The sequence below is a fragment of the Streptomyces sp. NPDC049915 genome, assembly GCF_040656475.1.
In the GTDB taxonomy this organism is placed as follows: domain Bacteria; phylum Actinomycetota; class Actinomycetes; order Streptomycetales; family Streptomycetaceae; genus Streptomyces.
Genome location: NZ_JBFAMH010000001.1, coordinates 288358 through 346028 on the forward strand (window position 1 = coordinate 288358; position 57671 = coordinate 346028).

General features: G+C 72.6%; 51 protein-coding genes and 1 pseudogene (2 of these 52 only partly in view). 20 read left to right on the top strand and 32 right to left on the bottom strand.

Annotated elements, in window-relative coordinates:
* Positions 1-314: the end of a ribonuclease J gene (locus tag AB0J12_RS01185; RefSeq protein ID WP_363262007.1), read on the top strand. The gene continues 1372 nt to the left of window position 1, outside the view; only the last 314 of its 1686 coding nucleotides appear in the window; the start codon falls outside the window, past its left edge; the stop codon is at positions 312-314.
* 224 nt (positions 315-538) lie between these two features.
* On the opposite strand, the gene AB0J12_RS01190 is transcribed toward AB0J12_RS01185, so the two are convergent.
* Positions 539-1474 (bottom strand): oxidoreductase, encoded by a 936-nt coding sequence (locus AB0J12_RS01190; RefSeq protein ID WP_363262008.1) that lies wholly within the window; start codon positions 1472-1474, stop codon positions 539-541.
* Between the two features lie 82 nt (positions 1475-1556).
* On the opposite strand from AB0J12_RS01190, the gene AB0J12_RS01195 reads away from it, so the two are divergent.
* Both AB0J12_RS01195 and AB0J12_RS01200 read left to right on the top strand, forming a co-directional pair.
* A complete protein-coding gene (locus AB0J12_RS01195; protein ID WP_363262009.1) occupies positions 1557-2198 on the top strand; it encodes a TetR family transcriptional regulator in 642 nt (213 codons plus the stop codon).
* A gap of 60 nt (positions 2199-2258) precedes the next feature.
* Positions 2259-2903, top strand: a complete 645-nt coding sequence (locus AB0J12_RS01200) for a dihydrofolate reductase family protein (protein ID WP_363262010.1) — start codon at positions 2259-2261, stop codon at positions 2901-2903.
* Positions 2904-2960: 57 nt separating this feature from the next.
* On the opposite strand, the gene AB0J12_RS01205 is transcribed toward AB0J12_RS01200, so the two are convergent.
* From AB0J12_RS01205 to AB0J12_RS01265, 13 genes are all read right to left on the bottom strand, one after another.
* Positions 2961-5759, bottom strand: coding sequence for a hypothetical protein (locus AB0J12_RS01205; RefSeq protein ID WP_363262011.1), 2799 nt, complete (start codon positions 5757-5759; stop codon positions 2961-2963).
* Between the two features lie 5 nt (positions 5760-5764).
* Positions 5765-6877, bottom strand: a complete 1113-nt coding sequence (locus AB0J12_RS01210; protein WP_363262013.1) for an AAA family ATPase — start codon at positions 6875-6877, stop codon at positions 5765-5767.
* A 63-nt stretch (positions 6878-6940) separates the two neighbouring features.
* The gene (locus AB0J12_RS01215) at positions 6941-8521 is read right to left on the bottom strand and encodes a VWA domain-containing protein (protein WP_363262014.1); all 1581 of its coding nucleotides are present in this window, start codon (positions 8519-8521) and stop codon (positions 6941-6943) included.
* Entirely contained in the window at positions 8518-9936 is a 1419-nt protein-coding gene (locus AB0J12_RS01220; protein ID WP_363262015.1) for a hypothetical protein, read from the bottom strand. The genes AB0J12_RS01215 and AB0J12_RS01220 overlap by 4 nt, the downstream gene beginning before the upstream one ends.
* Positions 9906-10409, bottom strand: a complete 504-nt coding sequence (locus tag AB0J12_RS01225) for a hypothetical protein (protein WP_363262016.1) — start codon at positions 10407-10409, stop codon at positions 9906-9908. Before AB0J12_RS01225 ends, AB0J12_RS01220 begins: the two co-directional genes overlap by 31 nt.
* A 196-nt stretch (positions 10410-10605) precedes the next feature.
* The gene (locus AB0J12_RS01230) at positions 10606-12807 is read right to left on the bottom strand and encodes an SWIM zinc finger family protein (protein WP_363262017.1); all 2202 of its coding nucleotides are present in this window, start codon (positions 12805-12807) and stop codon (positions 10606-10608) included.
* A complete protein-coding gene (locus AB0J12_RS01235; protein ID WP_363262018.1) occupies positions 12807-15680 on the bottom strand; it encodes a DEAD/DEAH box helicase in 2874 nt (957 codons plus the stop codon). Before AB0J12_RS01235 ends, AB0J12_RS01230 begins: the two co-directional genes overlap by 1 nt.
* Positions 15681-15800: 120 nt before the next feature.
* Positions 15801-16382, bottom strand: a complete 582-nt coding sequence (locus AB0J12_RS01240) for a sugar kinase (RefSeq protein WP_363262019.1) — start codon at positions 16380-16382, stop codon at positions 15801-15803.
* Positions 16379-17527, bottom strand: coding sequence for an ROK family glucokinase (locus AB0J12_RS01245; protein ID WP_363262020.1), 1149 nt, complete (start codon positions 17525-17527; stop codon positions 16379-16381). Before AB0J12_RS01245 ends, AB0J12_RS01240 begins: the two co-directional genes overlap by 4 nt.
* Positions 17528-17668: 141 nt before the next feature.
* Positions 17669-18460: an ATP-binding cassette domain-containing protein gene (locus tag AB0J12_RS01250; RefSeq protein ID WP_363262021.1), complete on the bottom strand. Its 792-nt coding sequence runs from the start codon at positions 18458-18460 to the stop codon at positions 17669-17671.
* A complete protein-coding gene (locus AB0J12_RS01255) occupies positions 18457-19488 on the bottom strand; it encodes an ABC transporter permease (protein WP_363262022.1) in 1032 nt (343 codons plus the stop codon). The genes AB0J12_RS01250 and AB0J12_RS01255 overlap by 4 nt, the downstream gene beginning before the upstream one ends.
* Positions 19485-20489 (bottom strand): sugar ABC transporter substrate-binding protein, encoded by a 1005-nt coding sequence (locus AB0J12_RS01260; protein ID WP_363262023.1) that lies wholly within the window; start codon positions 20487-20489, stop codon positions 19485-19487. Before AB0J12_RS01260 ends, AB0J12_RS01255 begins: the two co-directional genes overlap by 4 nt.
* A gap of 201 nt (positions 20490-20690) precedes the next feature.
* Positions 20691-21428, bottom strand: coding sequence for a GntR family transcriptional regulator (locus AB0J12_RS01265; RefSeq protein WP_363262276.1), 738 nt, complete (start codon positions 21426-21428; stop codon positions 20691-20693).
* 129 nt (positions 21429-21557) lie between these two features.
* Here AB0J12_RS01265 and AB0J12_RS01270 point away from each other — a divergent pair, with 129 nt between their 5' ends.
* Positions 21558-22562 (top strand): Gfo/Idh/MocA family oxidoreductase, encoded by a 1005-nt coding sequence (locus AB0J12_RS01270; protein WP_363262024.1) that lies wholly within the window; start codon positions 21558-21560, stop codon positions 22560-22562.
* A gap of 144 nt (positions 22563-22706) precedes the next feature.
* Here the strand turns inward: AB0J12_RS01270 and AB0J12_RS01275 are convergent, their stop codons facing one another.
* Positions 22707-23387: a response regulator transcription factor gene (locus tag AB0J12_RS01275; RefSeq protein ID WP_363262025.1), complete on the bottom strand. Its 681-nt coding sequence runs from the start codon at positions 23385-23387 to the stop codon at positions 22707-22709.
* A gap of 29 nt (positions 23388-23416) precedes the next feature.
* Positions 23417-24712, bottom strand: a complete 1296-nt coding sequence (locus AB0J12_RS01280; protein WP_363262026.1) for a histidine kinase — start codon at positions 24710-24712, stop codon at positions 23417-23419.
* 180 nt (positions 24713-24892) lie between these two features.
* Here AB0J12_RS01280 and AB0J12_RS01285 point away from each other — a divergent pair.
* Positions 24893-25092 (top strand): annotated as a pseudogene (locus AB0J12_RS01285) (hypothetical protein).
* Between the two features lie 15 nt (positions 25093-25107).
* Here AB0J12_RS01285 and AB0J12_RS01290 read toward each other — a convergent pair.
* From AB0J12_RS01290 to allB, 3 genes are all read right to left on the bottom strand, one after another.
* Positions 25108-25503, bottom strand: a complete 396-nt coding sequence (locus AB0J12_RS01290) for a ribonuclease (protein WP_363262027.1) — start codon at positions 25501-25503, stop codon at positions 25108-25110.
* A 232-nt stretch (positions 25504-25735) separates the two neighbouring features.
* Entirely contained in the window at positions 25736-26851 is a 1116-nt protein-coding gene (gene alc, locus AB0J12_RS01295; RefSeq protein ID WP_363262028.1) for an allantoicase, read from the bottom strand.
* A 70-nt stretch (positions 26852-26921) separates the two neighbouring features.
* Entirely contained in the window at positions 26922-28259 is a 1338-nt protein-coding gene (allB, locus tag AB0J12_RS01300; RefSeq protein ID WP_363262029.1) for an allantoinase AllB, read from the bottom strand.
* A 293-nt stretch (positions 28260-28552) separates the two neighbouring features.
* Between allB and AB0J12_RS01305 the strand changes: the two genes are divergently transcribed.
* Both AB0J12_RS01305 and AB0J12_RS01310 read left to right on the top strand, forming a co-directional pair.
* A complete protein-coding gene (locus AB0J12_RS01305; protein WP_363262030.1) occupies positions 28553-29356 on the top strand; it encodes an IclR family transcriptional regulator in 804 nt (267 codons plus the stop codon).
* Positions 29357-30418: 1062 nt separating this feature from the next.
* The gene (locus tag AB0J12_RS01310) at positions 30419-32791 is read left to right on the top strand and encodes an excinuclease ABC subunit UvrA (protein WP_363262031.1); all 2373 of its coding nucleotides are present in this window, start codon (positions 30419-30421) and stop codon (positions 32789-32791) included.
* A 165-nt stretch (positions 32792-32956) separates the two neighbouring features.
* On the opposite strand, the gene AB0J12_RS01315 is transcribed toward AB0J12_RS01310, so the two are convergent.
* The gene (locus AB0J12_RS01315; RefSeq protein WP_363262032.1) at positions 32957-33304 is read right to left on the bottom strand and encodes a DUF5955 family protein; all 348 of its coding nucleotides are present in this window, start codon (positions 33302-33304) and stop codon (positions 32957-32959) included.
* A gap of 181 nt (positions 33305-33485) precedes the next feature.
* Between AB0J12_RS01315 and AB0J12_RS01320 the strand changes: the two genes are divergently transcribed.
* Both AB0J12_RS01320 and aceB read left to right on the top strand, forming a co-directional pair.
* Positions 33486-34109 (top strand): nucleotidyltransferase family protein, encoded by a 624-nt coding sequence (locus tag AB0J12_RS01320; RefSeq protein WP_363262033.1) that lies wholly within the window; start codon positions 33486-33488, stop codon positions 34107-34109.
* 222 nt (positions 34110-34331) lie between these two features.
* The gene (aceB, locus tag AB0J12_RS01325; protein ID WP_363262034.1) at positions 34332-35957 is read left to right on the top strand and encodes a malate synthase A; all 1626 of its coding nucleotides are present in this window, start codon (positions 34332-34334) and stop codon (positions 35955-35957) included.
* A 57-nt stretch (positions 35958-36014) separates the two neighbouring features.
* On the opposite strand, the gene AB0J12_RS01330 is transcribed toward aceB, so the two are convergent.
* Together AB0J12_RS01330 and AB0J12_RS01335 are read right to left on the bottom strand one after the other, a co-directional pair.
* Positions 36015-36920, bottom strand: coding sequence for a HipA family kinase (locus AB0J12_RS01330; RefSeq protein WP_363262035.1), 906 nt, complete (start codon positions 36918-36920; stop codon positions 36015-36017).
* 20 nt (positions 36921-36940) lie between these two features.
* On the bottom strand, positions 36941-38455 hold the full coding sequence (locus tag AB0J12_RS01335; protein ID WP_363262036.1) for an IucA/IucC family protein: 1515 nt from the start codon (positions 38453-38455) through the stop codon (positions 36941-36943).
* Positions 38456-38556: 101 nt separating this feature from the next.
* On the opposite strand from AB0J12_RS01335, the gene AB0J12_RS01340 reads away from it, so the two are divergent.
* Genes AB0J12_RS01340 through AB0J12_RS01350 form a run of 3 tightly spaced genes read left to right on the top strand, consistent with a single transcriptional unit; the run spans position 38557 to position 42155 of the window.
* Positions 38557-40044, top strand: a complete 1488-nt coding sequence (locus AB0J12_RS01340) for an IucA/IucC family siderophore biosynthesis protein (protein WP_363262037.1) — start codon at positions 38557-38559, stop codon at positions 40042-40044.
* 45 nt (positions 40045-40089) lie between these two features.
* Positions 40090-41352 (top strand): VWA domain-containing protein, encoded by a 1263-nt coding sequence (locus AB0J12_RS01345; RefSeq protein ID WP_363262038.1) that lies wholly within the window; start codon positions 40090-40092, stop codon positions 41350-41352.
* On the top strand, positions 41352-42155 hold the full coding sequence (locus AB0J12_RS01350; protein WP_363262039.1) for a hypothetical protein: 804 nt from the start codon (positions 41352-41354) through the stop codon (positions 42153-42155). Before AB0J12_RS01345 ends, AB0J12_RS01350 begins: the two co-directional genes overlap by 1 nt.
* Before the next feature lie 27 nt (positions 42156-42182).
* Here the strand turns inward: AB0J12_RS01350 and AB0J12_RS01355 are convergent, their stop codons facing one another.
* The gene (locus AB0J12_RS01355; RefSeq protein ID WP_363262040.1) at positions 42183-42824 is read right to left on the bottom strand and encodes a winged helix-turn-helix transcriptional regulator; all 642 of its coding nucleotides are present in this window, start codon (positions 42822-42824) and stop codon (positions 42183-42185) included.
* An 81-nt stretch (positions 42825-42905) separates the two neighbouring features.
* Here AB0J12_RS01355 and AB0J12_RS01360 point away from each other — a divergent pair, with 81 nt between their 5' ends.
* The 4 genes from AB0J12_RS01360 (at position 42906) to AB0J12_RS01375 (ending at position 46121) form a co-directional block, all read left to right on the top strand.
* Positions 42906-44114: a pyridoxal phosphate-dependent aminotransferase gene (locus AB0J12_RS01360; RefSeq protein WP_363262042.1), complete on the top strand. Its 1209-nt coding sequence runs from the start codon at positions 42906-42908 to the stop codon at positions 44112-44114.
* A 142-nt stretch (positions 44115-44256) separates the two neighbouring features.
* Positions 44257-44856 (top strand): histidine phosphatase family protein, encoded by a 600-nt coding sequence (locus tag AB0J12_RS01365; protein WP_363262044.1) that lies wholly within the window; start codon positions 44257-44259, stop codon positions 44854-44856.
* A gap of 140 nt (positions 44857-44996) precedes the next feature.
* Entirely contained in the window at positions 44997-45626 is a 630-nt protein-coding gene (locus tag AB0J12_RS01370) for a hypothetical protein (protein ID WP_363262046.1), read from the top strand.
* A 72-nt stretch (positions 45627-45698) separates the two neighbouring features.
* Complete coding sequence (locus AB0J12_RS01375) at positions 45699-46121, top strand: acyl-CoA thioesterase (RefSeq protein WP_363262047.1); 423 nt, start codon at positions 45699-45701, stop codon at positions 46119-46121.
* 12 nt (positions 46122-46133) lie between these two features.
* Here AB0J12_RS01375 and AB0J12_RS01380 read toward each other — a convergent pair whose 3' ends face one another.
* From AB0J12_RS01380 to AB0J12_RS01420, 9 genes are all read right to left on the bottom strand, one after another.
* Complete coding sequence (locus AB0J12_RS01380) at positions 46134-46583, bottom strand: hypothetical protein (protein WP_363262048.1); 450 nt, start codon at positions 46581-46583, stop codon at positions 46134-46136.
* 111 nt (positions 46584-46694) lie between these two features.
* Complete coding sequence (locus AB0J12_RS01385; protein WP_363262049.1) at positions 46695-48062, bottom strand: nucleobase:cation symporter-2 family protein; 1368 nt, start codon at positions 48060-48062, stop codon at positions 46695-46697.
* Positions 48063-48283: 221 nt separating this feature from the next.
* Positions 48284-49669 (bottom strand): 8-oxoguanine deaminase, encoded by a 1386-nt coding sequence (locus AB0J12_RS01390; RefSeq protein ID WP_363262050.1) that lies wholly within the window; start codon positions 49667-49669, stop codon positions 48284-48286.
* A 69-nt stretch (positions 49670-49738) separates the two neighbouring features.
* A complete protein-coding gene (locus tag AB0J12_RS01395) occupies positions 49739-51151 on the bottom strand; it encodes a nucleobase:cation symporter-2 family protein (RefSeq protein ID WP_363262051.1) in 1413 nt (470 codons plus the stop codon).
* Between the two features lie 65 nt (positions 51152-51216).
* Positions 51217-52152, bottom strand: a complete 936-nt coding sequence (gene pucL / locus AB0J12_RS01400; RefSeq protein WP_363262052.1) for a factor-independent urate hydroxylase — start codon at positions 52150-52152, stop codon at positions 51217-51219.
* Positions 52153-52160: 8 nt separating this feature from the next.
* Entirely contained in the window at positions 52161-52562 is a 402-nt protein-coding gene (uraH, locus tag AB0J12_RS01405) for a hydroxyisourate hydrolase (RefSeq protein ID WP_363262054.1), read from the bottom strand.
* 8 nt (positions 52563-52570) lie between these two features.
* The gene (gene uraD, locus AB0J12_RS01410) at positions 52571-53080 is read right to left on the bottom strand and encodes a 2-oxo-4-hydroxy-4-carboxy-5-ureidoimidazoline decarboxylase (protein ID WP_363262055.1); all 510 of its coding nucleotides are present in this window, start codon (positions 53078-53080) and stop codon (positions 52571-52573) included.
* A gap of 126 nt (positions 53081-53206) precedes the next feature.
* On the bottom strand, positions 53207-53575 hold the full coding sequence (locus AB0J12_RS01415; protein ID WP_363262056.1) for a helix-turn-helix domain-containing protein: 369 nt from the start codon (positions 53573-53575) through the stop codon (positions 53207-53209).
* Positions 53572-53820: a hypothetical protein gene (locus AB0J12_RS01420; RefSeq protein WP_363262057.1), complete on the bottom strand. Its 249-nt coding sequence runs from the start codon at positions 53818-53820 to the stop codon at positions 53572-53574. Before AB0J12_RS01420 ends, AB0J12_RS01415 begins: the two co-directional genes overlap by 4 nt.
* A gap of 171 nt (positions 53821-53991) precedes the next feature.
* Between AB0J12_RS01420 and AB0J12_RS01425 the strand changes: the two genes are divergently transcribed.
* The 4 genes from AB0J12_RS01425 to AB0J12_RS01440 all read left to right on the top strand — a co-directional run.
* Positions 53992-55011, top strand: a complete 1020-nt coding sequence (locus tag AB0J12_RS01425) for a lytic transglycosylase domain-containing protein (RefSeq protein WP_363262058.1) — start codon at positions 53992-53994, stop codon at positions 55009-55011.
* Between the two features lie 54 nt (positions 55012-55065).
* Positions 55066-56142: a sigma-70 family RNA polymerase sigma factor gene (locus tag AB0J12_RS01430; protein WP_363262060.1), complete on the top strand. Its 1077-nt coding sequence runs from the start codon at positions 55066-55068 to the stop codon at positions 56140-56142.
* A 99-nt stretch (positions 56143-56241) separates the two neighbouring features.
* The gene (locus AB0J12_RS01435; RefSeq protein ID WP_363262061.1) at positions 56242-57171 is read left to right on the top strand and encodes an ABC transporter ATP-binding protein; all 930 of its coding nucleotides are present in this window, start codon (positions 56242-56244) and stop codon (positions 57169-57171) included.
* On the top strand, positions 57168-57671 hold the 5' portion of the coding sequence (locus AB0J12_RS01440; RefSeq protein WP_363262062.1) for an ABC transporter permease. Its footprint extends 267 nt past the window's final position; only the first 504 of its 771 coding nucleotides appear in the window; its start codon is at positions 57168-57170; its stop codon lies beyond the right edge, outside the window. The genes AB0J12_RS01435 and AB0J12_RS01440 overlap by 4 nt, the downstream gene beginning before the upstream one ends.

Consider the following 57671-nt stretch of genomic DNA (forward strand, 5'->3'; position numbering starts at 1 on the left):
GCGCCACCGAGGCCTCCCTCAAGGACCGCCTCACCCTCGCCGCCGAAGGCGTGGTCACGGTGGTGGCGATCGTCGACGCGGACACCGGCGCGCTCGCCGAGGCCCCCGACTTCCTGGCCCGGGGCTTCGTCCACGACGACACCACCTTCGAGCCGGTCGTCCCCGTCATCGAGAAGACCCTGGCCACCGCGGCCCAGGAAGGCGTCGGGGACGCGCGCCAGCTCGAACAGCTCATCGCCCGTTCCGTGGCGAACTGGGCGTTCCGCACCTACCGCCGCAAGCCCCTCATCATCCCCGTCATCATCGACGCCTGAGGCGCAGCCCGGCAGCCGGGCGCCTGTGCGCACAGGCCATCTCACGACGAAGCCCCACCGGACGTTCTGGTGGGGCTTCGTCGGTTCACCGTCCGCGCAGAAGCTCATCAGCGAGATCCCCTTCGAGGACCGCGTCGGGTCCGGCGTCGTCGTCGCGGTGGGCCGGCAGCCGGCCGGTTCCGGGGCCGCTGACCTGCTGAGGGCCGTCACGGCGGCCGTCGGCATCAGGAGGCGGCCGGGAGCGCGAAGCGGACGCCGGTCAGCTGCCCGGACAGGTGCCACAGCCGGTCGGCGGTCTGCGGGTCGGTGGCCCGCCGGGCCAGTTCCACCTGGCGGGGGGCGCCCCGCAGTTCGCCGGGGCCGTCCGGACCGTACAACGCGCCGCCACGGGCGTCGGGCGCGGTCGCCGCGTACAACTGGGGCAGGGCGCCCTGGTCCGGGGACTGGGCGAGAGGCAGCAGGAGGCGGCCGAAGAGGAGTCTCACCCTCGCCACGGGGGCGCTGGTCTGGAGGCCGGTGGCGGTGTAGCCGGGGTGGGCCAGCACGCTGCGGACCGGACTGCCGGCCGCTGTCAGCCGGCGGTGCAGTGCGTACCCGAAGACGGCGCCCGCCAGCTTGGACTGGTTGTAGTGGCCCATCGGCGAGTACGACCGCTCGCCGGTCGGGTCGTCGAAGAAGATCCGCGCCCGGCGGTGGTTGGCCGACGTCACCGTCACCACGCGCGGGTCGTCGCCGTCGGTCATCGCCTCGAGCAGCAGGCCCGTGAGGGCGAAGTGGCCGAGGTGGTTGGCCGCGAACTGCAGCTCCACGCCCTCGGCGGTGAGCGTGCGGGGCGGCGCCATCACCCCGGCGTTGTTGACGAGGACGTCCGGGCGGACGCCGTCGGACTTCAGCCGGTCGGCGAAGGTGTGGATCGACGCGGTGTCGGTCAGGTCCAGCCGGCGTACCTCCAGGCGGGCGTCCGGACGCTCGGCCGTGATCTGCGCGACCGCTCTGCGTCCCTTGTCCTCGTCCCGCACGGCGAGGATCACGCGGGCCCCCTTGCGGGCGACGGCGCGGGTGGTCGCGAGGCCCAGGCCGCTGTTGGCTCCGGTGACGACGAAGATCCGTCCGTCCTGGTCCGGTATGTGCTCGGTGCTCCAGCGTTCTGCACTTGTCATGTGACTCAGCGTGCCGTTCGTGGCATTGAGTGTCAAGAACGACACCTGAGGCCACGCTCGGCACGCCGCGTACGATGGCGCCATGACCTCTCGCCCGGCAGAAACCCTGGCCCAGCGCAAACGGCAGCTCGTCGCGGACGAGTTGACGCAGGCCGCGCTGACCCTGCTGGCCCGTGACGGCTTCGACGCGGTCACGGTGGACGAGATCGCCGCAGCCGCGGGGGTCTCCAAGCGGACGTTCTTCCGCTACTTCGCCTCCAAGGAGGACGTGGTCGTGCAGTTCCTGGCCGGCATGGGCGCCGCCATGGGCGAGGAACTCGCGGGCCGCCCGGCCGCGGAATCACCGTCGGCTGCGCTGCGGGCCACGGTATGGCGCTCCATCGACGCCTGCGCGGGACACGCGGAGCGGGCCCTGCCCGTGGTGCGGCTGATCCTGCGGACACCCGCCCTGCTGGGCCGTTTCCTGGAACGCCAGGCGCAGTGGCGCGAGGTGCTCGCACAGGAGGTGGCCCGCCGCCTGCGGCTCGACCCGGTGACGAACCTGTATCCGCAGCTGGCCGCCGGGATGGCGCTGACGGCCTTCCACGCGGTGCTCCAGCGCTGGTGTGACAGCGACGGCGCCGAGGACCCCGCCGCGCTGACCGATCAAGCCTTCGCGGTCATCGCGCCGGCGCTGGACGCCGGTGCGGGAGCCGATCGGGCCCGTCTGCCGGGGCACCGATGAGTTTGTGCGCGGCGGACGGTCTTCTCACCGTTGACACCAACACGGGAGGACCCCGCCCCCATGACTCAGCTACTGCGTGTGCAGAACTTCAACGTCTCCAGTGACGGATTCGGTGCCGGGGAGGGCCAGAGCCTCGAGCGGCCGTTCGGCCACGCCGATCCGTCCCAGCTGTTCGCGTGGGCGGGCGCCACGGCGAGCTGGCCCATGCGCACCGATCCCGGCGGCAGCCGTGGCCTCGACGACTACTTCACCCGCGACTACGCCCGCAACATCGGTGCCGAGATCATGGGCCGTAACAAGTTCGGACCGCAGCGCGGGCCGTGGCAGAACCACGAGTGGCGCGGCTGGTGGGGTGACGAGCCGCCGTTCCGCACCCCGGTCTTCGTCATGACCCATCACCCGCGTCCTTCGTTCACGCTCTCCGACACCACCTTCCACTTCGTCGGCGGCGATCCGGCCGACGTCCTGGCGCAGGCGCGGGAGGCGGCGCAGGGCAAGGACGTCCGGCTCGGCGGCGGGGCGACGACCATCCGGGAGTTTCTGGACGCCGGCCTGGTCGACACCCTGCACGTGGTGGTCTCGCCGGTGAAGATCGGCTCCGGCGCACGGCTGTGGGAGTCTCCCGACGAGCTGCTCGACCGGTACCACCTGGACGTCGTGCCCAGCCCGAGCGGTGTCACGCACCATCTGTTCTGGCGCAGGTGAGACGAGGCGTTGCCGGGGCCACCGCATCCTGAGGTGCGGTGGCCCCGGCCCTCGCCGTCAGCCGGTGGCCAGCAGCGCCTCCACGGCCTCGGCGGTCTGCGGATGGCGGGCGAGCAGCGCCACTCCGTCCGGGGCCGGTTCCGCCGTCCGCCAGGGGCCCGCGCAGCCGAGCAGGTCCGCGACCGCGTCGCAGGTCGCGGGGTGGGCCGCCAACAGGGGCAGGCCGCGCGGGCCGGCCGCCCGGTCGCGGGACGCTCGCGCTGCCGTGGGGGCCGGGGCGGCCCGCCAGGGGGGTGTCCACGCGTCGAGCTCCGCCAGCCGGGCCGGGAAGATGCGGCCGGCCTCACGGATCAGCAAGGGCGCGAGGTCGGCACCGCCACCGCGCAGGGTGGTGATCAGGGTCGGCAGCCAGGGCAGCAGCACCGGGTCCGGCAGCTGCGCGAAGGCGTGGGACACGGCTTCGACGACGAAGTCGGCCAGGCCGGGCACCGGTTCCAGCGCGTGCAGGAAACCGCTGAGGTAGCGCGGATAGGCGGGCACCACCAGCGGGTTGCCCAGCAGCTCGGCGCACCGCGCCCGCAGCTGTGCCCGGGAGAGCCGGCCCAGCTGCGTCTGGGCCGCCCACAGCAGCGCCGTCTTGGCCGGGTCCCCGGGATGCGACTGGGCGACGGCCAGCTCCAGCTGGTTGCGGTCACAGCCGAGCGACAGGGCGAGGCTCTCCATGCTGAACAAGAAGCCCAGCATGGCCGCCACCTGGCCCACGCCCGCGTCGTCGTCGGTGAACGCCGTCGGCAGCAGCGTGCAGTAGTGCGCGTAACCGGCCTTGACGAACGACTCGATCCACGGCGGGAGCGTCGGCTCACTGGTGCGGTAGTACGCCAGCAGTGCGCGCACCCGGCGCAGCACCTCGGGCGCGCCGTCGACACTGCGCTCGGTCGCCAGCACCTCCAGGGCGCGCTGCCCCAGTTCGTCGGCCAGCCGGCGGCTGTTCAGGTAGAGGGTGGCGTCCTCGACGGCCTCGAGGACCCGCGCCGTGGTCGTCTGTGGGCCGTACGCGACGCGACGCAGCCGCTGTTCGAGGACCTGCTCGATGCTGACGCCCTCGTAGCCCAGCTCGATCAGCGCCCGCTGGTGGGTGCCGAGGGCGAGGTCCCAGGACTCCTGGATGGGGCGTTCGCCGAGCCGCCGCTCGCCCATGATGGGCCGGGCGGCGCCGTGCGGCATCAGATACCGCAGCATCCACAGCACGTCGGAGCACTGCGCCAGCTCCGGCCGGGACGCCATGTCGAGCAGAGCCCGCTGCACGCCGCGCTGTTGCAGCTTGAGGTTCAGCGGCGCCAGCCGGTCGTGCACGTCACGGGCGAGCGGGGGCAGGGCGTCGTAGCCGACCTGCCCGACGCGGTCGCCGCCGAGCATGATCTCCACCAGCCGGCGCACATCCCGCCGGCCCGGCACGGTGTCCTTCTCGATGCAGGTGACCGCCGCGTCCTGGAAGTCGTACGGCGTCGGCTTGGCGCGTTCACGCATCCCGGCCAGCAGGATCGACGTCTCGAACACCGCGATGGCGTCGGCGGTGGACGCGAGGTAGCCGTTGCGGCGGGCGGCGCGCACGATCTCCACGGACCAGCCGAGCAGTTCCGCCTCGTCGAGACGGTCCAGGACAGGCGGCCGTTGTAGGAAACCGGTGAGCTTGTCGGGCGCGTCGAGCGGTGCGGCGGGGACCGCGGCGGGCACGGCCTTGGCCGCCTTCTTCGGCGTCCTGGTGCCCGCCTGCCCGGCGAGCCGATACGGCTTGACCCGGGTGCGCTTGAGGTTCTTCGCCCACTCGGTCGCGGCGATGGACACCGAGCCGGCGGCGAGGCCGAACTGCGCCTCGATCGCCGCGTGGCTGGACGGGATCAGACCGTGCTGCCACTTGGTGGCACTCGGCGGGCTGATCTCGAAGGTGTCGGCGCCCTGAACGCCGAACTCCTCGACGCGGCCGGCGGCGTGGAAGGCGCCGCACACGTAGAGCGCGTCCGCGGGGTCGGTGCCGGTCGCGGCGAGGTGGGCACGCATCCGTGTCCACATGTACCGTTCGCGGTCCTCGTCCACCCGCACCCGGCCCGGATCGCCGGGGGCCAGGCGGCGGAAGAGGCTGCCGATCAGCAGCATGACCTGCCGGTAGGTGTCGTGGTCGGCGTCCCCGAGGGGCAGTTCGACGTACTGGTGCCACCACTCCGACCAGTGCCGCACCCGCCCGTGCCGCAGCAGGTGCTCCTCCAGCTCGGCGAAGCGCGGGCGCAGGTCGCCGATCTCCACACCGACCGCGTCGCCGTGCAGCGCCGCCTCCTCCTCGGCGGGCGGTGCGTCCGGGCCGGCCGCATCGGCCGTGTCACCGGAGTTCTCCTGCCACTGGAAGACGTGGTCGGAGGAACGGTCGACGAGGACCAGCTCGACGCCGGGGGTGTCCAGGGCGTAGGCGATCGCCTGGTACTCGGCGGACGCCTCGGTGATCGGGGCGACCACCGACAGCGGCGCCCACTCGGCGGGGAAGCCGTCGACCTCGGTCGCGAACGCCTGCACCGCGACGGGGAGCCGGCAGTTGCGCAGCTCGGTCAGCAGCGGCGCCATGTCCTCGCACAGCTCCAGGTACACCACCTTGGGCTGCTTCTCGCGCAGCCGGCGCGCCATGGCGAGCGCCGAGGCGGGTGAGTGGTGGCAGACCGGGAAGATCTCCAGCGGTTCGCGCACCGCGCGGTCGACGTCGTCGACGATGCCGAGGAGGATGCCCTGAAGCGCGTCGGGGCCGTCGGCGAACGCGGTCGCCGCTTGCTGAAGTTGACCGCGCAGGGCGGCGAAGGTTCCCTCGGTCATGGCGCTCACGACAGGGTGGCGATCGCGTCGCGGCCGCCCTCGTAGAACTCCGGCCAGGAACCGCCCTCCTCCTTGCCGCGCGGCTCGACGACGCCGTGCAGGTACTTGTTGAGGATCGCCAGGTCCTCGGGTTCGCGCCGGGCGAGCGAGCCGACGAGCGAGGAGGCGAGAGTACGGGCGGTCAGGGCGCGCTCGCCGAAGAAGTTGCTGTGCAGGATGGCGTCCTCGAGCACGCCGATCTGCTCGGCGGTGGACAGCGCCGACTCCAGTTTCTCGTCGTCGCTCGCGGCGGCGGCCGCGGAGGCGCGCAGGTCGGCGAAGCTCTGCAGCAGCACGTCCAGCAGCGTGGGCGGCACGTCCAGCTCTATCCGGTGGCGGCGCAGCAGTTCCTCGGTGCGGAAGCGGACGATCTCCGCCTCGCTCTTCTTGTTCGTCACCACGGGGATGCGGACGAAGTTGAAACGGCGCTTGAGGGCGGAGGACAGGTCGTTGACGCCGCGGTCGCGGCTGTTGGCGGTGGCGATGACGGAGAAGCCGGGCTTGGCGAAGACGATGTTGTCACTGTCGAGTTCGGGAACCGAGATGTACTTCTCGGACAGGATGGAGATCAGTGCGTCCTGGACGTCGCTGGTGGAACGGGTCAGCTCCTCGAAGCGGCCGATGACGCCGGCCTCCATCGCCGTCATGATCGGCGAGGGGATCATCGACTCCCGCGACTGTCCCTTGGCGATGACCATGGACACGTTCCACGAGTACTTGATGTGGTCCTCGGTGGTGCCGGCCGTGCCCTGCACCACGAGCGTGGAGTTGCGGCAGACGGCGGCGGCCAGCAGCTCGGCCAGCCAGCTCTTGCCGGTACCGGGGTCGCCGATCAGCAGCAGGCCGCGGTCGGAGGCGAGGGTGACGATGGCGCGCTCGACGATGCTGCGCTCACCGAACCACTTCTGGGAGATCTCCCGGTCGAGGCCGTCGGCCCGCTCGGAGCCCAGGATGAATAGCCGGATCATCTTCGGCGACAGCCGCCAGGAGAAGGGCTTGGGGTTGTCGTCGACGGACTCCAGCCAGTCCAGCTCCTCGGCGTACTTGATCTCGGCGGGGGCGCGCAACAGGTCGGACACGTCAAGGCCTTTCGATGAGGAAGCTGAGAAAGAGAAGAAGGGGGAGGCCGCGAGCGGAGGGGCCTAGGTGAGGAACGTCTTCAGCTCGTGCACGAGCTTGCGGATGTGGCCGGATATGACCGGCGTACCGAGGTCCTTGAAGCGGTCCTTGAACCACGGGTTGACGCTGCCGCGGCCGGCGCTGGTCACCGAGCCGACCGGGATGAACTTCGCCCCGGAGCGGTGGATGGCCGCCATGCGCTCGAACAGCGGCTCGCAGCGCCATTCGTAGAAGTCGGAGATCCACACCACGACGGTGTTGCGCGGTTCGGCGATCTTCGGCTGGGCCAGGGCCATGGCGACCGTGCCGTCCGTGCCGCCGCCGAGCTGGGTGCGCAGCAGGGTCTCGAAGGGGTCGTTCACCCACGGGGTGAGGTCGAGCGCCTGGGTGTCGTAGGCGATCAGGCGGACGTCGACCTTGGGCAGTCCGGCGAAGATCGACGCCAGAATGGTGCAGTTGACCATCGAGTCGACCATGGAGCCCGACTGGTCGACGACCACGATCAGCCGCTGCGGTGTGGTCTTGCGGGCGGTGTGCCGGTAGTAGAGGCGGTCGACATAGAGCCGCTCCTCCTCCGGGTCCCAGTTGGTGAGGTTCTTCCAGATGGTGCGGTCGAGGTCGAGGTTGCGGAAGACCCGCTTGGGCGGGACCGACCGGTCCAGGGCGCCCACGGACGCCTTCTCGACCTGGGTGCGCAGCACTTCGGCGACCTCGTCGACGAAGCGGCGGATCAGCGCCTTGGCATTGGCGAGGGCGACGCCGGAGAGGTTGTTCTTGTCGCGCAGCAGCTGCTCGATGAGCGACATGCTCGGCGTGAGCTGCGCGGCGAGCCGGGGGTCGGCGAGGACTTCGCGCAGCCGCATGCGCTTGACCATGTCGGCCTCGATGGTGCCGAGTTCGGGTCCGATCGCCGGGATCAGCGTGCTGAGGTCGGGCGTCGGGACGCCGGTTGCGGTGCCGGTCGGGCTCACTCCCCCGCCCGCCCCCGCCCGGGCTGCGCCGCTGCCCGCGCCGCGGCCGCCGCGCAGGTCGCCGGGGGTGCAGCCCAGGGCCCGCTCCAGCCAGCCGGCGTCGGCCTGCCAGCGGGCGAGCTGCCCGGCGGTGACCGTGCCGCTGCCGGAGGCGAAGACGTTGAGCAGCACCTTGGACGCCAGCGCGGCCCGCCGTACCTCGGCGGCCCGGTCGCGGCCCTCCTCCTCCGGTTCGGGCACCATCAGGCCGTCGAACTCGGCGGCCAGCTCGGGGTGACGCTGCACGATGGCGTCGACGGAGGCCTGCGGGTCCAGCAGGGCGGGCGGCAGCCCGATGTCCTCGACGACGGCGAGGGAGGCGGACTCCAGACCGGCCTGCTCCTCGGGGTCGAAGAGACGGGCGAGCAGGCGCCAGTACAGGACCTGGCGGCGGTTCTCGTCGGGGGTGGGCAGCGGGGGTGTTCCGGCAGCGGGGACCGCCACCTGCTCGGCGCCGGGGCCGTCCTGGCCGGTGGTGGGACCGGTCGGCTCGGCGCCGGTGCCGACCTGCGCGGTGGTGTGACCGGTCGGCTCGGTGGTGTGGTCGACCTGCCCGGTGGTGTGACCGGTCGGCTCGGTGGTGTGGTGGGTCATTTGCGCAGCAGCCTTCCGGCGCGTTCGCGCAGTACGGCCACCGCGTCGGTGGCGGCCTTCTCCGCCTTGACCCCGGCCTTGTCGGTCGTGCCCCCGGTCCAGGCGCCGGCGTGCACCGCGACGGTCTTCTTGCGCACGCTGGTCTCCACGGCGAGCGGCTGCAGGACCCACCGCCCGGCGTCCCAGCGCAGCAACCCGATGCACGCGCTGGAGGTGGCGACGGCCTGCGAGGTGAGCGGTCCGGCGACCGGGACACGGTCGGTGTCGACAGCCAGGCGGTGCCCGGTGAAGGTGAACGCGACCGTGTCGTCGTCCTGTTCGATGCCGTAGCCCTCCAGGAACACGGGGTGAGCCAGGCGGACCGGGTGCCGGTCCAGGGGTACGCACTGGGGGGCGGTGGCGGTGGGCAGGGCGACGCGGCCGGTGGCGAAGGGGTCGGCGCTCTCGCCGGGGCGGGCGTGTTCGTCCTGCCAGAGCAGGTCGCCTTCGGCGGTGACGGGCATGTCGGTGAGGTCCATGCAGCGGCCCTCGCCGACGGCGGCCAGGAGCGACATGTGCGGGCGCAGCAGCTGCCAGACCCCGGCACCGATGACCGTGTCCGGCTTCGGCGCGGACACACTCGCGCGCACCAGCCGGGGCGCGGTGCCGTCGGCGGGTTCGAGTACCGCGTGCACCTGGGCCTGGGCGGCGGTGGCGTGCTCCTGGAGGTCGACCCCGAGGGGCAGCAGCCGGCCGGTGACGGTCTGCGTGGCGGGCGCGGCGGCGGCACCCGGCACCGTGAGAAGCATGCCGCGCGCCCACAGGTCGGCCCAGCGGCGCACGGGCACGCGGTCCAGCAAGGCTCCCGGACAGGATGCGGCGAGTTCCGCGGCGAAGCCGTCGAGGAGGGTCGCGAGGCGCCGCAGCGCGAGGTCCGGGAGCATCGCGGAGACCACCTGGGCGGAGCCGGAGACCACGTCGTGGTCGAGGCCCTGCCAGCCGGTGCGGGCCAGGTCGCAGAGCCAGGAGCGGGCGGCCGCGAGCAGGTTCGGCGCCTGCTCCCCGGCGGCGGCCGGGGCGGGCGCCTCGGCGCGGGTACGGCCGGTGGCCTCGTCGGCGCGCGTGGCGAGCGCGTCGTGCGCGGCGCCGAGCAGGGCGGTGCGGGCCGCGGCAAGGGAGAGGAAGTGGTCCTCGCTCGCGGCGCCGGCCGCGGCCTTCTCGGCGGCTTCGGCGACGCGGCCGGCGAGCGGGCTCGCGGCGACCGCGTCGGCGAGCGCCGTCAGCCCCTCGGTCTGGGCGGGCTGCGGGCGCAGGAGGCCGCCGAGCAGGGTCCGGTCGAAAGCGTCGACGGCGGCCAGGGTCTCGTCGAGACCGTCGACCGGTTCGGTGAGCAGATCCATCCGCATCAGGCCACCGCCCTCGTCGGCGGGAACCACTGCATCTCCGGCAACGGCGCGGTGGTGGACGCCAGTTCGAGATACGCCAGGTGGCGCAGGAAGCGGCTGAAGACGGAGGCGGCGGCCTTGCTGTCGGCCGGGGAGGGGCGGGTGGTGCTCATCGTGAGGCGGATCGCCTGCGCGCCGGCCTCGCTCTCCCCGAGGTCGACCCGCAGATAGCGGGCGACGCGCTCGGCGCCGTACTGGAGCACCGATTCGTTGATCAGCGCGCCGATGTGGTTGCAGAAACCGCCGCGGGCGCCGCCGCAGGGGCGGTTGTTGTTGGTGCTGCACGCGTAGGCGTACGTCCCGGCGGCGACCGACGAGACGTAGACCCGCTCGATGTCCGAGCCGCTGGAGACGACGCCCTGCAGGCGCCCGTCGGCCAGTTCCACGAACGGCACCTTGGCCAGCTTGCGCGGCCGGGCGGGCGGGATCACCCGCGTCGTGCTCGACCTCTCGACGTCGGACAACGCACCATCTCCTTTGCAGCACAAGGGAAGCCCTTCGCCGGATCGGCGGGACACCAACGAATTTAGCGGGGACCACTGACAACGCCCCTTCGCTGGACGGCCGGTGGGCTCAGCCGCGCAGGACGGGGCCGGGGCGGGGTCGGCCAGAGGGCACTGATGGGCTCACCGGCACAAGGCTGGAGCCGGGTGCGGTCGGTCAGACGTCGTCGGTGGTGCCGAGGCCCGTGAGGGCGCCGACCGGGTCGAGGTCGGGGATGCCGCGCGGCCACCAGTCGTCGGCGCCCGGCTCGGACTCGTAGGCGTACCACAAGCCGTCGCGGCCCAGCCGGAGTTGGACATGCCCGCGAGGGTGGGTGAGGCGGTTGCGCCACGGGCGGAACGCCGGGTGGTCGGCGGCCAGGAGGGCCGGACGGGCCCGGTCGAAGCGTCCCGCCGGGGGATCCCAGGGCTCCTCCTCGAGCACGGCGAGCCCGTCCGGGCCGCCCTGGCGCCACGCGGCGACCGCGCGCGCCAGCTCGGCGGGGGTGCGGCCGGCGGCGGAGGCGAGCGAGGAGTACAGGGCGCGCGAGCCGGCGGTGAGACCGGAGCCGGGCCGGGCCGCCGCCAGCCGTACCGCGTCCTGCCACAGCGTCAGCTCGCCCACGTCGTCCCGGCCGGTGGCGAGCAGGGCGTGGGCGCGGGCGGCCGCGTCGGTGGCCAACTGGTCCAGCGCGATCGGGTCGGGTCCGCCGGGGGCCGCCGGGTAGGCGGGCGGCTGCTCCGGGTGCGGCGGGAGGGGCAACGGCGCGGGCAGCGGCGGGAGTTGGCGGGGCGCGAGGGCTTCGGCGGCCCGGACGCCGGGCAACGGGGCGGGTTCCCGGTCCTGGGCGGCTCTGGCCGCGCGCGTGGCGCTGAGCCGGGCGAGCGCGTCGAGCAGTTCCCGCTCGCCGCGGCCGCGCAGCAGGAGCAGCACGAAGGGGTCGGCGTCCAGCAGGCGGGCGGTCTGGTAGCACAGGGCAGCGGCGTGTTTGCAGGGGTGGCCGCGGTCGGGGCAACTGCAGCGTGGCTCCAGGTCGCCGGGGCCGGGCAGCAGCGGGATGCCGCAGTCGGCGAGGGAGTGCGGCATCTCCTTGTCGAGCAGGGCGGCGATGTGCCCGGGCCGCTCGGCCGCGGCGTCCAGGAAACGCGCCCAGTCGGCGTCGTCGAGGGTGCGCAGCCGCACCTGCACACGGTACGGACGCGGCCGGCTGCCCTTCACGTACGCGAGTACCGAGCCCGGGGTGACGGTGATCGCGTCCACGTGGCCCTGCTCGGCGTAATCCCGCCCGCGGGCCAGTCTCTTCGGGTCGAGCGCGCCCTCCTCCAGCGCCGTCACCCAGGCGTTGCCCCACCAGGTCTCGGCGAACCGGGAGTCCTCACCCGCCGGCCGGGGCGCCAAGGCCGGGAAGGTGCGGCGCAGGTCGCCGTCCCGCGCGGGCACGGCCATGGAGCGGGGCAGGCGGGGCGCCGGGGCGGGGGCTTCGGGCGGTGCGGGACGGGCGGGGGCGTCGTCGTGCGCGGGCCGCGGCTCCACCGGCGGCGGGGTGGTCCGACTTGCCTGCTCACCGGGGCCGCCGGTCTCCCCGGCAACCTCCTCCGTGGTCGCGTCGGTTGGCATGCGGAAGGCGTCCGTCAGCAACTGCCGCAGTTCCCGGGCCCGTTGGCCGGCTCGCGGGTTGCCGGAGGGATGGCTGGGGTGCCGGGTGGCCGCGGGCTCGGCGGAGCGGGACGGTCTGCGCCGCGGGGAGGACGTGCGGTCCGTCTGTTCCGCTTCGGCCGCCTTGCGCTGTGCCTCGGCGCGGGCCGCCCGCAGCGCCTCGCGGGCGCGGTCCGCGGGGGCCGCGTCATCGGCCTCGGGTCCCGGCTCCGCCGGTGCCGCGGCGGCCTGCTCGTCGGGCGGGGCCGGATGCTCCACGGCATCGTCGTCGGCCGGCACCGCCGTGCGCCGCTGGGCCACCGCGCGGCGCAGCGCCTCGCGCGCGACGTCCCCCGGCCGAGGCTGCTGCCGCCCACCGGACGGCCGTACGGCGTCGGTGGCGGCCGTGTGTTCCGGCCGTCCGGCATCGGCAGCGGCCGCATGCTCCGGATGTACGGCGTCGGTGACTGCAGCATGCTCCGGCCGTACGGCGTCGGTGGCCGGCGCATGCTCCGGCGGTACGGCGTCCGTGACTGCAGCATGCTCCGGCCGTACGGCGTCGGCGGCTGGCGCATGCTCCGGCCGCGCGGCCTCGTCCTCGTGCCCGGGGCTGCGCCGCTCCCCCGCGCCGGTCCCCTCCGCCGTCGCCGCGCCCCGCCCCCGCGCCTCACGCAGGGCCCGGCGTGCCGCCTCCGCGGGGCCAGGGCCGTGGGCGTCGTCCGTGCCGTCGTCCGTCGGTGTCATCACGCCTCCCTCCGCAGCGAGACCAGGTCGGAGAGCTCACGGTCCGTCAGTTCCGTCAGCGCGGACTCGCCGGAGCCGAGAATGGCGTCGGCCAGGGCGCGTTTCACGGCGAGCATCTCGGCGATGCGGTCCTCGACGGTGCCCTCCGTGATCAGCCGGTGGACCTGCACCGGCTGGGTCTGGCCGATGCGGTAGGCGCGGTCGGTGGCCTGCTCCTCCACGGCCGGGTTCCACCAGCGGTCGAAGTGCACGACATGGCCGGCGCGGGTGAGGTTCAGGCCGGTGCCGGCGGCCTTGAGGGACAGGACCAGGACGGGTGTCGTACCGGCTTGGAAGCGGTCGACCATGCGCTCGCGTTCGGGGACGGGGGTGCCGCCGTGCAGCAGGTCGACGGGGACCGCGCGGGCGGCGAGGTGCGCGGTGATCAGGCGGGCCATGCCGACGTACTGCGTGAAGACCAGGGCGGAGCCGTCCTCGGCCAGCAGGGTGTCCAGCAGCTCGTCGAGCAGGGCCAGTTTGCCGGAGCGGGCGGCGAGCCGGTCGCCGACGGCCGGGCCGTGGTCCTCCTTGAGGTACAGCGCCGGGTGGTCGCAGATCTGCTTCAGCGAGGTGAGCAGCTTCAGCACCAGGCCGCGGCGGCCCATGCCCTCGGCGGTCTCGATGGCGAGCATCGACTCGCGCACCACCGCCTCATAGAGCGCGGCCTGTTCACGGGTGAGCGGCACCGGGTGGTCCGTCTCCGTCTTGGGCGGCAGCTCGGGCACGATGCCGGGGTCGGACTTCTTGCGCCGCAGCAGGAACGGGCGGACCAGGCGGGCCAGCCGCTGCACGGCCTCCTCGTCCTCGCCGGTCTCCACGGCCCGCGCGTGCCGGGCGCGGAAGGACTTCAGGGGGCCGAGCAGGCCGGGGGTCGTCCAGTCGAGCAGCGCCCACAGTTCGGAGAGGTTGTTCTCGACCGGGGTGCCGGTCAGCGCCACGCGTGCGGGGGTCGGGAGGGTGCGCAGCGCCTTGGCCGTCGCCGAGTACGGGTTCTTCACATGCTGGGCCTCGTCGGCGACCACCATGCCCCACGGCTGCTCGGCCAGGGCGGGCGCGGCCGAGCGCATGGTGCCGTACGTGGTGAGGACGAAACCGCCGTCGAGGTCGTCCAGGCTGCGGTCCGGGCCGTGGTAGCGGCGGACCGGGACGCCGGGTGCGAACCGGGTGATCTCCCGCTGCCAGTTGCCGAGCAGGGACGCCGGGCACACGACCAGGGTGGGTTCGCTGCGGGCTCGTTTGAGGTGCAGGGCGATCACGGTGATGGTCTTGCCGAGGCCCATGTCGTCGGCGAGGCAGCCGCCGAGGCCGAGGGAGGTCATCAGTTCCAGCCAGGCCAGTCCGCGCAGCTGGTAGTCGCGCAGGGTGGCGTGCAGCCCGGCGGGCGGGACGGCCGGGGCGACTCCGGCGGTGAGGCGGTCGCGCAGGGCGGCCAGCGCGCCGGCCGGGACCGCCTCGACCGTCTCGCCGTCGACCTCGGCGGTGCCGGTGAGGGCGACGGAGAGCGCGTCGACCGGGTCGAGCAGACCCAGGTCGCGCTTGCGTGCCTTGCGGACGAGCGCCGGGTCGACGAGGACCCACTGGTCGCGCAGCCGCACGACCGGCCGGTGGGCCTCGGCGAGGGTGTCCATCTCGGTCTCGGAGAGCGGGTCGCCGCCGAGGGCGAGCTGCCAGCGGAACCGCAGCAGGTCCTCGCTCTCGAAGAAGCCGGTGCCGTCGGTCGCCGAGCCCGGCGCGGGCCGGACCACCGCGCTCGCGGTGAGGTCATGCGCCAGGTCACGCGGCCAGTGCACGGCGACCCCGGCGGCCGCGAGCCGGGTGGCGGCCACGCCGAGCAGGTCGCCCAGCTCGTCCTCGGACAGCGCCAGCACATCGGGGGCGTCCTGTTCGGTGAGCCGGGCGAGCGGGGGCCACACGCGGGCCGCGCGCCGTACGGCGAGCGCGGCGTCGACCCGCGCGCGGGGGCCGAAGGCGGCGTCGGCCTCGCCCGCCCACAGCGCTGCCGCGTCGGTGACCAGGGTGGGGTCGGCGAGGCTGTGCACCTGCACGATCGCCGCTCCGGCGCCGCGCGCGCCCGCGCCGCCCGACCCCTGGTCGAACAGGTCGTACGCCGACAGGTCCAGGCGCAGTGAGATCCGCACTCCCGCGTCCATGCCGGCGGCGACCTCGGCGGCCCAGTCCTGCGCGCCGGGCAGCCGGACCGGCTCGCGGGCGGCGAACGGCCTGCCGGAGGCGTACGGCGCGGCCGGCGTGCGGGGCAGGGTGTCGGCGACCGCGTCGAGGAACGCGCGCAGGAGCGCCTCCGGGTCGGGCAGCCGCAGCGGGCCCGGGCCGGGCAGCGGAGCGGCGTGCCCCTCGGCGGGCAGCGCGGCGGCGATGGCGCGCAGGTGGGCGATGTCGTCCGGGTCGAGCGGGCCGGCCCGCCAGGCGTCGTGGCCGGTCGGGGTGAGGCCGGGCAGCAGGCGCCCGCGGGCGGTGAGCCGCAGCGCGTGCAGCGCGGCCGCGCCCCAGCAGGCGGTGGCGGGATGGGCGGCCGGGTCGCGGCGGGCGCGCACCAGCAGGGGCAGGGCGGCATCGAGCGGAAGGGACAGCGCCGGGGTCTGCCGGCGGCGGACGGACGCGCCGTGCGGACGGACGACGGTCAGGTCGACCGGCTCCCCGGCGGTCTGCTCGGGCAGGGGGCCGTCGTCCGGGTTCCAGAAGGCGACGCGGCTGTCGCGCGGCACAGGGGCGGGCTGGAACAGGGCCGCGAGCCGCACGGGCACGCCTTCGGCCGTCGCGGGCCGGCCGGCCGTGCGCTCCGCTCCGCGTTCCGCCACCGCGGGCACCTCACCCATACGCTCTGCCACCTCCCGTCCACGCGTCAGGATCAGACGTCTTCGACTCTACGGGCGGGGTCTGACAATCGGCTCCGGCGGCCAGGGCGAGCCGGGACGCCGTACGGGCGCCGGCCGGGCTCAGGGCACCGTGCGGGAGACGACGTACACCATCGGGTGGTCCGGGTCGGCCGTGTTCACGACGATGTCCTGGGTGGGTGCCGGGTTCTTCTGCTCGTGCACCAGACCGCTCCACGGACCGGGGCCGCTGAACTTCCACCCGGTGACCTTCTGGTCGCGGTCGCTGATGGCGATGTCGTTCGGGCGCAGCTCGCCGCGGTGGGCGCCGATCCATCGCAGGAAGTTGTCCAGATTGGCCGCGGAGGTCCGGAACTGCACGTAGAGACGGCTGGTCTTCCAGTTGTTCGTCTCGTAGTAGGCGACCTCGTACGACTGCCTGGGGATCGGCACCTGGTACAGACGGCGCTGCACGCTGGATGGCCAGCCCGCGGTCAGGCCGGTCGCCGAGTACTTCGCCTCCTTGTCCTTTCCGCTGTCGCGGCTCTGGTTCGCCGAGATCACCAGGTAGCCCGCCGGGACGCCGATGAGCAGCACGATGATCAGCAGGGTGAGTGCCCGACGGCGGATCTTGTGCCGGCGGTCCTCGCCCGGCTGCTCCGGCTCGTCCGCCGGGGTCGCCTGGTGGGGAAGCGAGGCCGTCATGCGGAGTCCCGGGCCGCGCGGCGCGCCTCGACGTACCGCTCGTAGCGCTCGTGGCGCTCCACGCGGCGCCGGTTGGCGCGCCGGAACCGGCGGGCGACCAGCCGCGCCAGGTCGGCGGCGCCCACCATGCCGGCCTCGGGGCCGAGCTGGGCCCGCACGATGCGCGCCTCGGGGCGGTAGCCGCGCCCGGTCAGGTGCCGTTTGAAGGCGTCCCGCGCGGGGCCGATCAGCAGGTCGTCGGCCGCGGAGACGCCGCCGCCGATGACGAAGCAGGAGGGGTCGAGGGCGGCGGCCAGGTTGGCGATGCCGACGCCGAGCCACTGGCCGATGTCCTGCAGCAGCTCCACGCACATCGCGTCGCCGTCGCGGGCCAGCTCGGTGATCATCGGGCCGTTGATGTCGGCGATGTTGCCCTTGACGTGCTCGATGACCCCGTACGCCACCGGGGAGTCCGCGGCGGCCAGCTCCCTGGCCTCCCGGACGAGGGCGTTGCCGGAGCTGTACTGCTCCCAGCAGCCGCGGTTGCCGCACGGGCAGCGGTGGCCGCCGGGCACGACCTGCATATGGCCGAACTCGCCGGCGACGCCGTACTTGCCCCGCTTGACCTGGCCGTCCTCGAGGATCGCGCCGCCGATGCCGGTACCGAGCGTGATCATGACGAGGTGGTCCTCGCCGCGGCCGGCGCCGAAGCGCCACTCGGCCCACGCGGCGGTGTTGGCGTCGTTGTCGACCAGCACCGGCACCGACAGGCGGTCGGCGAGGCGGTCGCGCAGCGGCTCGTTGCGCCAGGACAGGTGGGGGGCGAACAGGACGCGGTTGCGGTCGGCGTCGACCCAGCCGGCCGCGCCGATGCCGACGGCGTGCACGTCGTGCCGGTCGGACAGGTCCAGCACCAGCTCGACGATGGTGTCCTCGACGACCTTGGGGCTCTTGGACTTGTCCGGGGTCTCCGTGCGGAGCTTCTCCAGGATGTTGCCGTCGGCGTCCACGACACCGGCCATCACCTTCGTGCCACCGATGTCGATGCCGACGGTGGGCACGCGCGGGGCGGTCAGGTGGGACCGGCGCTCGCGGGTGCCGACCGTCCGCAGCGCGGTGGCTCGGCGGGAGCCGATGGGGGCCGTGAAGTTGCCGTAGGTGCTCATCGCCGCCGATTCTGCCGCACGGGTGCCTTCGACGACCAACGGGGAATCGAGAGGGTTGTTGATCATTTCCGCCGAGTGCGGCGCCGTTGTGGCTGGTCGCGCCCACGCGGCGGAGCCGCATATCGACACAGCCCCGCGCACCTAGGTCCGCTGCAGTTCGTGGCGTAGTTCGTCCAGGTCGCTTCCGCCTGCCATTTGCTGGGTCAGCTCGTCCAGGGTGATCTCGTCGCGTGTGTGGTTGCCCACCATCGTGCCGCGCTTGAGCAGGACGAAGCGGTCGCCGACCAAGTACGCGTGGTGCGGGTTGTGGGTGATCAGTACGACACCGAGACCCTCGTCACGTGCCGCCGCCACGTACTTGAGGACCACGCCGGACTGCTTCACGCCCAGCGCCGCCGTCGGCTCGTCCAGGACCAGGACCTTCGCGCCGAAGTGGACCGCCCGCGCGATCGCCACGCACTGGCGTTCGCCGCCGGACAGGGTGCCGATGGGCTGGTCCACGTCGCGCAGGTCGATGCCCATGCGCAGCAGCTCCGCGCGCGTGGTGCGGCGCATGTGGTCGACGTCCATGCGCTTGAAGGGGCCGACGCCCTTGCGCGGCTCGGAGCCGAGGAAGAAGTTGCGCCACACCGGCATGAGCGGGACGACGGCGAGGTCCTGGTAGACCGTGGCGATGCCGCGGTCCAGGGCTTCGCGGGGCGAGGAGAGACGGGTCTCCGCGCCATCGATGCGCAGGACACCGCCGTCATGCTGGTGCAGGCCGGCGATCATCTTGATCAACGTTGACTTGCCGGCGCCGTTGTCGCCGAGGACGCAGGTGATCTCCCCCGCGTGGACTTCCAGGGACACGCCCTCCAGGGCGCGGATGTTCCCGTAGTGCTTGCTGACGTCCGACAGCTCGACGAGTGCCGTCCGGGCCTCGGTCCGCGTCATGTCGTGGCCTCCGCGCGCTTGCGGACCCATGCGTTGAGCAGGGTCGCGAGGAGCAGCATCGCTCCGAGGAAGAACTTGAACCAGTCGGGGTTCCACTCGGCGAAGACGATGCCCTTGCTCGTCATGCCGAAGATGAACGCGCCGACGGCGGACCCGACCGCGCTGCCGTAGCCGCCGGTGATCAGGCAGCCGCCGATGACGGCCGCGATGATGTAGATCAACTCGTTGCCGACGCCCTCGCCGGACTGGACGACGTCATAGCTGAACAGCAAGTGCTGACCGGCGATCCAGGCACCGAAGGCCACGCCCATGTACAGGCCGATCTTGGTCTTCGCGACGGGGACGCCGACCGCGCGGGCCGCGTCCTGATTGCCGCCCACCGCGAAGATCCAGTTGCCCGTGCGGGTGCGCAGCAGGATCCAGGAGGCGAGGGCGACCAGGGCGAGCCACCACAGGATGGTGACCTTGATGTCGACACCACCGACGGTCAGCGTCGAGGCGAAGACGTCGTGCGCGGTCGGGAAGCCCTCCATGTCGGCAATGGTCTTCGTCGACACCGTGCCGTCGATCAACTTGGTGAAGCCGAGATTCATGCCGGTCAACATCAGGAACGTGCCCAGCGTGATGATGAAGCTGGGCAGCTTGGTGCGGGTCAGCATGAACCCGTTGAAGGCGCCGATGGCCAGCGTGACCAGCAGGGACACACCGACGCCGACCCAGACGTTCGTGGTCGTCTGGAAGCTGAACATGGACGAGATCAATGCCGACGACGTCACCATGACGCCGGCCGACAGGTCGAACTCGCCGCCGATCATCAGCAGCGCGACCGGGACGGCCATGATGCCGATGGTCGAGGACGCGTAGAGCACCGTGCTGAGGCTGGAGGCGCGCAGGAAGCTGTCGGCGAAGAACGCGAAGAAGACGAAGACCGCGATCGCGCCGACCACCGAGCCCAGCTCGGGACGGGCGAGCAGCGTGCGCAGCGGCGACGTCCGAAGGAGCCGTTCGTCCGCGGTGGTGGCGGTCATCGGGTGCCCCGCTTCGCGTACTCCTGCAGCGCGGCCCCCTGGTCCTTGGTGATGATCTGCGGGCCGGTGAGGACCGGGCGCCCGCCGCCGAGGACGTCGTTGTTGTACTTGTACAGCCACAGCAGGTCGACGGCCTGGTAGCCCTGGAGGTAGGGCTGCTGGTCGACGGCGAAGCCGAGGGTGCCGTCCTGGAGCTCGGTGGCGACCTTGGCGTTGAGGTCGAAGGTGTCGATCTCGGCCTTGCTGCCCGCGTCCGCCTTGGCCTTCACGGCGGTGTCGGCGTAGGGGGCGCCGAGCGTGACGACGGCGTCGATGGAGGGGTCGGCCTGGAGCTTGGCCCCGATGCCGGACTGCACGTCGGGCATGTTGGTGCCGTTGACGTAGACGCGCTGCAGGGTGCCGTGGAAGGTCTTGCCGATGCCGTCGCAGCGCTGTTCGTGGCCGACGTTGCCCTGCTCGTGCAGCACGCACAGGGCCTTCTTCCTGCCGCGCTTGTTCAGCTCCTCGCCGACGGCCTCACCGGCGATCGTCTCGTCCTGCCCGACGTGGGTGAGCGCGCCGAACGCCTTGGATTCGGCGGAGCCGGAGTTCACGGTGATCACCGGGATGCCGGCCTTCTCGGCGCGGGCGACGGCGGCCTTCATGGCGTCGGGCTTGGCGAGCGTGACGATGATGCCGTCGACCTTCTTGTCGACGGCGGCGTCGACGAGCTGCGCCTGCTGCTGGGCCTCGTCGTCGTGCGAGTACAGGAAGTTGATGTTGTCCTTGACGGCGGCCTGCTTGGCGCCGCTCTGGACGATGTCCCAGAAGGTGTCGCCGTCGCCGGAGTGCGTGATCATCGCGAAGGTCCAGCGGGGCGTGTTCACCGCCGCGCGGCCCTGCGCGGCCGCGGCCTTGCGGGCGTCCTCGGCGCGTTTGCCGCCGGTGCTGCTGCACGCCGACAGGGACGCGCACAGTGCCCCCGCCAACGCGATCCCTGCCCAGGTCCGAAACCGTGCCACGAGGCCGTGCCCTTCTTGCTGTCTGCTGTGCGGTGTCCTGCGACGGGCCCGGTGGTGTCTCAGCAATCCCAAGGGTCACACCGGCCCCAAACGCCCCAGTATCCGGCACGGGTCATCGCCGTCGTGCGCCTGGGGAGCACTCGGCCGTCTTATTGTCCGGACATGCCGACGAGACCCGGGCGCCGAACGGCGGCAGCGGGCTCAGGACCTCACGAGCAGCTGGAACTCGAAGGAGTAGCGGCTCGGGCGGTAGATGTGGTCGCCGAACTCCACCGCGCGTCCGGTGTCGTCGAAGGTGGTGCGCTGCATCGTCAGCAGCGGGGCGCCCTCGCTCTCGGCGAGCCGCTCGGCCTCGTCGGCGGTGGCGCCGCGGGCCCCGATGGACTGGCGGGCGCTGTGCAGGGTGATCCCGGCACTGCGCATCAGCCGGTACAGGCCGGTGGCCTCCAGCTGCGCGGTGTCCAGCTCGAGCAGCCCGGTCGGCAGGTGGTTGCACAGGTACGCCATCGGCTCGCCGTGCGCGAGCCGCAGCCGCTCCACCCGGTGGACGTCACCGCCCTCGGTGACCCCGAGTGCGGCCGCGACCTCGGCGGACGCCGGGACGACCGCGTTGACCAGGACCTTGGTCGCCGGACGCTGTCCGGCCGCCTCCAGGTCGTCGTAGAGGCTGCTGAGCTCCAGCGGCCGCTTGACCTGGCTGTGCACGACCTGGGTGCCGACCCCGCGGCGGCGCACCAGCAGCCCCTTGTCGACCAGGGACTGGATGGCCTGGCGCACCGTCGGCCGGGACAGGCCGAGCCGTGCGGCGAGCTCGATCTCGTTGCCGAGCAGGCTGCCCGGGGTGAGGGTGCCGTGCTCGATCGCGGCCTCGAGCTGCTGGGAGAGCTGGAAGTACAGCGGCACGGGAGAGCTGCGGTCCACACGGAGTTCGAGCTGCACGGTCGGGTCCACTTCTGGTTTCGGCACGGCCCGAGCGTAGCTCTGTGCGCTGTTGACGGGAAGTTGTGTAGTTCGGTTGTCCGGACATACGCATTGACAGGGACCGGATCGCGACCTCACTTTGTTTCCATGCGCATCGGGGTCATCGGTACGGGCCGGATCGGCACCATCCACGCGAACACCCTCAGTCGCCATCGCGACGTCGGTTCGCTGATCCTCACGGACGTCGACCCGGCGCGGGCCCAGGAGCTCGCGCTGCGGCTGGGCGAGACGGCGGCGCCAGGGGTGGACGAGATCTTCACATGGGGCGTGGACGCCGTGGTGATCACGACGGCGACGCAGGCGCACGCGGAACTGATCGGCCGGGCGGCGCGCTCGGGGCTGCCCGTGTTCTGCGAGAAGCCGATCGCGCTCGACCTGCCGGGCACACTGCAGGCGATCGCGGAGGTGGAGGCGGCCGGCACGGTGCTGCAGATGGGTTTCCAGCGCCGTTTCGACGCCGGCTACCTCGGCGCCCGGGAGGCGGTGCGCTCGGGGCGGCTCGGGCGGCTGCACACCGTGCGGGCGGTCACCTCCGACCAGGTGCCGCCGCCCGCCGCGTGGCTGCCCCTGTCCGGCGGCCTGTACCGGGACACGCTGATCCACGACTTCGACATCCTGCGCTGGGTCACCGGCCGGGAGGTGTCCGACGTGTACGCCGCGGGGTCCGACGCCGGCCCGGCGATGTTCCGTGAGGCGGGCGACGTGGACACCGCCGCGGTGCTGCTGACCCTGGACGACGGCACGCTCGCCACCGCCACGGCGACCCGGCTGAACGGCGCCGGGTACGACGTGCGCATGGAACTCGCCGGTGAGCGGGACCAGATCGTCGTCGGGCTGGACGACCGCACGCCGATCGCGTCCACGGAGCCGACCGGGCCGCCGGCCGCTGACAAACCGTGGACCGGCTTCCTGGAGCGCTTCGCGCCCGCGTACGAGGCGGAGCTGATGGCGTTCGTCGAGGTGGTGCGGGGAGAGCGGGCCAACCCCTGCGACGGGCGCGAGGCCCTGCAGGCGCTGCGGATCGCCGAGGCCTGCGAGGCGTCGCGACGCGAGCGGCGGCCGGTGCGGTTGAGGGAGGTGGCCGGGGCGTAGGCCGGGGCGGCGGTGCACGGGCGGGGCGCTGCGCCCACACCGATATGGCCACGCGAGCGGCAACACGGCCACCTGTCCCCCGCCGACCGATCGCGCACCGACCGCAGTACGGCCTTGTCTCCTTCCAACGCGCGAGTGGGGCCGTCAGTGCCCGCTGCCGCCGGTTTCGTCGACCAGTCCGGCGTCGTACGCCAACAGGGCGATCTGCACGCGGTTGTTGAGGCCGAGGCGGGCCAGGATGCGCGAGACGTGCGCCTTGACGGTGGCGACGCTCATGAACAGCTCGGCGGCGATCTCCGCGTTGGGCAGACCCCGGCCCACCGCGACGGCGACCTCGCGTTCCCGTTCGGCCAGCGCGGCGAGCCGTTCACGCGCGCGTGCGCCGCGGGTGTCCGCGGCGGTGCCGGCCGCGTGGAGCATCAACTGCCGGGTGACGGCGGGTGACAGGACCGGGTCCCCGGCGGCGACCTTGCGGACCGCGTCGATGATCTCGGCGGGCGGGGTGTCCTTCAGCACGAATCCGGCGGCGCCCGCGCGCAGGGCGCGCAGGACCTGGTCGTCGGCGTGGAAGGTGGTGAGCAGCACGACCTGCGGCGCGTCCGCATGGCCGCGCAGCCGTTCGGTGGCGGCCAGTCCGTCCACGGACGGCATGCGGATGTCCATGAGCACGACGTCCGGGCGCGTGCTGTCCACCAGTTCGGCCACCTCGCCGCCGTCGCCCGCCTCACCGACGACTCTGATGTCGTCGGCCCCTCCCAGCATCAGCGACAGACCGGCCCGCACCAGCGGGTCGTCGTCGACGAGAAGCACCCTGATCGCAGTCATGGCCCTACGAAACCACGGCGCTCAGGCGCTCAGTGCGCGGTTTGAGACGCGGGCACCGCCACGCGAGGCTCACCCCACGGCAGCCACGCGCGTACCTCGAAACCGCCGTCCGCGCGCGGGCCGTGTTCCAGGTGGCCGCCCGCGAGTGTGGCGCGTTCGGTGAGGCCGATCAGGCCCTGGCCGGAGCTGGGGACCGGTGGGGGTTCGTGGTCCGGGGCCGGGTTGCGTACGGCGATGGTGAGGCCGTCGCCCGGGGCGCCGGTGACCGCGACGGTGACCTCCGTGCCGGGGGCGTGCTTGCGGGCGTTGGTCAGGCTTTCCTGGGCGATGCGGTAGGCGGTGCGGCCCACCGAGGCGGGAACGCCGGCGGCGTCGGTGACGTGCTGGTCGAGCGTGACCTTCATGCCGGCCTCACGGGACTCGGCGACCAGCGCCTCCAGCGCGGCGAGCGTGGGCTGCGGGCGGCCCGCGTCGTCGGCGTCGCCCGCCCGCAGGACGCCGATGATCTCCCGCAGGTCCTGCAGGGCCTCATGGGCGCTCTCCCGGATGACGCCGGCCGCCCGCGCGATCTCCTCGCCGGGGGCGTCGGGGCGGAACTCCAGCGCCCCGGCGTGCACGCTGAGCAGGGTGAGCCGGTGAGCGAGCACGTCGTGCATCTCGCGGGCGATGGCCTCGCGGGCGAGCCGCTGCGCCTGATCGGCGCGCAGCCGCGCCTCCGTCTCGGCTCGCCGCGCCCGGTCCCGCAGGCTCAGCAGCAGCTGCCGCTTGGAGCGCACGAACATGCCCCAGCCGACGACGGCGACGGTGAGCACATAGACGAAGGCGACGGCGGCGGGGTAGGACAGGTCGGCGTCGGGCCGTGCCCAGTAGTAGAGCGGGATGACGGCCAGCTCGGCAGCGCCCACCCAGGCCACGTACCGGAAGGGCCGGTGGACGGCGAGAGTGAACAGGGCGATGAGGTAGGCACCGCCGGCGGTGTCGGAGACGAAGTTGACCGCGGTCAGCGCGATGGCGAGGGCGACGGGCCAGCGGCGGCGCAGCCAGACGGCCGCGCAGGCCGCCACGCCGAGCAGTTGGTCGGCGACGGCCAGCGCGTGCGAGACGTGCGGGTTGTCGCCCACCGACTCGGCGGCTGCCAGGCCGATGGCGACGGCCAGCGCGAAGCAGGAGAAGTCGACGGCCCAGTCGCGCGCGGTGCGCCGGGGCCGTCCGGCGCGGCCGGTGACCGCGTCCAGTTCATGGGTCAGGGCCGACGGCAGCCACCACCGCCGGCCGGGCAGGACCGGCGCGGGCGCCGACCCGTCGTCACTCGCAGTCCGCCTCACGAGCGACCAATCTACGGAGCGCGGGCGGGCCGCACCCGCCGGTGCGGGCGGTCGTCGACCGAAGTCGCCCGGCCGCCGACTTTGGTCGTACCCGCCGCCCGGCACTGCGCCACCTGCGTCGGGCGCGAGTCACCGTGTGGCCGATGCGGGCGGGGAGTGCGCGGGGCGAGGCTCGTGCCCATGAAGACGTTGCTCGAGACTCTCGGTTTCCTGCCCTGGTGCAGGGCGCCATGGGCCTGCTGCACGAGTTCACGGACTGGCATGTGGGCCTGGTGCAGCGGATCGGCCTGCTCGACGGCCACGAGGTGTACGCGAGCGTCGCGCTGATCGTGCTGGCGATCGCCCTGTTCGCGGCCGCCGAGCGCTGCGAAGCCGACTGAGGCCGGGCCGGTGGCTCAGCAGGTGTGGTCGACCAGGTCGAACGTGGCGTAGTGGTCGGCGGTGTAGTAGTCCTCCTGGCGCTCCTCACCGGTGACGATGCGGCGGGCGCCGCGGGTGGGAGAGCCGGGCGTGATCACCGTGTACTCGTGGTAGTAGCCGCTGGTCCGGCTCGGCAGGACTCCTTCCCTGTTCTGGAAGACGACGCCGTCCTGGTCGTACGGGAAGGGGCCGCCCTGTGCGATCAGGTTCAGGGTGTCGTGCGCCTGGGACGGCAGGTCGCTGTAGCAGATGCTGCCGACGGACGCGGCGGTGGCGCCGGCCGGGGTGGCGGAGACGGTGCCGCCCATGAGGAGGGCGGACAGGACCGCGGCTGTGGCGCCGAGCTGCGAGATGCGTGGGGGGAATCTCATGTCGGCATGATGACGCGCGTAGAGACTGGCATGTCAATGACAATCACGGGGTCTCCCCTTTCCCTCCCGTGTGTTCGCGGACCGTTAACCCGGACCTGCCGCCGCCGCATTCGACGTCCGTTGCGGCCACGCGGCCTGACCGGGCAACTCGCCGCCGGACGGGTACACGCGCGTGGGGCGCACCGGTGCTGTCAGGCCGGTGCGCCCCACGGGTCCTTCAGGAGGCTGTGCGTCAGCCGCCCAGTTCCTGGTGGCGGGCCGCAAGGCGGGTCGCGCCGGCCTCGGTCAGGGAGCCGAACAGGCGCAGGCGGGAGATGCCGCCGTCGGGGAAGATGTCCACGCGCGCGTGCGTGCCGACGGCCCGCTGCGGCAGGACGAAGCGGTGGTTGGTGTCGGGCTGCATGCGGGTGCGCGGGAGGATCTCGACCCACTCACCGCTCTCGCCGTCCTTGACGGACACCGACGCCCAGCCGGCGCTGTTGCCCTTGAGGTAGGCGGTGTCGATCTCGATGGCGCGGATCTCGGACTGCGCGACCAGCTGGTAGCGGATCCAGTCGTTGCCCTGGTCGCGCCGGCGGCGGGTCTCCCAGCCGTCGTCCATCTTCCGGGAGCGGCCCGGCTGGATGGTGTTGGTGGCCGGCGAGTAGAAGAGGTTGGAGGCGTCCTCGACCCGGCCGCCGTTCTCCAGGGCGACCACGTCGAACGTGCCGAGCACCTCGAGCCACGTCGGGTCGGGTACGACCTCGCCGTACACCCGCAGGCGCGCGATGCCGCCGTCGGGGTGCTGCTTGAGCCGCAGGTGCGTGAAGCGCTGCTCGACGTCGACCGCGAAGCCGTTGGCCGCGTGGCCGCCGACCGGGGTGCGCGGGACCAGCGTCGTCCACTTCACGTCGTCGGCGAGCAGCTCCTCGGGCGACGGCGAGCCCGGGACGGAGGCGGCCTCGACGGAGACCGCCTGCGGGTAGTTGCCACGGAAGTGGGCGGTGTCGACGACGATGCCGCGGACGACGCCGGGCGCGCCGAGGCGGATCAGCGCCCAGTCGTGGTCGTCCTCGGTCGGCCACGGGTGGTCGGCGGAGGCACCGCGCCGGCGGCGGGTCTCCCAGCCGTCCATGACCTTGCCCTTGTGCCCGAAGTGCTCGGGGTCGAACTCCGCGGCCTCCGGGACCAGCAGGTTCTCGCGCTGGGCGAAGAACTCGTCGTTGGCGGCGATGACACCGGCGCCGAGCTGCCGGTCGGCGAGGTTGGCGTGGTGGGTGAAGGGGAAGTCGGCGGTGCGGTAGTCCGCGTACGGGTCGCCGCCGGAGAAGGGGTTCGCGTCGCCGGTGAAGCTGGGTATCGCCGTCACGGTGATCAGGTCCTGCCTTTCGGTTCGAGAAGTCGCTACGGGGTGGGAGTGGTCGATGACGCCCCTTCGGTCAGGCGGACCGGGTGAGCAGACGGCCCCTGGGCTCGGTGAACTCGCCGTCGGCGACGATCCGCTCGCCGCGCAGCCAGGTCGACTTGACCACCCCGTACAGGGTCCGGCCGGCGTAGGCGGTGACGCGGTTGCGGTGCTGGAGAGCGGCCGGGTCGACGGTGAAGGTCTCCTCGGGGGCGAGTACGGCGAAGTCGGCGTCCCGGCCGGCCTCGATGGCGCCCTTGGAGCCGAGGCCGACGAGGGCGGCCGTACGCTCCGACATCCACCGGACGACGTCCTCCAGGCCGTGGCCGCGCTCGCGGGCGGCGGTCCACACGGCGGGCAGGCTGACCTGGAGGCCGGAGATGCCGCCCCAGGCGGTGAGGAAGTCGTCGGTCTTGAGGTCGGCGGTGGACGGCGAGTGGTCGGTGACGATGCAGTCGATCGTGCCGTCGGCGAGCGCCTCCCACAGCAGGTCCTGGTTGGCGGCCTCGCGAATGGGCGGGCAGCACTTGAACTCGCTGGCGCCGTCCGGGACCTCCTCGGCGGTGAGGGCCAGGTAGTGCGGGCAGGTCTCGACGGTGATCGCCACGCCCTCCGCCTTGGCGGCGCGGATCAGCGGCAGCGCGTCACTGGAGGACAGGTGCAGGACGTGCACGCGCGCGTTGAGGCGCTTGGCCTGCGCGATGAGGTTCGCGATGGCGGTGTCCTCGGCGTCGCGCGGGCGGGAGGCGAGGAAGTCCGTGTACTTGGGGCCGCCGTGCTGCGGGGCCGCGTCGAGGTGGTGCGGGTCCTCGGCGTGCACGATCAGCAGGCCGTCGAAGCCGGCGATCTCGGCGAGGGACTGGGCGAGCTGGTCCTGGTCGAGATGCGGGAACTCGTCCACGCCGGACGGCGACAGGAAGCACTTGAAGCCGAAGACGCCGGCGTCGTGCAGCGGGCGCAGGTCCTTGACGTTGTCGGGCAGGGCGCCGCCCCAGAAGCCGACGTCGATGTGCGCCTTGTCGCGGGCCACGTCCTGCTTGATCCGCAGATTGCCGGCGGTCGTGGTGGGCGGCAGGGAGTTGAGCGGCATGTCGATCAGGGTCGTGATGCCGCCGGCGGCGGCCGCGCGGGTGGCGGTCCAGAAGCCCTCCCACTCGGTCCGGCCCGGGTCGTTGACGTGCACGTGCGTGTCGACCAGGCCGGGCAGCAGGACGTCGTCGCCGAAGTCCTCCAGGCGGGCCGTGGCCGGTAGGTCCGCGTCATGGGGGAGTACGGCGGTGATCGTGCCGTCGGCGACCACGACGGACGCGGGCCGCGTCCCCTCGGGAGTGATGACGCGCCTCGAACGCAGGACCAGTTCAGCGTCGGACACCCGGACCCCTCTCTCTGCCGCCGTGGCCGCCTCGGAGGCTTCGGCGGCCTCCGCGCGTCTTCCACACAGCGGAATTTCAACGAACTGTTGAAGCTACTTCGGGAGTCTTCACTCCCGTCTTCGCGTCGTCAAGGGCACACTCATCCACAGTGCACCCGATCCGCCCACCCTGGACGTTTCCACAAAGCGGAATTAGAATTCCATCAGATAGAACGTAGCTACGCACAAGCAGGGAGTCAACCGACTGCCGGGTAGGCTGCTGCCTCTTCAGTCAGTCCCGAAAGGAACGCGCCGTGCCGACGTCCAGCGCCAGCACCACCGACTCCGCCAAACCCGCCGCCACGGGGGGTGTCCAGTCCCTGGAGCGCGCCTTCGACCTGCTGGAGCGCATGGCGGACGCCGGCGGCGAAGTCGGGCTGAGTGAGCTGTCCGCGAGCAGCGGACTGCCCCTGCCGACCATCCACCGCCTCATGCGCACGCTGGTCGCGTGCGGGTACGTCCGCCAACAGACCAACCGGCGTTACGCCCTCGGCCCGCGCCTGATCCGTCTCGGCGAGTCCGCGTCGCGACTGCTCGGCACGTGGGCGCGACCGTACCTGGCCCGCCTGGTGGAGGAGACCGGCGAGACGGCGAACATGGCGCTGCTGGACGGCGACGAGATCGTGTACGTGGCACAGGTGCCGTCCAAGCACTCGATGCGGATGTTCACCGAGGTCGGCCGGCGGGTGCTGCCGCACTCCACGGGCGTGGGCAAGGCGCTGCTCGCCGGCTACCCGCCGGAGGAGGTGCGCGCCCTGCTGTACCGCACGGGGATGCCGGCGGCGACGGACAAGACGATCACCACGCCGGACGACTTCCTGGCCTCCCTGGAGGAGGTACGCCGGCTCGGTTACGCCATCGACGACAGCGAGCAGGAGATCGGCGTCCGCTGCCTCGCGGTCTCCGTACCGAACTCCCCCACGGCGGCGGCCATCTCCATCTCGGGCCCGGCGGGCCGCGTCACGGAAGCCGCCACGGACAAGATCGTCCCGGTCCTGCAGCAGGTGGCCGTGGAACTCTCCGAGGCCCTGACCAGCTCGACCAACAACGGCGGCTGACCCCAGCCGCGCGCTGGCAGCCACCGCCCCCGCCCGGCACGCGTGCGGTTGCCCGGGGGCGTGGGGCCGGAACCCACAGACCGCCGAGGGCGCGGGCACGGGGCGAGGGCATGGACGCGGGGCGAAGGCACGTGCGCGAGGTGTCGAGGCCGCGCAGCCGGGCCGGATGCCACACGGCAGGCACCGGCCGCCGAAGGCGGGCACTGGGCGAAGGCTCGGGCGCGAGGCGAAGGCACGCGCCCGAGGCGCCGGGGCCGCGCAGCCGGGCCGGATGCCACACGGCAGGCACCGGCCGCCGAAGGAGGGCACTGGGCGAAGGCTCGGGCGCGAGGCGAAGGCACGCGCCCGAGGTGTCGAGGCCGCGCAGCCGGGCCGGATGCCGCACGGCAGGCACCGGCCGCCGAAGGAGGGCACTGGGCGAAGGCTCGGGCGCGAGGCGAAGGCACGCGCCCGAGGCGCCGGGGCCGAGCAGCCCGGCCGGATGCCACACGGCAGGCACCGGCCGCCGAAGGCGCGGGCGTACACCACCACGGGGCACGAGCGCCGGTCTCCCCGGCCGCGGGCAGACACGGACGCCGGGGCGCGACAACGTGAAGCCCGGCGCAGGACACCGCCGGGCACAGGCCATTCGGCGGGGCGGGCGCGTGATGCCGAGGGCGCGGCGGGCACCGGCCCGCGAGGGCGGTGCCCGGCGCGGGGCGCAAGGGCCGCCGGTTGGAGACGCGGCGCTGAGGCCGCACGGCAAGCACGCAGATCCATGGGCCCAGGTCGGACCCCCAGCCCGCCCGCACGGGCATCCGCACAGAGCCGCCCCACCCCGAGCCCGCCCGCCGCCGCGCAGGGCACGCGCCCCGGCCCCGTGACGTGCCCGCGCCCCGCGGACCCCGCGCGCCCGAACCATGAACGCCCCACCGCCGGAGGCCACCGCAAGGATCAGGATTCGAGAAGCGCTCGTCCCCCGGTTCCACGTAGCGTGAGCGGCACGGGCATCCGGACGGCGCCGGTCGGGCCGGCGGGCGCGGAGGGTGGCCGTGATCGAGGGTCTGAACGGATGGAGACGCCATGACCAAGGCAACGGGGACCGGCCACGCCGCCGACAGCCACGACCTGATCCGCGTGCACGGCGCGCGCGAGAACAACCTCAAGGACATCAGCGTCGAGCTCCCCAAGCGCCGGCTGACGGTCTTCACGGGTGTCTCCGGCTCGGGCAAGAGCTCCCTGGTCTTCGACACGATCGCCGCCGAGTCGCAGCGGATGATCAACGAGACCTACAGCGCCTTCGTCCAGGGCTTCATGCCGACCCTCGCCCGCCCCGACGTCGACGTACTGGACGGTCTGACCACCGCGATCACCGTCGACCAGCAGCGCATGGGCGCCGACCCGCGCTCCACCGTCGGCACCGCCACCGACGCCAACGCGATGCTGCGCATCCTCTTCAGCCGCCTCGGCAGGCCCCACCTCGGCTCCCCCAAGGCGTTCTCCTTCAACGTCGCCTCGATCAGCGGCGCCGGCGCGGTCACCGTGCAGCGCGGCGGGCAGACGGTGAAGGAGCGCCGCCAGTTCAGCATCACCGGCGGCATGTGCCCCCGCTGCGAGGGCCGCGGCTCGGTCACCGACCTCGACCTCACCCAGCTCTACGACGACAGCAAGTCCCTGAACGAGGGCGCGCTGAGCGTCCCCGGCTACAAGTCGGGCGGCTGGAACCACCGCCTCTACACCGAGTCCGGCCTCTACGACGCCGACAAGCCGATCCGGAAGTTCACCAAGAGGGAACTGCAGGACTTCCTGTACCGCGAGCCGACCCGGATGAAGATCGCCGGCATCAACATGACCTACGAGGGTCTGGTCCCGCGCATCCAGAAGTCGATGCTCGCCAAGGACAAGGAGGCGATGCAGCCGCACATCCGGGAGTTCGTGGAGCGGGCGGTCACCTTCACCACCTGCCCCGAGTGCGAGGGCACCCGGCTCAACGAGGGCGCCCGGTCCTCCAAGATCAAGGGTCTGAGCATCGCCGACGTCTGCGCGATGCAGATCAGCGACCTGGCCGCCTGGGTGCGCGGCCTGGACGAGCCGTCGGTCGCGCCGTTGCTCGCCTCCCTGCGCGACACCCTCGACGCCTTCGTGGAGATCGGCCTCGGCTACCTCTCGCTCGACCGGCCGGCCGGCACCCTCTCGGGCGGCGAGGCACAGCGCGTGAAGATGATCCGCCACCTCGGCTCCTCCCTGACCGACGTGACGTACGTCTTCGACGAGCCCAGCATCGGTCTGCACCCGCACGACATCCAGCGCATGAACGAGCTGCTGCTGCAGCTGCGGGACAAGGGCAACACGGTGCTCGTCGTGGAGCACAAGCCGGAGATGATCGCGATCGCGGACCACGTCGTCGACCTCGGCCCCGGCGCCGGCACGGCGGGCGGCACGGTCTGCTTCGAGGGCACCGTGGAGGAGCTGCGGGCCGGCGGCACCCTCACCGGACGCCACCTGGACGACCGGGCGCGTGTGAAGGAGACGGTCCGCACGCCCACCGGGAAGCTGGCGATCCGCGACGCGACCACGCACAACCTGCAGTCCGTGGACGTCGACATCCCGCTCGGCGTGCTGGTCGTCGTCACGGGTGTCGCCGGCTCCGGCAAGAGCTCGCTCGTGCACGGGTCGATGCCCGCCGACGCCGGAGTGGTCTCCATCGACCAGACCCCGATCCGCGGCTCACGGCGCAGCAACCCGGCGACGTACACCGGACTGCTCGAGCCGATCCGCAAGGCGTTCGCCAAGGCCAACGGCGTCAAGCCGGCGCTGTTCAGCGCGAACTCGGAGGGCGCCTGCCCCACCTGCAACGGCGCCGGAGTCGTCTACACCGACCTGGCGATGATGGCCGGGGTCGCCACCACCTGCGAGGAGTGCGAGGGCAAGCGCTTCGAGGCGTCGGTGCTGGAGTACAAGCTCGGCGGCCGCGACATCAGCGAGGTGCTGGCGATGTCGGTGGGGCAGGCGGAGGAGTTCTTCGGCGACGGGGAGGCGCGTACGCCCGCGGCGCACAAGATCCTTGACCGGCTGTCCGACGTCGGGCTCGGCTACCTCACGCTCGGCCAGCCGCTCACCACGCTGTCGGGTGGCGAGCGGCAGCGGCTGAAGCTGGCGACGCAGATGGGCGACAAGGGCGGCGTCTACGTCCTGGACGAGCCGACCACCGGTCTGCACCTGGCCGACGTCGAGCAGCTGCTCGGCCTGCTGGACCGGCTGGTCGACTCCGGGAAGTCGGTGATCGTGGTCGAGCACCACCAGGCCGTCATGGCCCACGCGGACTGGATCATCGACCTGGGGCCGGGCGCGGGGCATGACGGAGGGCGGGTCGTCTTCGAGGGGACGCCGGCGGAGTTGATCGCGGCGCGGTCGACCCTCACCGGGCAGCACCTTGCGACGTACGTGGGCGGCTAGCGCCTTCTCGTCCGCCGGGTTCTCCTGTCAGGCGGGCGCGCGGGCGGATTGTGGCCGGTCGCGCCGGTGGATTGTGGCCGGTCGCCCCCGCGGCGGCGCGCCGGTGGATCGTGGCCGGTCGCGCCCCCGCGGCGGAGCCGCACATCGATCCAGCCCCGCGCGCCGTCAGGGCGCTGCCGTGCCCGGCGCGTCAAGGCGCCCGGGTTGCGGTGGTTCGCTGAACAGATCCACCGCCGCGCGGACCTCTCTCATCGCCCCCGACAGCGCGCTCACCGAGCCGATCGCGCCCGCTATCAGCAGCAGGGAGCGGTGCAGCGGGGCCGGCTCGGGGGTGCCCCGGGTGGCCATGGCCGTCAGTGCGGCCAGCTCTTCCTCCGCTATGTCCCGGTCGCGTAACTCGGCCGGGTAAGCGGCCAGTTCGCGGTGCAGCCGGGACGCCGCCGCGCGCAGCCGACTCGCGCGCAGGTCCCCTTCGCCGCCGGTGACCGGCTTGTGCTGAACGCTCCGCAACACAGCCCTCCCCTTCGCACTCCGTCGTGCGATCTCCCTGAGCCGTCCGGTCCGCGCCGGTGCGGTGAGCCGGGGCGGGGGAGACAGTAAACGACACCTCGCCCGCGCCGCGCCAGTCCGCTGCGTCATCGAGTTGCTGCGCTGCGTGAACCCGTGGCCCTGCGCGGTGCGGTATGCAGGGCGTATGACGACACCCCGCACCGCAGGCATGGAAAATCCCACGGACGCCGTCGCCGGGCTGCTGCTCGCCGCCGGAGGTGGCCGGCGGCTCGGCGGACGCCCCAAGGCCCTGCTGGAGCACCGGGGGCGGCCGTTGATCGAGCACGCCGTCGGGGTGCTGCGGGCGGCCGGGTGCACGCGCGTGCACGTGGTGCTGGGGGCGGCCGCCGACGCCGTACGGGAGCGGGCGCGGCTCGCGGGGTGTGTGCTCGTGGAGAACCCGGAGTGGGAGCAGGGGATGGGGTCCTCGCTGCGGGCCGGGCTCGCCTCGCTGGCCGGGACCGGGGCACGGGGCGCGCTCGTGTCGCTCGTGGACCAGCCGGGGATCGGTGCGGAGGCCGTCGCGCGGGTGCTCGGCGCCTTCGAGGACGAGCACACGCTCGCGTCGGCCGCCTACAGCGGCGTGCGCGGGCATCCGGTGCTGTTCGGCGCGGCCCACTGGGCGGGCATCGCGGCGACTGCCACCGGCGACCGGGGGGCACGCGCGTATCTGCGCGAGCACGCGCGTGAGATACGGCTCATCGAGTGCGGGGAGGTGGCACAGCCGTACGACATCGACACCGAGGCCGACCTGGGCCACCTTCAGTGAACGCGGTGGCACCGAGCGCCACCTTTGCTCGACTCAGAGAATCTCGACATCAACAAACCATTGAACTTCCACCATGCGATAACTACTATCCACTGTTCAGAAGCACCCGACCGCACAGCGGGTGCGAACCGCCCCCTTTCTGCCTGTAGGCACCGCGTGCCAGGGCAGAGTGGCGTTGCACGTGGTTCGCTGAAACAGCCCCCCGTAAGGAAGTGACCGCTCATGTCCGCACCAGCGCCGTCCACGCTGGCCATCGTCGACGCCGAGCCCCTGCCCCGGCAGGAAGAGGTCCTCACCGACGCGGCGCTCGCCTTCGTGGCCGAGCTGCACCAGCGGTTCACGCCGCGCCGCGCGGAACTCCTCGCCCGCCGTGCCGAGCGCCGCGCCGAGATCGCCCGCACCTCCTCGCTCGACTTCCTGCCGGAGACGGCCGCCATCCGCGCGGACGACTCCTGGAAGGTCGCCCCGGCCCCGGCCGCGCTGCAGGACCGCCGTGTCGAGATCACCGGCCCGACGGACCGCAAGATGACCATCAACGCCCTGAACTCGGGCGCCAAGGTCTGGCTCGCGGACTTCGAGGACGCCTCCGCCCCCACCTGGGAGAACGTCGTCCTCGGCCAGCTCAACCTGATCGACGCCTACACCCGCAGCATCGACTTCACCGACCCGAAGTCGGGCAAGTCGTACGCGCTCAAGCCGAACGAGCAGCTCGCCACGGTCGTCATGCGGCCGCGCGGCTGGCACCTGAACGAGCGCCACCTCGTCGACGCCGACGGCACCCCGGTCCCGGGCGCCTTCGTCGACTTCGGCCTGTACTTCTTCCACAACGCCCAGCGCCTGCTCGACCTCGGCAAGGGCCCCTACTTCTACCTCCCGAAGACGGAGTCGCACCTGGAGGCCCGCCTCTGGAACGACGTGTTCGTCTTCGCGCAGGACTACCTCGGCATCCCGCAGGGCACCGTCCGCGCCACCGTCCTGATCGAGACGATCACCGCGGCGTACGAGATGGAGGAGATCCTCTACGAGCTGCGCGACCACGCCGCCGGTCTGAACGCCGGCCGCTGGGACTACCTGTTCTCCATCGTCAAGAACTTCCGTGACGGCGGCGAGAAGTTCGTCCTGCCGGACCGCAACGCGGTCACGATGACCGCCCCGTTCATGCGCGCGTACACCGAACTGCTGGTGCGCACCTGCCACAAGCGCGGCGCGCACGCGATCGGCGGCATGGCGGCGTTCATCCCGTCCCGCAAGGACGCCGAGGTCAACAAGGTGGCCTTCGAGAAGGTCCGCGCCGACAAGGACCGTGAGGCCGGCGACGGCTTCGACGGCTCCTGGGTCGCCCACCCCGACCTGGTGCCGATCGCCATGAAGTCCTTCGACAAGGTCCTCGGTGACAAGCCGAACCAGAAGGACCGCCTGCGCGAGGACGTCGACGTCAAGGCGGCCGACCTGATCGCCATCGACTCCCTGGACGCCAAGCCCAGCTACGACGGTCTGGTCAACGCCGTCCAGGTCGGCATCCGTTACATCGAGGCCTGGCTGCGCGGCCTCGGCGCCGTCGCGATCTTCAACCTGATGGAGGACGCGGCCACCGCCGAGATCTCCCGCTCCCAGATCTGGCAGTGGATCAATGCCGGTGTCGTCCTGGACAACGGCGAGAAGGTCACCGCCGACCTCGCCCGCAAGGTCGCCGCCGAGGAGCTGGAGAACATCCGCGAGGAGATCGGCGAGGAGGCCTTCGTCGCCGGCAACTGGCAGCGGGCGCACGACCTCCTGCTGCAGGTCTCCCTCGACGAGAACTACGCCGACTTCCTCACCCTGCCGGCGTACGAGCAGCTCAGGGGCTGAGACCCGACCGCGCTGATCCGAGTGGCCCCGGGCGATTTCCCGGGCCGCTCGGTCCGTTCAGCCCAGGTGTACCGACCAGTCCTGCTGCGCGGCGGGCTTGCCGTGCAGATCGGGGACCCGCTTCAGCCAGTCGGGGCGGCCGGCCTGGGTGCGCGCCGCCCGCCGGGCCTCGTCAGCGGCCAGCTCCTGAGGGCCGGGGAAGTCGGTGGGCAGCCACTTCCGCGAGGCCCGCACGCGCGCGTACAGATACGCCACGTACGCCTCGCGCATCTCGTCGGGGCTCCCGAGGTCGGTCAGCCAGGCGTCCGGGACCTCGGCGACGATCGCGCGCAGCAGCTCCTCGGTGACCTTGGGCGCGAGTTCGGCGTCGGCGGCACGCACGTCGGGGCCGTAGTGGCCGAGGGCGTGGTGGCGGAAGTCGTAGGCCTTCTCGGGGTCGGCGCCGTCCCAGCGGTGGTGGAAGACGAGGGCGGCGCCGTGGTCGATGAGCCACAGGCGCGGGGGCGCGACGCCCAGGGTCGGCCACACCATCAGGTTGGAGCTGTGGACCGTGCGGTCGACGTTCGCGGTGAGCGCGTCGAGCCAGACGATCCGGCCGGCCTCCAGCGGGTCCACGGGGAAGGACCGCGCGACCTCGGGCGTGAGGTCGACCGCGCCCGGCAGGTGGTCCATGCCGAGGTTCAGCCCGTGGCTGGCGCCGTGCAGGTCCCGTACCTCCTGGTGGGGTTCGTCGGCCGCGATCGCCGGGTCGAAGTGCACCAGCACCAGTTCGGGGAAGCGCAGCCCCAGCGCCCGGGCCAGCTCCCCCACGATCACCTCGGCGACCAGCGCCTTGGGCCCCTGCGCGGAGCCGGTGAACTTCACCACGTACGTGCCGTCGTCGTCGGCCTCGACGACCGCGGGCACGGAACCGCCCGACCTCAGCGGGGTCACGTATCGGACAGCGGTCACGTCGCGCAGCACACCGGCCAGCCTACGGCAGGTCAGGTGCGGGCCAGTGGGTTGGGCAGGGGCAGGTAGCGGGCCGCCGCGCCGTCCGCTCCGGTCCAGCGCAGCAGCAGGTTGGTCTTGCCGGGCAGGGTGGGCGAGGCCAGCAGCGCGGCGACCTCGGGCAGCTCGTGGCGGGCCAGTTCGCGGCGGGCCGCCGGCCACGGGTCCAGCCCTGGGTGGTGTTCGGCGAGCGCCGCGGCGACCTCGGTGAGGTGGTTGACGACCAGGCAGTACACCAGCCGTTCCCACCCGGCCGCCGGTGTCACCTCGGGCAGCAGCTTCACGCCCTCGGCGTCCCGGAAGAGAGCCTGGACGGGCATCCCGTCGCCGTCGACCGCGACCAGCGTGTTCTGCAGGTGTGCCTCCAGGACGACGCCGTGGTCGGCGTACGCGGCGAGGGCGGGCGGCACGACCGCGCGCAGATACGCCTCCCACCAGGCCGCCGGGTCGGCGGCGGCGGCGAGCGGGTTGCCGTCGAACCCCTCCACCAGGCCGGCCGCGAGCAGGGGCGTCGCGCCGGGCAGGACGGCCCCGCCCAGGCCGTCGCGGACGACGACGGCCAGTTCCTCGTGGGCGAAGCAGACGGTGCGGTGACCGCGGTCGCTCAGCCAGGCCGCCGGGCCGCCGAGCGCCGCGAAGGCGTGTGTGACGGCCTTGTCCGTACGGCGCAGCCTGCGCAGGTCGTGCTCCCACAGCCGGCGGATGTCGTTGGTGATGCGCACATCGAGGCTGAACTTGAGGAAGAGGTCCCGCTCCGGCGCGTACACGGTGCGGATCGCGGCCGTCGGCCACACCTCGAAGGCGCTCGCGCCCAGCCGGATCAGGCGCCCGTCGGCGAAGGCGTCCGCGAGGGCGGGCGCGGCCAGCCGAAGCTGCCAGGGGTGGGCGGGCAGCAGCCGGTAGCCGGGCGGGGCCTCGCCGAGCGCGTCGAGGGCGCCGGTGTCGCCCTCCTGCACGACCGTGTCCGCGCGCACGCCGAGCAGCTCCAGCGGGAAGCGGACGTGCGCCTCGGGCGCGTACGGCAGCCAGGCGGCCGGCGGGCCGCCGCCCCGCGCCTTCGGGGCGGGGTGGTGGGGGTGACCGGTGATCAGGGACTGCTCGGAGCGCAGATAGGCGTCGGCGGGCGCGGTGGCACCGGCACGCGCGGCCAGCAGGGCGGCGACGACGTCCCGGCTGTCGGTCATCTCGGCGGGCAGGACCGGATTGGCGAGCCCGGTGAGCCGGTACAGCTCGTCAGCGACGAGGGCGACCAGGTCACGGTGGTCCAGCGGCCGCCAGGTGCCGTCCGCCCCGACCTCGGGGCGGGCGGGCCGGCGTGTGCCGCGCACCCGCAGCAGCCGGCCCGACGCGGCCAGCCGGTGCACCCGCCAGGCGCCGTCGGCCCCGACCGGCTCGGCGGCCTCGCGCAGCAGGCAGTTCAGCAGGGGCGCCGCCGCGTGGGCGTCGGCCCGGGCCGCGAGGTCGTCGCGCGGCGGGAAATCGCCGATGGTGGGAGGCAGGAGGTCCACGCGATCCACTCGTTCCCTACGGTCCTGTCGGTCGGAGACGATCAGTATCCCCGCCGTCACGGTCCGCCGTGACGCCGTCCGCGTACCCGAGGAGCCCGCCCGTGCACCGACCCCCCACCGCCGAGGCGGAGGTCGCCGCCGAACTCGCCGCCGAGTGTCCCGGCCTGGTGCCCCGGTACCGGGCCGCGCTGCCCGGCGCGCGCGCCGCCGTGCTGACCCGCCTGTGGCGCGGCCTCGGCCACGAGCCACTGCCCTGGATCACGCGCCGGAAGGAGGGCGGCGACGGCCTCACCCTGCACCTGGCGGACGGCCGCCGGCTGCACGGCCCGGTGCCGGACGCGTACGCCACCGACGCCTACGTCGGCGCCGTACACCTCGACGGTGTGGCGTACGAGCGGCCGGAGCGGCTGATGACGGACCTGGCGGTGCCGCACGCGGCGGGTTTCGCGACCGAGCTGGGGCACAGCGTCGCCTCGCTCGCGCTGTCCCGGGCCGGGCAGCGGGGGTGCCCGCGGGAGCGGCCCGCGCAGGGCTGGGAGTGGGAGCAGCGGGTCGTCGACGGGCATCCCTACCATCCGTGCTGCCGCTCGCGGCCCGGTTTCTCGGTGGCGGAGCAGCTGGCGTACGCGCCCGAGCACCGGCCGGTGGTGGAGCTGGAGCTGCTGCCGGTGCCGGCGGCCGGGTGCCTGGTGAGCGGAGCGTGGCCCCAGTGGCTGCGGGACGGGGAGTGGCTGCTGCTGCCGGTGCATCCGTGGCAGGCCGAGCATGTGCTGAAGCGGACCGGTCAGGCCACGCTCGCCGCGCATCCGCTGATGGCGCTGCGCACGCTCGCGCTGCCCGGCGGCCCGCATGTGAAGACCGCGCTGAGCACCCGGCTGACGTCCTCGGTGCGGGACATCTCGGTCGGCTCGGTGCGCATGGCGGCCTCGCTGTCGGAGTTCGGCGAGCGGCTCGCCGCGCACACGGACGGGCTGCTGCACGTCACGCGCACGCTGGGTGCGGCCACCGCCCACTCCCCCGACCTGGCGGTCCAGCTGCGCGAGGCGCCGGAGGTGTACGCGGGGCCGGGTGAGGAGGTGGTGCCGGTGGCCGCTCTGGCCGGGCCGCACTCCCCCGCCTGGCTCGCTGACTTCGCCCGGCTGGCGCTGTCCGCGGGCCTGCGGCTGCTGGAGCTGGGCGCGGCGCTGGAGGCGCACGGGCAGAACCTGCTGGTGGTGCTGGGCCCGGCGGGCGAGCCGCGGCGGCTGGTCTACCGGGATCTGGCCGACATCCGGGTCAGCCCCGCCCGGCTGGCCCGGCACGGCATCGCGGTCCCCGGCGACCTCGCGGGCCGGATCGTCACGGACGACGTGACGGCGCTGCGGCGCAAGCTGTTCGGCTCCCTGGTGGCGGGTGCGCTGGCCGCCACCGCGGGCAACGGTCCCGCGCTGCGGGCGGCCCTGGCGGCGGCCGTACGGGATCTGCCGCGCACCGCCGACCTGGTGGCGCTGTGTCAGGATCCGTTGCCGGTGAAGGCGCTGACGCTGATGCGGCTGTCGCCGGACGCGCCCGGCGACCTGTGGACGCGGCTGCCGTCACCGCTCGCCTGACGGACCGTTTTGGAGCCGGGCGGCACAGATCAATAAGATCCGCCGATGATCAGAAGACAACGGCTGGCGGCGGGCGTCGGCGCCCTGCTCGCCGCGCTCGCGGCCGGGCTCGTGTTCCCGGCGGGGGCGGTCGCCGACGAAACCACCGCAAGCGCGCCGAAGGTCGACCTCGTGATCGACGTCAGCGGGTCGATGCGGACGCGGGACATCGACGGGCAGTCGCGCATGTCGGCGGCCAAGCAGGCGTTCAACGAGGTGCTGGACGCAACGCCCGAGGAGGTGCAGCTCGGCATCCGCACGCTGGGCGCCACCTACCCGGGCGACGACCGGCAGACCGGCTGCAAGGACACCGCGCAGCTGTACAAGGTCGGTCCGCTGGACCGCACCGAGGCCAAGACGGCGGTGGCCACGCTCAACCCGACCGGCTGGACGCCGATCGGGCCGGCCCTGCTCAAGGCGGCCGGGGACCTGGACGGCGGGACCGGCTCCAAGCGGATCGTGCTGATCAGTGACGGCGAGGACACCTGCGCCCCGCTCGACCCGTGCGAGGTGGCCCGCGAGATAGCCGCCAAGGGCATCGGCCTGACCATCGACACCCTCGGCCTGGTGCCGAACGTGAAGATGCGCCGGCAGCTCAGCTGCATCGCCGAGGCCACCGGCGGCACCTACACATCGGTGGAGCACTCCGGTGAACTCGCCGACAAGGTGAACCAGTTGGTGGACCGGGCGGCCGACCCGGTGGTCACGCCGGTCGCCACCGACGGCGCGTCCTCGTGCGCCAAGGCGCCGACGCTGAACTCGGGCCTGTACACCGACCGCGAGGAGTTCGGGCAGCGGCGCTGGTACCGGGTGGACGTGAAGCCCGGCCAGGAGCTGCGCGCATCGGTGAGCGTGGCCGCGGACCGCTCGATGCACCCGGACTACGGCGTGCTGCTGCGCGCGGTCACGGTGCACGGCCGGGAGATCGTGCGCGGTGAGGCGGCCGGCAACGGCCGTACGGATGTCGCCTCGACGGGTCTGCGCTACCCGAAGGCGGACAGCGACGACGAGAACGCGCCGGCGGAGACGGTGTGCCTCGCGGTGACGAACTCCTTCTCGGCGGCGCCCGGCGTCAAGGCCACGCCCGGCATGCCGCTGGAGCTGACCGTGGACGTGGTCGACGGCCCGTCGCAGGCGGACGACGTGGCGTCGTTCGGTCTCGGGCGCGGCTGGTGGCTGCTCGGCCTGCTGGTGCTGATCGGCTTCCTCGCGGGTGTGGTATGGGGCTGGCTGTCGCGCTGGCGTGTCGCGGTGTGGAGGACGAACTGATGAGGATCACCCAGGTGTTGGGCGCAGCCCTGCTGACGCTCGGCCTCGCCGCCGCCCCAGCGGCGGCCGACTCGTCCCCGTCACCGAGCCCGTCCGGCTCCACCGCGGCCCCGGCGTCGGCGGGCACGTCGTTCCGTACGGCGACGGAGGTGGAGCAGGGGCAGACCGCCACCGCGAGCGCCTCCACGGGTGACTACCTGTACTGGTCGTTCCCGGCGGACGCCGAGCAGCGGCCCACCGTGAAGGCGACGGTGAAGCTGCCGCAGACGCACACGGCACAGACCTGGCAGGTCGACGTGTACGACGGCCTCCGGCGCCGTCAGGCCTGCCAGTACGGCGCACAGACCCGCACGGCCGACGCGGGGACCTCCTCGCTGGAGCTGACGTGCGTGCTGCGCACGGTGCGCGCCTGGTCGGAGCCGTGGGCGAACGACCCGCTGCCGGGTACGTACTACGTCCGGCTGACCGCGGTGGGCGTGCAGACGGCCGACCTCGGGCAGCCGGTCAACGCCGAACTGCGCGTGCAGTCCAAGGACATCGGCGGCGCGGCGGCCGTGGGCGGCCGGCTGGCCGAGCCGCTGGTGCCCGGTGTCGCCGTCACGGCGCGGCAGGACAAGGACGACTCGAAGAAGGCGGCCGTGCTGGCGAGCGTCGAGCCGGACGGCGGCTGGTCGTCCGGCTGGTGGTCCGACCGCTGGGTGTGGACCGCGATCGGCGGCGTGCTGGCCGCGCTCGCGGGCATCGGCGGGTACGCGCTGACGCGGGGACGGGGACGCCCGTCCCCCGTGCCGCCGAACGCCTGACGGACCGTCGAGGGGCCCGCCGCATGGTCATGCGGCGGGCCCCTCGCGCAGTTCCTTGGCGAGGGCGCCGTCACCCGTCACCTCGACGCGGCCCGCGCGGATCGCTTCGGCGAGGCTCGTCTCGCCGCGGGAGAGCGCCGTACAGGTCGCGGAGTCCATGACCAGCCGGGCGTCGGGCTCGCCGGGCGCGGCGCCGTCGCCGTAGACCGGCCCCTCCTCGGCTCCGGCGTGCAGATGGAACACGCCCTCCTCCAGCCGCACTTCGACCAGTCCCGCGCCGTCGATCGCGCGCAGCAGCGGCAGGGCGAACCAGTGCGCGCGGACGGCGTCGGTGGGCCGCCGCTCCCCCAGTTCGGCCTCGCCCCAGGTGCCGAGGGCTTGCAGGACGGGCAGCAACTGCCGCCCGCGCGGCGTCAGTTCGTAGACGAAGGCGGCTCCCGGCGGCGGCAGCCGGCGCCGGGTGGCGAGGCCGCCCTGTTCCATATCCTTCAGTCGTGAGGCGAGCACGTCCGTGCTGACGCCCGGCAGGTCGGCGTGCAGGTCGGTGTAGCGGCGCGGTCCGGCGAGCAGCTCCCGGACGATCAGCAGGGTCCAGCGGTCGCCGACCACGTCGAGGGCGCGGGCGGCGGAGCAGTACTGGTCGTAACTGCGGCGGGTGCGGGGTGACATGCGACGCAGTCTAGACATGTTGTTGGACTTTCCAAGCTCCCACTTGGTAAAACCAAGCACCACGAGTTTCCGGAGGGGCGCATGGAGTTCCGGCAGTCGAACAAGCTCAGCGAGGTCTGTTACGAGATCCGCGGGCCGGTGATCGAGCACGCCAACGCGCTGGAGGAGGCCGGGCACAGCGTGCTGCGGCTGAACACCGGCAACCCGGCCCTCTTCGGCTTCGAAGCGCCGGAGGAGATCCTCCAGGACATGATCCGGATGCTGCCGCAGGCGCACGGCTACACCGACTCGCGGGGCATCCTCTCCGCCCGCCGCGCGGTCGCCCAGCGCTACCAGACCCTCGGCCTGGCGGTCGACGTCGACGACGTCTTCCTCGGCAACGGCGTCAGCGAACTGGTCTCCATGGCCGTACAGGCGCTGATCGAGGACGGCGACGAGATCCTCATCCCCGCCCCGGACTTCCCGCTGTGGACGGCCGTGACGACCCTCGCGGGCGGCAAGGCCGTCCACTACCTGTGCGACGAGCAGGCCGAGTGGTACCCCGACCTCGCCGACATGGAGTCGAAGATCACCGACCGCACCAAGGCGGTCGTCCTCATCAACCCCAACAACCCCACCGGCGCGGTCTACCCGAAGGAGATCGTCGAGGGCGTCCTCGACCTGGCCCGCCGGCACGGCCTGATGGTCTTCGCCGACGAGATCTACGACCAGATCCTGTACGACGACGCCGTGCACCACTCCGCCGCGGCCCTCGCCCCCGACCTGGTCGTCCTCACCTTCTGCGGCTTGTCCAAGACGTACCGGGTGGCCGGCTTCCGCTCCGGCTGGCTCGTGGTCACCGGCCCGAAGCAGCACGCGAAAAGCTACCTGGAGGGCCTGACCATGCTGGCCTCCATGCGCCTGTGCGCCAACGCGCCCGCCCAGTACGCCATCCAGGCCGCGCTCGGCGGCCGGCAGTCCATCCGCGAGCTGACCGCGCCCGGCGGGCGGCTGCGCGAGCAGCGGGACGTGGCGTGGGAGAGGCTGAACGAGATCCCCGGCGTGACCTGCGTGAAGCCCAAGGGGGCCCTGTACGCCTTCCCGCGCCTCGATCCCAAGGTCCACAAGATCCACGACGACGAGAAGTTCGTCCTCGACCTGCTGCTGCGCGAGAAGATCCAGGTCGTCCAGGGCACCGGCTTCAACTGGCCCACCCCCGACCACTTCCGCATCCTGACCCTGCCGCACGCGGAGGACCTGGAGGCGGCGATCGGCCGGATCGGGCGGTTTCTGAACGGGTACCGGCAGTAGGAGCACGGGCACCGAGCACGGCGTACGGTACGTCGCCGCGCACCACGACGGGCCCGCGCCGCTGCTCAGGATCGACCCGCGCAGAGTACTGCGGGAGCCGGACCTCGCGCGGCTCGAGGAGTGGGCCCGTAGCCTGTGAAGCGTGGGTGATCTCTTTCTGGTCCGGCACGGTGAGACCGAGTGGTCCCGTTCCGGGCGGCACACCGGGTGGACGGACGTCCCGCTGACCGAGCACGGGCGGGAGGAGGCACGGCGGCTGGTGCCGCTGATCCGCTCGCACCGGATCGGCGCCGCGTTCGTCAGCCCTCTGCAACGGGCGCGCGAGACGGCCGAGCTGATCGGGGTGCACGACGCGCGCGTGGACGCCGATCTGCGGGAGTGGGACTACGGCGGCTACGAGGGCGTCACCACCGTGGAGATCCAGCGCGACCGGCCGGGATGGTTCCTGTTCACGGACGGGGTCGTGCCCGGGCCGCCCGATCACCCTGGGGAGAGCCCGGAGCAGGTCGCCGAGCGCGCCGACCGGATGCTGGGCAAGGTGGACGCCGCCCTCGCCAACACGGAGGGGGTGGTGCTCCTCGTCGCCCACGGACACTTCCTGCGGGTGCTGACCGCCCGGCAGCTGGGCCTTCCGCCCGAGCACGGGGCGCTGTTCCAGCTGGCGACCGGGTCGCTGTGCCGGCTGGGCACCGAGCACGGGCGGCCGGTGATCGCCGGCTGGAATGTCAGACCCCCCGCGTAGCCTGCGAAGCGGTAGGCGCTCCTCGGGCAGGCACCCCGAGCTTTGGCCAACGGGGAGCGTGCCAGGCCCCGCGACGCCGGGGTGATCCGACGAGAGGGCCTGGATCCCGGCAGCGGGACCCGCGCAGGAAGGAGCACGCCGTGAGCCGACCGCCCACCGCCGCGCAGCGGCGTGTCATCGACGCCGCCGACCCGGTCACCGGGCGGCTGCGCGGGACGCCGGCACAGCTCGCGGCGCTGGTGAAGCACGGGCTGGCGTTCCGGCATCCACGGCCGCCGCACGACCATTTCCTCACGCCGGCCGGGCACCGGATACGGGAAACGCCCGTGACGGCGCCATCCGAACCGGCGCCCGCGCAGCCGTCGACCGGTGTCTTCACCGCGCGAGCGGGCGGCGAGGAGGAACCGCCGGACACCGGCCCGGGCCGGGCGCGCGAGGTGCACAGCGCCTGGCAGGGGCTGCTGGAGCTGCGCCGTATGACCAACCCCGACGGTGCGACCGGCCGGCCGTGCGGCTGGGAGCGCGCGCATCTGGTGCAGGCCGCGGCGCTGGCCCTGGAAGCGGCCGGGCATCGGCCTGCCGGGGGCGGGCAGGAGGGGTACCGGGTGCGGGCGACGCCCCAGCCGGAGGCCGTGGCGGTGCGGGCGGAGGACCCCTCGGCGCTGAGCGCCTGCGCGGCCGCGCTGGAGCGGGCGGGCTGGCAGACCGGCGAGTACACCGAGCCCCGCACCCGGGCCCGCTATCTGCTCGCCTCCCCGCGCCGGGTGTGAGGAGCCCCCGCGGCCGGTGGTGCGGGGCGTGCCAAGATCGGTGGTCACTGCAAGGAACGCGAAGGGGAAGTGATGAGCGAGCCGTTCTCCGTCCGGATCACCGTCCGCGGATACGAGACCGACGTCCAGGGGCACCTGAACCAGAGCGTGTACCTCAACTACGCCGAGCACGCGCGCTGGTCGCTGCTGCAGGCGGCCGGCATCACCCAGGCCGGGCTGATCGCGACGGGCGTCGGACCGGTCGCCCTGGAGACCACCATCCGCTACCAGCGCGAGCTGCTCGCCGGCGACGAGGTCGACGTGACGTGCGCCTTCGAGTGGGGCGAGGGCAAGACGTTCCGCATCCGGCAGACGATCCGCAAGACGGACGGCACGGTCGCCGCCGAGATCACAGCGGTCGGCGGCCTGCTGGACCTGAAGGCCCGCCGTCTGGTGGCGAACCCTCAGTCCCGCTTCAAGGAACTGGCCGAGAACCCCGGCCTGTTCGGTCTGTGACCCCGGGCAGGCTCAGACCACGCCCGGCGGGTAGCCGTAGTGCGGCCCGCCGCGGGCCAGGGCGCGCCAGGACTCCTCGCCGCCGGAGCGGTCGGGGAAGACCTCGACGCGCAAGCCGCTGGTCGCCTCCAGGGTCAGGGCGCCCGCGGCACCCTCATGGACGGTCTCGACCGTCGGACGGGCGCCGTCCAGCACGCGGTTGAGCAGCGCCGCACGGTCGTCGTACAGCGTGGCGAAGGCGTCGTCCTCCGCGCCGTCCCTGACGTACCCCATGTCGCGTGAGCCCAGCAGCACCTGGTCGCCGTGGACGATCCGGAAGGGGCACTGGACGTGCAGCCCGAGGAGTTCTCCGTGCGGACCGGTCAGTTCCAGCACGCCCATGTCCGCCGCGCGTCCGACGGAACGGATCTCCGCCCCGGTCAGCAGCCGCCGTACGTTCCCCACCTGCCTGTCGGCGTCCACCGAACCCCCTGGTCTCCTCGGTGATCCGATGGTAGCCGTGCCCATGGGAAGCGGCCGGGGGAGACGGTGGTCGTTCCGTCTCCCCCGGCCGTCAAGTCCCGACCGTCGCTCTCAGTGCGCAGCGGCGATCTCCTCCCCCGCCTCCATGGGGTGGGTGACGTCCTGGGCCGCTCGGTCCGTGCCGATGTGGTTGAAGAGGAGGTTGAGCACCACGGCCGTCACACAGCCCGTCGAGATGCCCGAGTCCAGGACGATCTTCGCGGTCTCGGGGAAGGAGTGGTAGAACTCCGGCGCGGTGATCGGGATGATGCCGACGGCGAGGGAGACGGCCACGATCAGGACGTTGTTGTCCCGCTCCAGGCCGGCCCGCACCAGGGTCTGGATGCCGCTCGCCGCGACCGATCCGAACAGCACCACGCCGGCGCCGCCGAGGACCGGGCGGGGCACGACCGCGATCAGCGAGGCGGCCATCGGGCACAGGCCCATCAGGACCAGGAAGCCGCCGCCGGTGGCGACGACGTACCGGCTGCGGATCTTCGTCATCGCGACCAGGCCGATGTTCTGCGCGAAGGCGCTGCACATGAAGCCGTTGAACAGCGGGCTGATCGCCGAGCCGAGGGTGTCAGCGCGCAGGCCGGCCGCGATGGTCTTCTCGTCGGCGGGACGCTCGACGATCTCACCGAGCGCCAGCATGTCGGCCGTCGACTCGGTCATCGAGACCACCATCACCACGCACAGGGAGAGGATCGCCGCGAGCTGGAACTGCGGGGCGCCGAAGTGGAACGGGGTCGGGAAGCCGACGACGTCGGCCTCGCCGACGGGGCTGAAGTCCGTGACGCCGAAGGGTATCGCGATGAGCGTGCCGATGATCAGGCCGAGCAGTACGGCGATCTGCTTGACGAAGCCGCGGGTGAAGCGGCGCAGCAGCAGCACGATCAGCAGGGTGATGCCGGCCAGGGTGAGGTAGGTCGTCGAACCGTAGTCGTCGGCTTTCGGGTTGGGGCCCTGGGCCCACCCGAAGGCGACCGGGAGCAGGGACACGCCGATCAAGGTGATCACGGAGCCCGTGACGACCGGCGGGAAGAAGCGGACCGCCTTGCAGAAGAGGGGGGCGGCGAGGAAGCCGAGCAGGCCGGCGACGATGACCGCGCCGAAGATGATCGGCAGGGCGTCGGACTTGTCGTGGGTGGAGGCGACCACCGCGGTCATGGGGGCGACACCGGCGAAGGTGACGCCGTTGACGAAGGGCAGCCGGGCACCGATCTTCCAGATGCCGAGGGTCTGCAGAAACGTGGCGAGGCCCGCGGTGAACAGGCAGGCGCCGGTGAGGAAGGTCAGGTCGGTGCCGGAGAGGCCTACGGCCGCGCCGACGATCAGGGGTGGTGCGACGACTCCGGCGTACATGGCGGCCACGTGCTGCAGGCCACTGGTCGCCATCTTGAGGGCGGGGAGTTTTTCGTCTACGGGATGGGCGGCCACAGCTGCTCCTCCGGGTGGCTGACACGTCGTGGGGCGACGTGGATTTCATGGAGGTGGTGCGGGGGTCGTGCGGGACCGTGACGGGGGGTGGCGCGGTGAGCGGTGACACCGTTCCGGGGCGCGCGCTCTCACGCGCGCCCCGGAGACGGCTGCCGTGGATCCCGCTCGGATCCACGGTTCCCGGCCGGGAGCCGTCCCTCTCGGCCGGAGACTTGGGGAGATCAGCCCTGCGTGCTGATCCGGGCGAGGCGCTGTGCCTCCTCGCGGGTGGAGCGGGCGACGGCGTCCTCGTCGACGGTCAGCAGGCGCCCGTCCTCGACGATCTGCCGGCCGTTCACGAAGGAGGCCGTGACCGGGGCGGCCGCGCCGAAGACCAGCGCGGTCACCGGATCGGCGATGGAGGCGTGGGCGAGGGTGTCCATCCTCCACAGCACCACGTCGGCCAGCTTGCCCGCCTCCAGTGAGCCGATCTGGTCGGCCCGGCCGAGCACCTGCGCGCCGCCGTGGGTGCCGAGCCGCAGCGCCTGGCGGGCGTTCAGCGCGGCCTCGCGGTGCGCGCCGAGGCGGTTGATCAGCAGGGCGTTGCGCAGCTCGGTGTGCAGTTCGCCGGACTCGTTGGAGGCGGTGCCGTCGACGCCGAGGCCGACCGGGACGCCCGAGGCGAGCAGGTCGGGGACGCGGGCGATGCCGGCCGCGAGGCGGGCGTTGGACGAGGGGCAGTGGGCGACGCCGGTCTTCGTGCGGGCGAACGCGGCGATGTCGGAGTCGGTCATATGGACGCAGTGCGCCATCCACACGTCCTCACCGAGCCAGCCCGTCGACTCGAAGTAGTCGGTCGGGCCCATGCCGAACAGCTCGTGGCAGAACTTCTCCTCCTCCACGGTCTCCGAGCCGTGGGTGTGCAGCCGCACCCCGAGGCGGCGGGCCAACTCCGCTCCCTCACGCATCAGTTCGGTGGAGACGGAGAACGGTGAGCAGGGCGCGACGGCCACCTGGGTCATCGCGTCGAAGGAGGCGTCGTGGTGCTTGTCGACGGTGTCCTCGGTCGCCGTGAGCGCGCCTTCCAGCGTCTCCACCGCGAAGTCCGGCGGCAGACCGCCGTCCTTGACGCTGCGGTCCATCGAGCCGCGGGCCAGCGTGAAGCGCACGCCCATCTCGGCCGCGGCCTTGATGATCGCGCCGGACAGGTCACCGCAGCCGTGCGGGAACACGTAGTGGTGGTCCATGGCGGTGGTGACACCGCCGCGGGCCATCATGGCGAGCGATCCCTGCGCGGCCGAGTAGCACATCTGCTCGTCGATGCGCGCCCACGTCGGGTACAGCGCGACCAGCCAGTCGAACAGGTTGTGGTCGGTGGCCAGACCCCGGGTGATCCACTGGTAGAAGTGGTGGTGGGTGTTGACCAGACCGGGCGTGGCCAGGTGGCCGCTCGCGTCGATCCGGCGCACCACGTTCTGCAGACCGTCGGGGGCCTTTCCGGCACCGACGGACTCGATCCTGTTCCCGGCGAGGACGAGGTGCCCGAAGGCGTACTCGGTGTCGTCCGCGTCCACGGTCGCGATCGCACAGTTGTCGATGACGATGCGCTGGGCTGCCGATGGTGCCATCGTGCTTCCTTGTCTTTCGGTGGCGGCCCGGGGACGCGGGGATGTCCACGGGGAGGGCACGGCAGGACCCTAGGAGGATTCGAGTGCCGGGGCTGTCTGGCCGCTCCGGGTGCCGAGATGGTGGAAGAAGAGGTTGAGCAGAACTGCGACGAGCGCGCCGGCGCTGATGCCGGAGCCGAGCACGGTCTGCGCCCAGGCGGGGAAGCCGGCGTAGAAGGTGGGGGCGGCCAGCGGGATGATGCCCGCGCCGAGCGCCACGGCCACCAGGATGATGTTGGAGCTGTCGTCCAGGCCCGCCTCCGACAGGGTGCGGATGCCGCTGACGGCGATCGAGCCGAACAGGACGATGCCCGCGCCGCCGAGGACCGGCATGGGGACCAGGGAGACGACCGCGCCGAGGACCGGGAAGGCGCCGAGGACCAGCAGGGCGGCGCCGGCGACGGCGACGACGTAGCGGCTGCGCACCCGGGTCAGCGAGACGACGCCGACGTTCTGGGCGAAGGCCGAGGTGGGGAAGCCGCCGAAGACGGGCCCGATCAGGGTGGCGATGCCGTCGGTGCGCAGGCCCCGGGTGATCGTCTTTGCGTGGGCGCGGCGGTCGCAGATCTCGCCGAGGGCGAGCATACCGGCGGACGACTCGGTCATCAGCACCAGCATCACGATGCACAGCGACAGGATCGCCGCGGGCTGGAACTCGGGCGCTCCGAAGGCGAACGGCGTGGGCAGCGCGGCCACGGGCGCCGACCTGAAGGCGCTGAAGTCGGCCATGCCGAACGGGATGGCGACCAGGGTGCCGACGAGCAGCCCGAAGAGCAGGGCGACCTGCTTGACGAAGCCCTTGCCGAAGCGCTGGATGAGCAGGATGACGGCGAGGGTGAAGCCGGCCAGCGCGAGGTACTTCATGGCGCCGAAGTCGGCGGCGGTCTTGTCGCCGCCCTGCGCCCAGCTGACGGGCACGGGCATCAGGGTGACGCCGATGAGCGTGATGACGACACCGGTGACCAGCGGCGGGAAGAAGCGCAGCAGCCGTCCGAAGAAGGGACCGACGCCCAGGCAGAAGACACCGGCGACCATCACCGCACCGTAGATCGCGGGGAGTTGATGGCCCTTGTCGTTGGTCTCGGCGATCGCCAGGATCGGCGCGATACCGGCGGAGGAGGCCGCGTTGACGAAGGGCAGCCGGTTGCCGACGAAGCCCTTGACGCCGATGGTCTGGAGAATGGTCGCGACGCCCGCGATGAGCAGGGAGGCGGCGATCAGCCGGGTGCGGGCCGCGATGTCGAGTCCGCAGGCCTGGCCGATGATGAGCGGAGGAGTGACAACGCCCGCGTACATGGCGGCGATGTGCTGGAGCGCGGCGGGGACGAGCCGCGAGAGGTGGAGCTTCTCGTCCACCGGGTGCACGGACGTGACGGCGTCCTCGGTGTGCACCGGCGGGGTGGAACAGGAGCCTTTCGCCGGCTCCATTGCAGGCTGTGCCATGGTGTTCCCTCCGGTGTGGCGTGTCCCCGGCCCCGGCGGCCGGGTCCGGGGACACGCGCCCCGCGTCAGAGGTTGGTCATGTCGACCGGGATGAGCTGCTCGGCGCCGTCCCGCAGGATGGTGGCCTCGATCAGGCCGTAGGGGCGGTCGGCGGCGTAGTACACGGCGCCGTCCTTCGCCTCGTTGTCGATCCCGAAGGGCGACAGATCCGAGCGGAAGTGGTGCTTGTTGGGCATCGAGAAGCGGATCTCGTCGACCTCGTCGCGGGAGTTCAGCACCCGCACACCCATCTCGAACAGGGTCTGCTGGAGCGAGTACGAGTAGGTCTCGGCGAACGCCTGCAGCGCGTGCTTGCGCACTCCGTTGTACGAGCGGTCCCAGTCCGGGGCGTGCGAGTCGATGCCGTCCCAGTTGTGCCGCCACCAGGTGGAGACGGTGGTGGCGAGGATCCGGTCGTAGTCCTCCTTCAGGGTGGTGTACTTGTCCTTCAGGTAGCCCCAGAACTCGGAGTTGGTCGTGTTCAGGACGGTCAGGTCCTTGAACCCGGTGAGCACCTGGATGCCGTGGCCGTCGTAGGTGACCTGCGCGACACGGGTCTCCTGGCCCTTGCGGACGAAGGAGTGGGCGATCTCGTCGGCGCCGACGAAGCGGGCGCCGGACTGCGAGGTCTCGATCCGCTCCCAGGCGTATTCCTCGACGCGGATACGGGCCTGGTGGATGGAGGCGGTGTTGTCCACGAAGTGGCGGGCGAGCTTGATGCCGAAGTCCTCGGCGCTCTCGATCCCGTGCTCCTTGGCGAAGGCGTACACCGTGTTCTTGGTGGTGTCGGTGGGCAGGACGTTCGCGTTGGAACCGCTCCGGTGGACCTCCTCCATGTCGCCGGACAGGGCGACGGAGACGTTCAGGTCCTTGATGTGGTGCGTGTCGCCGTCACGCGTGATCTTGACAACGCGGTTCTCTGCCTTGCCGTACTGGTTCTGTCCCAGGACGAAACGGGTCATGGTGTCGGTCAGCTCCCTCGGTAAACGGAGTAGCCGAACGGGTTGAGCAGCAGCGGAACGTGGTAGTGCTCACCGGGCACCACCGCGAAGGCGATGGAGACCTCGGGGAAGAACACCGGTCGGCTGTTCTCGCTGTCCCGGAGCGCGGGGGCGTCCTGCTGGGCCGCGGCTTGTTTCTTGGCGAAGTACGTCTCGGTGTCGAAGTCGAGCCGTACGTGGGTGGTCCCCTCCGGCAGGGCCGGGAGGTCCTTGCACCGCCCGTCCGCGTCGGTGGCCGAACCGCCGAGTGCCTGCCAGTCCGCGTCGTGCCCGGAGCGGGCCGAGAGGTGGACGGCGACGGCCTCGGCGGGCCGGCCGGCGGAGGTGTCCAGGATGTGCGTGGACACCGAGGCGGTGGTGCTGGTGCTCATGGCTGCTGTCAGTCCTCTTCGACGAGTCGTGCCAGTCGGATGCGGTTGATCTTGCCCAGCTCGGTGCGGACGATCTCCCGCTCCTGCTCCGGCGAGTTACCGATCCGCTCCTTGACGGCATCCCGCATCTGCTCACCGGTCCGGCCGGTGGCGCAGATCAGGAAGACATGGCCGAACTTCTCCTGGTAGGCCAGGTTCAGTTCGAGCATCTCCGCCCTGAGTTCCTCGGATGCGCCGGCCATGCCGCGCTGTTCCCGGGCCGAGGTGGGATCCCCCGGCTTGGGGCGGCCGATCGGCGGGTGCCCGGCCATGGCCTCCTCGAGGTCCTGCGCGGTCAGCTCCGCCATGGCGGCGTCGCTGGCTGCGTAGAGATCCTCGGGGACGGCGTAGGGGCGGGCCGCGAGCAACCGCTTGGCCCACGCCGTGGACGAGCACGCCTCGCGGAGTGCGGCGAGGGCCGTGTGCTCCTCGAGGGTGTTGAAGCGGGCCAGGCCCGGCGGCGTGGAAGTGGACGTCACGGGAGCCTCCGTGGCCGTAAAGGCCGTCGTGCTGAACGGGCGTGGCAGTAGCTAACGCCGTCCGAAACACCACGTCAACACTTTGTTGAAAAATTGGGGGGCCGAAAACTCCCGTACGCGCGCCGGTCAGGCGTCTTTCTCGCGGTTCAGGTAGTTGTAGACCGTGAAGCGGCTGACGCCGAGCGCCCCGGCCACGGTCTCCACGCCGTGCCGCACGGAGAACGCGCCGCGGGCCTCCAGTATGCGCACGACCTCCTGCTTGGCCTTGCGGTCCAGATCGGCCAGCGGTCTGCCCTTTCTGCGCTCCATGGCGGCCAGGATGTGGTCGAGGGAGTCCGCGAGCTGCGGCAGCCGTACCGCGACCGCGTCGCTGCCCTCCCAGGACAGCACGACGTCCTCCGGAGCGGCCTCGTCCGGCGGCAGCATCTCGCCGCCGATCGCGTCGACCAGCGGCTTCACCGCCGCGATGAACGGCTCGTCGCCGGTGCCGGTCACTCGTCCTCCCCGACCACGTTGACCTGGAGGGAGACGCGGGTCGCGCCGGCCTCGAGAGTCTTGCGCAGCAGCGCGTCCACGGCCGTGAGGACGGCGTCGGCACCGCCCTCCGCGGTGTTGCCGAACGGGCCGACGTCCACGGCCTCCAGCTCGGCCGTCTCGATGACCCGGCGGGCGACCACCGCATGCGCGGGCGCCTCGTCGAGGTCGAAGGGCTCGGTCGTGAACTCCACTCTCAATCGCACGCGCACAACCTAACCCGCGTCCCGGAGGTTCGGGCAGTTCCCGGCACATCCCGCGACGGACCGGCCGGCCCGCCGCGTAGAGCAGGTGACGGCACGACCACAGGGAGGGGTCACGACGTGGCTGGGCAGAGAGTGAGACGGGTGCGGGGTACGGCGCTCGCGGTGGCGGCGATGAGCGCACTGACCGCGTCGCAGGCGCCGGGGGCGGTGCCGGTGCGGGCCGCGGCGCCCGTGCCGCGGGCGCCCGCCGCACACGGTCCGAGCGTCTCCGGCGACACCCCCTACCGCACCGGGCTGCCACCGCTGCGCACACGCGGGCGGTCCCGAGCGGATGCTCCGGTGGCGGGTGGCGCGGTGCCCGTAAGCGTGTTCGCCGCCTACCGGCGGGCCGAGGCGCGGCTTGCGCGGGAGGCTCCCGGCTGCCGGCTGCGCTGGCAGCTGCTGGCGGCGATCGGGCAGGTGGAGTCCGGGCAGGCGCGGGGCGGCCGGGTGACGTCCGACGGTACGACGGTGACGCCGATCCTCGGGCCCCGGCTGACCGGCGGCGCCTTCGCCCTCGTGGCGGACACCGACGGCGGTGCGTACGACGGGGACCCGGTGTACGACCGCGCGGTCGGGCCGATGCAGTTCATCCCGTCGACCTGGGCCCGCTGGGGCGCCGACGGCAACGGCGACGGCCGCCGGGACCCGGGCAACATCCATGACGCGGCCCTCGCCGCCGGGCGCTACCTGTGCGCGGGAGGACGCGACCTGTCCGTCCCGGCCCAGCGGGACCGGGCGATCCTCGGCTACAACCACTCGACGGCGTATCTGCGCACGGTGCTGGCCTGGTACGGGTACTTCCTGCAAGGGCACCGCCTGGTGCCGGACGAGGGTTTCGGGGTGGCTCCCTCGACGTCCCCGCGCCCGCCCCGGCCCCGCAGCGAACCGACGCCGGAGCCGACGCCCGGGCCGACGCGCACGCACCCGCCCGCGCCGGTCCCCTCGGCCCGCTCCGGCGCAACCCCGTCGCCCACGCCGCCGGCGTCACCCTCACCCACCCCGCATGGAACGGAGGAACCCCCTCTCCCCCTGCCCACTCCCGTCACGGATCTGCCCGGTGGCCTGCTGCCCAGCGGTGATCCGCTGACCGGCAACGGTGCGGACACGATGGCCTCCGCCCCCTCCACAACCGCCGCTACCGGGCGGTAATGTCGCCTCCCGCCGGACGACACCAGCCCGGCGGGTGAGTGCGAAGGGGCCCTCATGGCGACGGACATGCCTGCGGACATACGGGCGGCCCAGGACCGCTGGGAGCGCATGTGGAGCCACCGCGAGCAGCTGCTCAAGGTGGCCCGGCGCCGGTCGATGAGCCAGGAGGACGCCGAGGACGCGGTGCACGAGGCGATGCTGCGCGCCGCGGAGCGGCCGGACCTGGACGACGAGCGTCTGGGCGCCTGGCTGACGACCGTGACCATGCGGCTGTGCGTCGACCGGTACCGCCAGGTCAACCGTGAGGACCAGGTGCGCACCAGCCCGACGCTCATCGCCCCCGGACCGGTGCCGGTGGAGGAGGCGGTGTGCGACCGGGCCGAGGCCAGATGGCTGGCCGTGCGCAGCGGTGAGCTGCCGGCCCGCCAGGCGGAGGCGCTGCGGCTGAAGTCCGAGGACCTCGACGTCGGCCAGGTCGCCACCCGGATGGGGCTGAGCTACCGGACCGTGGAGTCGCTGCTGGCGCGGGCCCGCCGGACGCTGCGCAACTCGCTGGCCGGGACGCTCGGCCTGGCCCTGTTCCTGGCCGGACGGGCCCGGCCGCGGCCCGGCGCAGGCAAGGCGCAGGCCGTCGCGGCGGCGTCGACGGCGGCCACGCTGGCGGTCGCCGGGTGGTTCGTCCTGCCGCACGCGGTCGACGCCGGCAGGTCTCCGGCGCCGCCGCGCCCCACCGTGTCCCTCGGCGCTCAGGTGCTGCGTTCCGACAGCAGCACCGGCACGGCCGCCGCCCCGCAGACGGGCGCGCCGCGTCCTTCGGCGACGGACGGCGGCCCCCGGGCGGCCGGCTCCCGCACCGGAGCATCGCTCCTGTCGCCGGCCGTTCCGTCCCTGCCGTCCCTGCCGTCCCTCCCGTCCGTTCCCTCGGTCCGCTCCGTGGCGCCCCTGCCCACGCTGGCGGCACCCGAGGTGCCGCGGGTACCCGGCGTCCCCGACGTCCCCGATGTCCCCGGCGTCCCCGCGCTGCCGACGGTGCTTACCCCGCCGCCGGCCCCGACGCCGCCCACGCTCCCGTCCACCCCCGCGGTCCCGTCCGCCCAGCTCCCCGTCCCCACGCCGACCTCACTGCCGTAAAGGCACGTCGCAAAAATTTCCGGTTCCCCGCGACGGACCCCCCGCCCCTCCCCGTAGAGCAGATGTCGGAGCTGCGCGGCGGGCTGAAGGGTGGACCGGATGGGTGTCGAGATCTGTGTGGAGGGGCTGACCAAGTCCTTCGGTCACCAGGTCATCTGGCAGGACGTGTCGCTGACGCTGCCCGCCGGGGAGGTCTCGGTCATGCTCGGCCCGTCCGGCACGGGCAAGTCCGTGTTCCTCAAGACGCTCGTCGGCCTGCTGAAGCCCGAGCGCGGCTCGATCACGATCCAGGGCCGGGACATCACGAAGCTGCGCGAGCACGAGCTGTACGAGGTGCGCAAGCTGTTCGGGGTGCTGTTCCAGGACGGCGCGCTGTTCGGGTCGATGAACCTGTACGACAACATCGCCTTCCCGTTGCGCGAGCACACCCGCAAGCCGGAGAGCGAGATCCGGCGGATCGTCCTCGAGAAGATGGACATGGTCGGGCTGATCGGCTCCGAGGGCAAGCTGCCCGGTGAGATCTCCGGCGGCATGCGCAAACGGGCGGGGCTCGCCCGGGCCCTGGTGCTCGACCCGGAGATCATCCTGTTCGACGAGCCCGACTCGGGCCTCGACCCGGTGCGCGTGGCCTACCTCAACCAGCTCATCGTCGACCTCAACGCGCAGATCGACGCCACCTTCCTGATCGTCACCCACGACATCGCCTCGGCCCGCCAGGTGCCGGACAACATCGGCCTGCTGTTCCGCCGTGAGCTGGTGATGTTCGGTCCCCGCGAGCAGCTGCTGACCAGCGACGAGCCGGTCGTGCGGCAGTTTTTGAACGGCCGGATGCAGGGCCCGATCGGCATGGCGGAGGAGAAGGACGCGGGGCAGGTCGAGCAGGAGCTGGCCGGTCTCGTGGACGGTCCCGTCGACCGGGAGCTGACGCCGCGGCTGCTGCCGGGTCCGGGCATCACGCGCCCGCCCCGCTGGCAGGCGATCGCCCGGCGCGAGGCCGAGCTGCGCGGGAAGGCGGTGGCCGACGCATGAGGCTGTCCCCGACCGGGGCGCTGAGGCACTCCGGGAACCTCTTCGCGATGGCCCTGGACGTCATCCGCACGCTGCCCCGGCGGCCTTTCCAGGCGCGGGAGTTCATCCAGCAGGCGTGGTTCGTCGCGAGCGTGACGATCCTGCCGACGGCGCTGGTGTCCATCCCCTTCGGCGCGGTCATCGCGCTGCAGATCGGCAGCCTGACCCGGCAGCTGGGCGCGCAGTCCTTCTCCGGGGCCGCCTCCGTGCTGGCGGTGCTCCGGGAGGCCTCGCCGATCGTCACCGCACTGCTGATCGCGGGCGCCGGCGGCACGGCGATCTGCGCGGACCTCGGGGCGCGGAAGATCCGCGAGGAGATCGACGCGATGCAGGTGCTGGGCATCGACCCGATCCACCGGCTGGTCGTGCCCCGCGTGCTGGCGTCGATGCTGGTGGCGGTGCTGCTCAACGGTCTGGTGTCGGTGGTCGGCGTGGCGGGCGGCTACTTCTTCAACGTCGTT

Bases quoted from the DNA above. Each gene is read 5' to 3' on its own strand.
- AB0J12_RS01190 (WP_363262008.1), bottom strand. From the start codon at position 1,474: ATGACAAGTGCAGAACGCTGGAGCACCGAGCACATACCGGACCAGGAC.
- AB0J12_RS01195 (WP_363262009.1), top strand. From the start codon at position 1,557: ATGACCTCTCGCCCGGCAGAAACCCTGGCCCAGCGCAAACGGCAGCTC.
- AB0J12_RS01200 (WP_363262010.1), top strand. From the start codon at position 2,259: ATGACTCAGCTACTGCGTGTGCAGAACTTCAACGTCTCCAGTGACGGA.
- AB0J12_RS01205 (WP_363262011.1), bottom strand. From the start codon at position 5,759: ATGACCGAGGGAACCTTCGCCGCCCTGCGCGGTCAACTTCAGCAAGCG.
- AB0J12_RS01215 (WP_363262014.1), bottom strand. From the start codon at position 8,521: ATGACCCACCACACCACCGAGCCGACCGGTCACACCACCGGGCAGGTC.
- AB0J12_RS01230 (WP_363262017.1), bottom strand. From the start codon at position 12,807: ATGACACCGACGGACGACGGCACGGACGACGCCCACGGCCCTGGCCCC.
- AB0J12_RS01235 (WP_363262018.1), bottom strand. From the start codon at position 15,680: ATGGGTGAGGTGCCCGCGGTGGCGGAACGCGGAGCGGAGCGCACGGCC.
- AB0J12_RS01240 (WP_363262019.1), bottom strand. From the start codon at position 16,382: ATGACGGCCTCGCTTCCCCACCAGGCGACCCCGGCGGACGAGCCGGAG.
- AB0J12_RS01245 (WP_363262020.1), bottom strand. From the start codon at position 17,527: ATGAGCACCTACGGCAACTTCACGGCCCCCATCGGCTCCCGCCGAGCC.
- AB0J12_RS01250 (WP_363262021.1), bottom strand. From the start codon at position 18,460: ATGACGCGGACCGAGGCCCGGACGGCACTCGTCGAGCTGTCGGACGTC.
- AB0J12_RS01255 (WP_363262022.1), bottom strand. From the start codon at position 19,488: ATGACCGCCACCACCGCGGACGAACGGCTCCTTCGGACGTCGCCGCTG.
- AB0J12_RS01270 (WP_363262024.1), top strand. From the start codon at position 21,558: ATGCGCATCGGGGTCATCGGTACGGGCCGGATCGGCACCATCCACGCG.
- AB0J12_RS01275 (WP_363262025.1), bottom strand. From the start codon at position 23,387: ATGACTGCGATCAGGGTGCTTCTCGTCGACGACGACCCGCTGGTGCGG.
- AB0J12_RS01290 (WP_363262027.1), bottom strand. From the start codon at position 25,503: ATGAGATTCCCCCCACGCATCTCGCAGCTCGGCGCCACAGCCGCGGTC.
- AB0J12_RS01310 (WP_363262031.1), top strand. From the start codon at position 30,419: ATGACCAAGGCAACGGGGACCGGCCACGCCGCCGACAGCCACGACCTG.
- AB0J12_RS01320 (WP_363262033.1), top strand. From the start codon at position 33,486: ATGACGACACCCCGCACCGCAGGCATGGAAAATCCCACGGACGCCGTC.
- aceB (WP_363262034.1), top strand. From the start codon at position 34,332: ATGTCCGCACCAGCGCCGTCCACGCTGGCCATCGTCGACGCCGAGCCC.
- AB0J12_RS01345 (WP_363262038.1), top strand. From the start codon at position 40,090: ATGATCAGAAGACAACGGCTGGCGGCGGGCGTCGGCGCCCTGCTCGCC.
- AB0J12_RS01350 (WP_363262039.1), top strand. From the start codon at position 41,352: ATGAGGATCACCCAGGTGTTGGGCGCAGCCCTGCTGACGCTCGGCCTC.
- AB0J12_RS01355 (WP_363262040.1), bottom strand. From the start codon at position 42,824: ATGTCACCCCGCACCCGCCGCAGTTACGACCAGTACTGCTCCGCCGCC.
- AB0J12_RS01360 (WP_363262042.1), top strand. From the start codon at position 42,906: ATGGAGTTCCGGCAGTCGAACAAGCTCAGCGAGGTCTGTTACGAGATC.
- AB0J12_RS01375 (WP_363262047.1), top strand. From the start codon at position 45,699: ATGAGCGAGCCGTTCTCCGTCCGGATCACCGTCCGCGGATACGAGACC.
- AB0J12_RS01390 (WP_363262050.1), bottom strand. From the start codon at position 49,669: ATGGCACCATCGGCAGCCCAGCGCATCGTCATCGACAACTGTGCGATC.
- AB0J12_RS01395 (WP_363262051.1), bottom strand. From the start codon at position 51,151: ATGGCACAGCCTGCAATGGAGCCGGCGAAAGGCTCCTGTTCCACCCCG.
- pucL (WP_363262052.1), bottom strand. From the start codon at position 52,152: ATGACCCGTTTCGTCCTGGGACAGAACCAGTACGGCAAGGCAGAGAAC.
- uraH (WP_363262054.1), bottom strand. From the start codon at position 52,562: ATGAGCACCAGCACCACCGCCTCGGTGTCCACGCACATCCTGGACACC.
- AB0J12_RS01425 (WP_363262058.1), top strand. From the start codon at position 53,992: ATGAGCGCACTGACCGCGTCGCAGGCGCCGGGGGCGGTGCCGGTGCGG.
- AB0J12_RS01430 (WP_363262060.1), top strand. From the start codon at position 55,066: ATGGCGACGGACATGCCTGCGGACATACGGGCGGCCCAGGACCGCTGG.
- AB0J12_RS01435 (WP_363262061.1), top strand. From the start codon at position 56,242: ATGGGTGTCGAGATCTGTGTGGAGGGGCTGACCAAGTCCTTCGGTCAC.